Origin of the sequence: Sphingobium naphthae (assembly GCF_043589935.1) — a bacterium.
In the GTDB taxonomy this organism is placed as follows: Bacteria; Pseudomonadota; Alphaproteobacteria; order Sphingomonadales; family Sphingomonadaceae; genus Sphingobium; species Sphingobium naphthae_A.
In genome coordinates this window covers 1,785,197-1,839,776 of sequence record NZ_CP171454.1, presented here as the reverse complement: position 1 = coordinate 1,839,776, position 54,580 = coordinate 1,785,197, and the positions used below count along the sequence as shown (strand labels likewise).

The 54,580-nt window shown below is 66.8% G+C and carries 54 protein-coding genes and 1 tRNA gene (2 of these 55 cut by a window edge); 31 read left to right on the top strand and 24 right to left on the bottom strand.

All coding sequences use genetic code 11. The annotated features are described in order from the left end of the window. The 6 genes in view from ACGGKE_RS09065 to ACGGKE_RS09040 are tightly spaced (at most 55 nt apart) and all read left to right on the top strand, a layout consistent with a single transcriptional unit that may run on beyond the window. Window positions 1-575 carry the 3' portion of an MFS transporter gene (locus ACGGKE_RS09065; protein WP_394437181.1) on the top strand. Its footprint begins 673 nt before the window's first position, so the window shows 575 of its 1,248 coding nt (coding positions 674-1,248); its start codon lies off the left edge, out of view; its stop codon occupies window positions 573-575. Further along, window positions 572-1,903, top strand: a complete 1,332-nt coding sequence (locus ACGGKE_RS09060; RefSeq protein WP_394437179.1) for an MFS transporter — start codon at window positions 572-574, stop codon at window positions 1,901-1,903. The genes ACGGKE_RS09065 and ACGGKE_RS09060 overlap by 4 nt, the downstream gene beginning before the upstream one ends. A gap of 55 nt (window positions 1,904-1,958) precedes the next feature. After that, window positions 1,959-4,142 (top strand): penicillin acylase family protein, encoded by a 2,184-nt coding sequence (locus ACGGKE_RS09055; RefSeq protein WP_394437177.1) that lies wholly within the window; start codon window positions 1,959-1,961, stop codon window positions 4,140-4,142. 9 nt (window positions 4,143-4,151) lie between these two features. Then, window positions 4,152-4,835, top strand: a complete 684-nt coding sequence (locus ACGGKE_RS09050; RefSeq protein WP_394437175.1) for a DUF969 domain-containing protein — start codon at window positions 4,152-4,154, stop codon at window positions 4,833-4,835. Continuing rightward, window positions 4,832-5,770, top strand: coding sequence for a DUF979 domain-containing protein (locus ACGGKE_RS09045; protein WP_394437173.1), 939 nt, complete (start codon window positions 4,832-4,834; stop codon window positions 5,768-5,770). The genes ACGGKE_RS09050 and ACGGKE_RS09045 overlap by 4 nt, the downstream gene beginning before the upstream one ends. Next, the gene (locus ACGGKE_RS09040; protein WP_394437171.1) at window positions 5,767-6,756 is read left to right on the top strand and encodes a DUF2891 domain-containing protein; all 990 of its coding nucleotides are present in this window, start codon (window positions 5,767-5,769) and stop codon (window positions 6,754-6,756) included. Before ACGGKE_RS09045 ends, ACGGKE_RS09040 begins: the two co-directional genes overlap by 4 nt. Window positions 6,757-6,760: 4 nt before the next feature. Here the strand turns inward: ACGGKE_RS09040 and ACGGKE_RS09035 are convergent, their stop codons facing one another. The 8 genes from ACGGKE_RS09035 to ACGGKE_RS09000 all read right to left on the bottom strand — a co-directional run bounded on the left by ACGGKE_RS09035 (window position 6,761) and on the right by ACGGKE_RS09000 (window position 14,220). Then, window positions 6,761-7,471 (bottom strand): winged helix-turn-helix domain-containing protein, encoded by a 711-nt coding sequence (locus ACGGKE_RS09035; RefSeq protein ID WP_394437169.1) that lies wholly within the window; start codon window positions 7,469-7,471, stop codon window positions 6,761-6,763. Further along, the gene (locus ACGGKE_RS09030; RefSeq protein WP_394437167.1) at window positions 7,431-8,468 is read right to left on the bottom strand and encodes a sulfotransferase; all 1,038 of its coding nucleotides are present in this window, start codon (window positions 8,466-8,468) and stop codon (window positions 7,431-7,433) included. The genes ACGGKE_RS09035 and ACGGKE_RS09030 overlap by 41 nt, the downstream gene beginning before the upstream one ends. Then, the gene (locus tag ACGGKE_RS09025) at window positions 8,435-9,580 is read right to left on the bottom strand and encodes a glycosyltransferase family 4 protein (RefSeq protein WP_394437165.1); all 1,146 of its coding nucleotides are present in this window, start codon (window positions 9,578-9,580) and stop codon (window positions 8,435-8,437) included. The genes ACGGKE_RS09030 and ACGGKE_RS09025 overlap by 34 nt, the downstream gene beginning before the upstream one ends. Beyond that, the gene (locus ACGGKE_RS09020) at window positions 9,573-10,808 is read right to left on the bottom strand and encodes a glycosyl transferase (RefSeq protein WP_394437163.1); all 1,236 of its coding nucleotides are present in this window, start codon (window positions 10,806-10,808) and stop codon (window positions 9,573-9,575) included. The genes ACGGKE_RS09025 and ACGGKE_RS09020 overlap by 8 nt, the downstream gene beginning before the upstream one ends. Window positions 10,809-10,962: 154 nt before the next feature. Then, window positions 10,963-11,811 carry a 2,3,4,5-tetrahydropyridine-2,6-dicarboxylate N-succinyltransferase gene (gene dapD / locus ACGGKE_RS09015; protein ID WP_394437161.1) on the bottom strand — a complete coding sequence of 283 codons (849 nt, stop codon included), beginning with the start codon at window positions 11,809-11,811 and terminating at the stop codon, window positions 10,963-10,965. Between the two features lie 2 nt (window positions 11,812-11,813). After that, entirely contained in the window at window positions 11,814-12,479 is a 666-nt protein-coding gene (locus ACGGKE_RS09010; RefSeq protein ID WP_394437159.1) for a pyrimidine 5'-nucleotidase, read from the bottom strand. Window positions 12,480-12,535: 56 nt separating this feature from the next. Beyond that, the gene (locus ACGGKE_RS09005; protein ID WP_394437157.1) at window positions 12,536-13,411 is read right to left on the bottom strand and encodes an LOG family protein; all 876 of its coding nucleotides are present in this window, start codon (window positions 13,409-13,411) and stop codon (window positions 12,536-12,538) included. A gap of 110 nt (window positions 13,412-13,521) precedes the next feature. Next, the gene (locus tag ACGGKE_RS09000) at window positions 13,522-14,220 is read right to left on the bottom strand and encodes an extensin family protein (protein WP_394441862.1); all 699 of its coding nucleotides are present in this window, start codon (window positions 14,218-14,220) and stop codon (window positions 13,522-13,524) included. Between the two features lie 161 nt (window positions 14,221-14,381). Here ACGGKE_RS09000 and ACGGKE_RS08995 point away from each other — a divergent pair, with 161 nt between their 5' ends. From ACGGKE_RS08995 to ACGGKE_RS08985, 3 genes are all read left to right on the top strand, one after another. Continuing rightward, on the top strand, window positions 14,382-15,545 hold the full coding sequence (locus tag ACGGKE_RS08995; protein ID WP_394437155.1) for a phosphoserine transaminase: 1,164 nt from the start codon (window positions 14,382-14,384) through the stop codon (window positions 15,543-15,545). A 118-nt stretch (window positions 15,546-15,663) separates the two neighbouring features. Then, window positions 15,664-17,244 (top strand): phosphoglycerate dehydrogenase, encoded by a 1,581-nt coding sequence (serA, locus tag ACGGKE_RS08990; protein WP_394437153.1) that lies wholly within the window; start codon window positions 15,664-15,666, stop codon window positions 17,242-17,244. A 109-nt stretch (window positions 17,245-17,353) separates the two neighbouring features. Further along, window positions 17,354-18,484: an ATP phosphoribosyltransferase regulatory subunit gene (locus tag ACGGKE_RS08985; protein WP_394437151.1), complete on the top strand. Its 1,131-nt coding sequence runs from the start codon at window positions 17,354-17,356 to the stop codon at window positions 18,482-18,484. A 180-nt stretch (window positions 18,485-18,664) separates the two neighbouring features. On the opposite strand, the gene ACGGKE_RS08980 is transcribed toward ACGGKE_RS08985, so the two are convergent. The 3 genes from ACGGKE_RS08980 to lipB all read right to left on the bottom strand — a co-directional run bounded on the left by ACGGKE_RS08980 (window position 18,665) and on the right by lipB (window position 20,479). Further along, window positions 18,665-19,357: a hypothetical protein gene (locus ACGGKE_RS08980; protein ID WP_394437149.1), complete on the bottom strand. Its 693-nt coding sequence runs from the start codon at window positions 19,355-19,357 to the stop codon at window positions 18,665-18,667. 84 nt (window positions 19,358-19,441) lie between these two features. Beyond that, on the bottom strand, window positions 19,442-19,723 hold the full coding sequence (locus tag ACGGKE_RS08975) for a hypothetical protein (protein ID WP_394437147.1): 282 nt from the start codon (window positions 19,721-19,723) through the stop codon (window positions 19,442-19,444). A gap of 60 nt (window positions 19,724-19,783) precedes the next feature. Beyond that, window positions 19,784-20,479: a lipoyl(octanoyl) transferase LipB gene (gene lipB, locus ACGGKE_RS08970; protein WP_394437145.1), complete on the bottom strand. Its 696-nt coding sequence runs from the start codon at window positions 20,477-20,479 to the stop codon at window positions 19,784-19,786. Window positions 20,480-20,558: 79 nt separating this feature from the next. Here lipB and ACGGKE_RS08965 point away from each other — a divergent pair, with 79 nt between their 5' ends. Then, window positions 20,559-21,353 (top strand): glycerophosphoryl diester phosphodiesterase membrane domain-containing protein, encoded by a 795-nt coding sequence (locus tag ACGGKE_RS08965; protein WP_394437143.1) that lies wholly within the window; start codon window positions 20,559-20,561, stop codon window positions 21,351-21,353. Here ACGGKE_RS08965 and ACGGKE_RS08960 read toward each other — a convergent pair. The 3 genes from ACGGKE_RS08960 to ACGGKE_RS08950 are packed head-to-tail and all read right to left on the bottom strand — an operon-like array spanning window position 21,335 to window position 23,290. Beyond that, window positions 21,335-21,934, bottom strand: coding sequence for a GNAT family N-acetyltransferase (locus ACGGKE_RS08960; RefSeq protein WP_394437141.1), 600 nt, complete (start codon window positions 21,932-21,934; stop codon window positions 21,335-21,337). The genes ACGGKE_RS08965 and ACGGKE_RS08960 overlap by 19 nt on opposite strands. Window positions 21,935-21,938: 4 nt before the next feature. After that, on the bottom strand, window positions 21,939-22,823 hold the full coding sequence (hemF, locus tag ACGGKE_RS08955) for an oxygen-dependent coproporphyrinogen oxidase (protein ID WP_394437139.1): 885 nt from the start codon (window positions 22,821-22,823) through the stop codon (window positions 21,939-21,941). Continuing rightward, the gene (locus tag ACGGKE_RS08950; RefSeq protein ID WP_394437137.1) at window positions 22,820-23,290 is read right to left on the bottom strand and encodes a tRNA (cytidine(34)-2'-O)-methyltransferase; all 471 of its coding nucleotides are present in this window, start codon (window positions 23,288-23,290) and stop codon (window positions 22,820-22,822) included. The genes hemF and ACGGKE_RS08950 overlap by 4 nt, the downstream gene beginning before the upstream one ends. A 193-nt stretch (window positions 23,291-23,483) precedes the next feature. Between ACGGKE_RS08950 and petA the strand changes: the two genes are divergently transcribed. From petA to ACGGKE_RS08925, 5 genes are all read left to right on the top strand, one after another. After that, complete coding sequence (gene petA / locus ACGGKE_RS08945) at window positions 23,484-24,050, top strand: ubiquinol-cytochrome c reductase iron-sulfur subunit (protein WP_394437134.1); 567 nt, start codon at window positions 23,484-23,486, stop codon at window positions 24,048-24,050. 12 nt (window positions 24,051-24,062) lie between these two features. Then, a complete protein-coding gene (locus ACGGKE_RS08940; RefSeq protein ID WP_394437132.1) occupies window positions 24,063-25,382 on the top strand; it encodes a cytochrome bc complex cytochrome b subunit in 1,320 nt (439 codons plus the stop codon). Window positions 25,383-25,398: 16 nt separating this feature from the next. After that, complete coding sequence (locus tag ACGGKE_RS08935) at window positions 25,399-26,268, top strand: cytochrome c1 (RefSeq protein WP_394437130.1); 870 nt, start codon at window positions 25,399-25,401, stop codon at window positions 26,266-26,268. 76 nt (window positions 26,269-26,344) lie between these two features. After that, window positions 26,345-26,881 carry an adenine phosphoribosyltransferase gene (locus tag ACGGKE_RS08930; protein ID WP_394437128.1) on the top strand — a complete coding sequence of 179 codons (537 nt, stop codon included), beginning with the start codon at window positions 26,345-26,347 and terminating at the stop codon, window positions 26,879-26,881. Between the two features lie 34 nt (window positions 26,882-26,915). After that, a complete protein-coding gene (locus ACGGKE_RS08925; protein ID WP_394441860.1) occupies window positions 26,916-27,965 on the top strand; it encodes an endonuclease/exonuclease/phosphatase family protein in 1,050 nt (349 codons plus the stop codon). Between the two features lie 15 nt (window positions 27,966-27,980). Here the strand turns inward: ACGGKE_RS08925 and ACGGKE_RS08920 are convergent, their stop codons facing one another. Further along, complete coding sequence (locus tag ACGGKE_RS08920) at window positions 27,981-28,607, bottom strand: 5'-methylthioadenosine/S-adenosylhomocysteine nucleosidase (protein WP_394437126.1); 627 nt, start codon at window positions 28,605-28,607, stop codon at window positions 27,981-27,983. 142 nt (window positions 28,608-28,749) lie between these two features. Further along, a complete protein-coding gene (locus tag ACGGKE_RS08915; protein WP_394437124.1) occupies window positions 28,750-30,855 on the bottom strand; it encodes a RelA/SpoT family protein in 2,106 nt (701 codons plus the stop codon). A gap of 110 nt (window positions 30,856-30,965) precedes the next feature. Here ACGGKE_RS08915 and ACGGKE_RS08910 point away from each other — a divergent pair, with 110 nt between their 5' ends. From ACGGKE_RS08910 to ACGGKE_RS08895, 4 genes are all read left to right on the top strand, one after another. Beyond that, entirely contained in the window at window positions 30,966-31,448 is a 483-nt protein-coding gene (locus ACGGKE_RS08910; RefSeq protein ID WP_394437122.1) for a winged helix-turn-helix transcriptional regulator, read from the top strand. 43 nt (window positions 31,449-31,491) lie between these two features. Beyond that, entirely contained in the window at window positions 31,492-32,598 is a 1,107-nt protein-coding gene (locus ACGGKE_RS08905) for a sensor histidine kinase (protein WP_394441857.1), read from the top strand. Then, window positions 32,595-33,398 carry a LytR/AlgR family response regulator transcription factor gene (locus ACGGKE_RS08900; RefSeq protein WP_394437120.1) on the top strand — a complete coding sequence of 268 codons (804 nt, stop codon included), beginning with the start codon at window positions 32,595-32,597 and terminating at the stop codon, window positions 33,396-33,398. Before ACGGKE_RS08905 ends, ACGGKE_RS08900 begins: the two co-directional genes overlap by 4 nt. A gap of 174 nt (window positions 33,399-33,572) precedes the next feature. Then, complete coding sequence (locus tag ACGGKE_RS08895; protein WP_394437118.1) at window positions 33,573-34,388, top strand: HpcH/HpaI aldolase/citrate lyase family protein; 816 nt, start codon at window positions 33,573-33,575, stop codon at window positions 34,386-34,388. 10 nt (window positions 34,389-34,398) lie between these two features. Here the strand turns inward: ACGGKE_RS08895 and ACGGKE_RS08890 are convergent, their stop codons facing one another. Continuing rightward, window positions 34,399-35,160, bottom strand: coding sequence for an enoyl-CoA hydratase/isomerase family protein (locus ACGGKE_RS08890; RefSeq protein WP_394437116.1), 762 nt, complete (start codon window positions 35,158-35,160; stop codon window positions 34,399-34,401). Between the two features lie 10 nt (window positions 35,161-35,170). Then, on the bottom strand, window positions 35,171-35,839 hold the full coding sequence (locus ACGGKE_RS08885; protein WP_394437114.1) for an HAD family hydrolase: 669 nt from the start codon (window positions 35,837-35,839) through the stop codon (window positions 35,171-35,173). Between the two features lie 151 nt (window positions 35,840-35,990). Between ACGGKE_RS08885 and glmU the strand changes: the two genes are divergently transcribed. The 8 genes from glmU to tatC all read left to right on the top strand — a co-directional run bounded on the left by glmU (window position 35,991) and on the right by tatC (window position 43,118). Further along, window positions 35,991-37,283, top strand: coding sequence for a bifunctional UDP-N-acetylglucosamine diphosphorylase/glucosamine-1-phosphate N-acetyltransferase GlmU (gene glmU, locus ACGGKE_RS08880; protein ID WP_394441854.1), 1,293 nt, complete (start codon window positions 35,991-35,993; stop codon window positions 37,281-37,283). A gap of 58 nt (window positions 37,284-37,341) precedes the next feature. Continuing rightward, window positions 37,342-38,202, top strand: a complete 861-nt coding sequence (locus ACGGKE_RS08875) for a metallophosphoesterase (RefSeq protein ID WP_394437112.1) — start codon at window positions 37,342-37,344, stop codon at window positions 38,200-38,202. A 111-nt stretch (window positions 38,203-38,313) separates the two neighbouring features. Next, window positions 38,314-40,137, top strand: coding sequence for a glutamine--fructose-6-phosphate transaminase (isomerizing) (gene glmS, locus ACGGKE_RS08870; protein WP_394437110.1), 1,824 nt, complete (start codon window positions 38,314-38,316; stop codon window positions 40,135-40,137). 50 nt (window positions 40,138-40,187) lie between these two features. Further along, the gene (locus ACGGKE_RS08865; RefSeq protein ID WP_317516232.1) at window positions 40,188-40,919 is read left to right on the top strand and encodes a ScpA family protein; all 732 of its coding nucleotides are present in this window, start codon (window positions 40,188-40,190) and stop codon (window positions 40,917-40,919) included. Continuing rightward, window positions 40,916-41,506, top strand: coding sequence for an SMC-Scp complex subunit ScpB (gene scpB / locus ACGGKE_RS08860; protein WP_394437107.1), 591 nt, complete (start codon window positions 40,916-40,918; stop codon window positions 41,504-41,506). The genes ACGGKE_RS08865 and scpB overlap by 4 nt, the downstream gene beginning before the upstream one ends. A 27-nt stretch (window positions 41,507-41,533) precedes the next feature. Next, a complete protein-coding gene (locus ACGGKE_RS08855; protein WP_394437105.1) occupies window positions 41,534-41,776 on the top strand; it encodes a twin-arginine translocase TatA/TatE family subunit in 243 nt (80 codons plus the stop codon). A gap of 29 nt (window positions 41,777-41,805) precedes the next feature. Continuing rightward, window positions 41,806-42,342 carry a translocase gene (locus ACGGKE_RS08850; protein ID WP_394437103.1) on the top strand — a complete coding sequence of 179 codons (537 nt, stop codon included), beginning with the start codon at window positions 41,806-41,808 and terminating at the stop codon, window positions 42,340-42,342. Beyond that, window positions 42,339-43,118: a twin-arginine translocase subunit TatC gene (gene tatC / locus ACGGKE_RS08845; protein ID WP_394437101.1), complete on the top strand. Its 780-nt coding sequence runs from the start codon at window positions 42,339-42,341 to the stop codon at window positions 43,116-43,118. Before ACGGKE_RS08850 ends, tatC begins: the two co-directional genes overlap by 4 nt. Window positions 43,119-43,152: 34 nt before the next feature. On the opposite strand, the gene ACGGKE_RS08840 is transcribed toward tatC, so the two are convergent. Then, window positions 43,153-44,562, bottom strand: coding sequence for a short-chain fatty acyl-CoA regulator family protein (locus tag ACGGKE_RS08840; protein WP_394437099.1), 1,410 nt, complete (start codon window positions 44,560-44,562; stop codon window positions 43,153-43,155). 141 nt (window positions 44,563-44,703) lie between these two features. On the opposite strand from ACGGKE_RS08840, the gene ACGGKE_RS08835 reads away from it, so the two are divergent. Further along, window positions 44,704-44,889 (top strand): hypothetical protein, encoded by a 186-nt coding sequence (locus ACGGKE_RS08835; protein ID WP_394441850.1) that lies wholly within the window; start codon window positions 44,704-44,706, stop codon window positions 44,887-44,889. A 59-nt stretch (window positions 44,890-44,948) separates the two neighbouring features. Here ACGGKE_RS08835 and ACGGKE_RS08830 read toward each other — a convergent pair whose 3' ends face one another. The 4 genes from ACGGKE_RS08830 to ACGGKE_RS08815 form a co-directional block, all read right to left on the bottom strand. Continuing rightward, window positions 44,949-45,947, bottom strand: a complete 999-nt coding sequence (locus ACGGKE_RS08830; protein ID WP_394437097.1) for an inorganic phosphate transporter — start codon at window positions 45,945-45,947, stop codon at window positions 44,949-44,951. A gap of 10 nt (window positions 45,948-45,957) precedes the next feature. Continuing rightward, window positions 45,958-47,073, bottom strand: a complete 1,116-nt coding sequence (locus tag ACGGKE_RS08825) for a DUF47 family protein (protein ID WP_394437095.1) — start codon at window positions 47,071-47,073, stop codon at window positions 45,958-45,960. 80 nt (window positions 47,074-47,153) lie between these two features. Further along, window positions 47,154-49,274 (bottom strand): TonB-dependent receptor domain-containing protein, encoded by a 2,121-nt coding sequence (locus ACGGKE_RS08820; RefSeq protein WP_394437093.1) that lies wholly within the window; start codon window positions 49,272-49,274, stop codon window positions 47,154-47,156. A gap of 113 nt (window positions 49,275-49,387) precedes the next feature. Continuing rightward, window positions 49,388-50,308 carry a LysR family transcriptional regulator gene (locus tag ACGGKE_RS08815; protein ID WP_394437091.1) on the bottom strand — a complete coding sequence of 307 codons (921 nt, stop codon included), beginning with the start codon at window positions 50,306-50,308 and terminating at the stop codon, window positions 49,388-49,390. 110 nt (window positions 50,309-50,418) lie between these two features. Between ACGGKE_RS08815 and ACGGKE_RS08810 the strand changes: the two genes are divergently transcribed. Continuing rightward, a tRNA-Gly gene (locus ACGGKE_RS08810) sits at window positions 50,419-50,492 on the top strand. Between the two features lie 18 nt (window positions 50,493-50,510). Here the strand turns inward: ACGGKE_RS08810 and ACGGKE_RS08805 are convergent. Continuing rightward, on the bottom strand, window positions 50,511-51,749 hold the full coding sequence (locus ACGGKE_RS08805) for a TetR family transcriptional regulator (RefSeq protein ID WP_394437089.1): 1,239 nt from the start codon (window positions 51,747-51,749) through the stop codon (window positions 50,511-50,513). Between the two features lie 135 nt (window positions 51,750-51,884). Here ACGGKE_RS08805 and ACGGKE_RS08800 point away from each other — a divergent pair, with 135 nt between their 5' ends. Together ACGGKE_RS08800 and ACGGKE_RS08795 are read left to right on the top strand one after the other, a co-directional pair. Then, window positions 51,885-54,488, top strand: coding sequence for a TonB-dependent receptor (locus ACGGKE_RS08800; protein WP_394437087.1), 2,604 nt, complete (start codon window positions 51,885-51,887; stop codon window positions 54,486-54,488). Window positions 54,489-54,507: 19 nt separating this feature from the next. Then, window positions 54,508-54,580: the start of a tyrosine-protein phosphatase gene (locus ACGGKE_RS08795; protein ID WP_394437085.1), read on the top strand. It continues 839 nt past the right edge of the window; only the first 73 of its 912 coding nucleotides appear in the window; its start codon is at window positions 54,508-54,510; its stop codon lies beyond the right edge, outside the window.

Genomic DNA, 54,580 nt, shown 5'->3' with positions numbered 1-54,580 from the left:
TGCGCCGCCTCGGCCTCAATCTCGGCGCGACCGCCAGCTTCATGATGACCGTGATCCTGGGCGGCGTTGCGATGCAATGGCCGCTCGGCCGGCTGTCGGACCGTTATGACCGGCGCGCCGTCATCGTCTGGAGCTTCGCCGCGACGCTCGCCGTCAGCGTGGCGCTGGCGATGCTGAGCGGGGGCGGGCTGCCGCTGCTGGCGCTGGGCGCGGCCTTTGGCGGGCTCAGCTTCGCTTTGTATCCGCTCTGCGTCGCGCACAGCAACGACCGGCTGCTTGCGTCGGAACGAGTCGCGGCCAGCGGACGGCTGGTGCTGCTCTATTCGGTCGGCGCGGCGCTTGGTCCGATGGGCGCGGCGGCGGTGATGACGATGGCGGGGGCGAGCGGCCTGTTCCTCTTCATTGCCCTGTGCGCCGGCGCGACGCTCGCCTTCGGCCTCTGGCGCCAGGCGTCCAGCGATCCCGTGCCTGCTCCCGAGCAGCAGGATTTCCAGATCGTGCCGCGCACCACGCCCATGGCGTCGCTGCTCGACCCCAATACCGCTGCCGACACTGTTGATGGAGAGACGTCATGACCGCTGCAAGCATCGCCGCCCCTCCCGCAGCGGCGCATTCCGTCGACCAGGCGACGCTGCGCCGCGCCATCGCCGCGTCCGCGCTGGGCAATGCCACCGAATGGTTCGACTATGGCATCTACGCCTATGGCGTGACCTATATCTCCGCCGCGCTGTTTCCGGGCAATGTGGACGACGCGGTGCTGTTCGCGCTGGCCACTTTCGCCATATCCTTCCTCGTCCGGCCTCTGGGCGGCCTCTTCTGGGGCCCGCTCGGCGATCGCATGGGGCGCAAGTCGGTGCTGGCGCTCACCATTCTGATGATGTCTGGCGCGACGCTGGCGGTCGGCCTCATTCCCTCCTATGCCAGCATCGGCTTCTGGGCGCCGACCCTGCTCATCCTTCTGCGCATGGTTCAGGGCTTTTCGACCGGCGGCGAATATGGCGGCGCGGCGACCTTCATGGCCGAATATGCGCCCGATGATCGCCGCGGCTTCCATGGCAGTTTCCTGGAATTCGGCACGCTGGCGGGTTTCTCCTTCGGCGCGCTGCTGATGCTCGGCTTCTCGCTGCTGCTGGGGGACGATGCGATGCATCAATGGGGCTGGCGCGTGCCTTTCCTCGTGGCGGCGCCCATGGGCCTTATCGGCATGTATCTGCGCGCGCGCATGGAAGACACGCCGATCTTCCGCGAGGATGGCCATGCCAGCGGTAAGGCCGAAACGCCGCGCCTGGCGCAATTGCTGGCGCGCCACTGGCGACCGATGCTGGTCGTGGGCGGGCTGGTCGTGGCGCTCAATGTCGTCAACTATACGCTGCTCAGCTATATGCCCACCTATCTGCAGCGGCGCATCGGCCTCACCACCGATGAAGCGCTGATGGTGCCGATCATCGGCATGGTCTTCATGATGGTCTTCCTGCCGTTCGCCGGCCACCTGTCCGATCGCGTGGGGCGGCGGGCCATGTGGCGCGTGTCGCTGCTCAGCCTGCTGGTCGGCGTCGTGCCGCTCTACATGCTGATGGCGACGGGCCTTGTCGGCGCGATCGTCGGCTTCGTGCTGCTTGGCCTCTGCTACGTGCCGCAGCTGGCGACCATCTCCGCGACCTTCCCCGCGCTCTTTCCCACCTCCGTGCGCTTCGCCGGCTTCGCCATCGCCTATAATGTCTCGACGTCTTTGTTCGGCGGCACCGCGCCGGCGATCGGCAGCGGCCTCATCTCCTGGACCGGCAATGAACTCATGCCCGCCTTCCTGATGATGGCGGCCTGCCTCGTCGGCCTGGCGGCGCTGCGCTTCATGCCCGAAACCGCGGGCCGCTCGCTGCGGCAGGACCCGTTCGCGCGGCCCTGACTCGCGCCGGGGCAAAAAGGGTGACAGGCGCCTGCAATGCGGGTTAGCTGCCGCCATGACTTTCAAGCTGCCGCTCGCCCGCATCCTGCCCGCCCTTTTGCCCGTCCTTCTCACCGCCCAGCCCGTCGAAGCCCAGCCCGGCATGACGGAATGGCGGGCGCAGGCGGCGCGCGTCACCATCCAGCGCGATGATTGGGGCATCGCTCACGTCCATGGCCGCAGCGACGCCGACGCCGTCTTCGGCATGATCTACGCCCAGGCCGAAGACGACTTCAACCGGATCGAGGCCAATTACCTGACCGCGCTCGGCCGCACCGCGGAAGCGGAAGGGGAGGACGCAATCTGGCAGGATCTGCGCGCGCGGCTTTACATGGACCCGCAAAAGCTGCGCGCCGACTATGCGGCGAGCCCGGCCTGGCTGCGCGGGCTGATGGACGCCTGGGCCGACGGCCTCAACTATTATCTCGCCACCCACCCGCAGGTGAAGCCGCGCGTGATCACGCGCTTTGAACCCTGGATGGCGCTCAGCTTCACCGAAGGCAGCATCGGCGGCGATATTGAGCGTATTGCGCTCGACGAGCTCAAGGCCTTTTACGGCCCGACGGACGGCCGCCCGCTCGCCATGGCCGATCCCGATCCCGAACCGCGCGGCTCAAACGGCTTTGCCATCGCGCCGGGCAAGAGCGCCAGCGGCCACGCCCTGCTGTGGATCAATCCGCACACCAGCTTCTTCTTCCGCTCCGAACTGCAGATGACCAGCGATGAAGGGCTGAACGCCTATGGCGCTGCGACCTGGGGGCAGTTCTTCATCTATCAGGGCTTCAATCCGACCGCCGGATGGATGCACACGTCCAGCACCGTGGATGCCGTCGACGAATTTCTCGAAACGGTGACGCGTCGGCCCGATGGCGCGCTGACCTACCGCTATGGTGCGGAGCAGCGCCCGGTCCGCACCTCCACCGTCACGCTGGCCTATCGCACGACAGACGGCGCGCGCGCGGAGCGCCGCTTCACCGTCTATCGCACCCATCACGGGCCGATCATCGGCGAACGGGGTGGCAAATGGGTCGCGTTCGCGATGATGGACAAGCCCATTCCCGCGCTGGAGCAATCCTTCCTGCGCACCAAGGCGCGCGATTATGCCGCCTTCGTCAAGGTCGCAGCGCGCCAGGCCAATTCGTCCAACAACACCATCTTCGCCGACGCCGACGGCACCATCGCCTATCTGCATCCGCAATTCGTGCCGCTGCGCGATGATCGCTTCGACTATACGCAGCCAGTGGACGGCAGCGATCCCGCCACCGACTGGAAGGGGCTGACGCCCATCGATGCGCTGCCCGGCCTGCGCAATCCGGCGGGCGGCTGGATCCAGAACACGAATAATGGACCCTGGTCGGCGGCGGGCCGGGACAGTCAGAAGGCGGCCGACTTCCCGCGCTACATGGACATGATGGGCGAAAATCCGCGCGGCGACCATGCCGTCATGCTGCTGTCGGCGGGTAAAAACTATTCGCTCGACAGCCTGACCGCCGCCGCCTTCGACAGCTACCAGCCTGCTTTCGCGCGCTTCGTGCCGATGCTGACCGCCGCCTGGGATGCGCTGCCGGCGGGCGACGCGCGCAAGGCTGCGCTGGCGGAGCCGATCGCCGCGCTGCGCGGCTGGGACTATCGCTGGGGCCTGCGCTCGGTGCCCAACAGCCTCGCCTGTCTCTGGGCGGAGGATCTGCGCCAATGGACGCTCGCCCACAGTCAAGGCGCGCCGCGCACCCTCTATGACCGGATGGCGGCCGCGCCGGCGGAGGTGAAGCTGACGCTGCTTTCGGCCGTCGTATCGCGGCTGGAGCGGGATTTTGGCGATTGGCGCACGCCCTGGGGCGACATCAACCGGCTGCAGCGGTTGACCGGCGCAATCACGCCGACGTTCGACGATGCGGCGCCCAGCATCCCCATACCCTTCAGCTCGGCGCGCTGGGGCTCGCTCGCCTCCTTCGGCGCGCGCGCCTATCCCGGAACGCGCAAATGGTATGGCACCAGCGGCAACAGCTTCATCGCCGCCGTGGAGTTCGGCGATCGCGTCCACGCCAAAGCGGTGAGCGTCGGCGGAGAAAGCGGCGATCCCGCCTCGCCGCATTTCAACGACCAGTCGCCCCTTTATGCGAACGGCACGCTGCGGCCCGTCTATTTCTATCCCGACGAACTCGCCGGCCATGTCGAGCGCCGCTATCGCCCCGGGTCCTAGGGCGCGCGCATGTGGGTCCTGCTCGGCATCGTCGTCATCGTCGCGGGCTTTCTGCTGCGCTTCCATCCGCTGCTGGTGATCCTCGCCTCGGCGATCGTCACCGGCGTCGCGGCCGGGCTCGATCCGCTGACCATCCTCGCCGCCTTCGGCAAGGCGTTCAACGAAGCGCGCTACGTCAGCATCATCTGGATCGTGCTGCCCGTGGTCGGCCTGCTCGAAGCCTATGGCCTGCAGGAACGGGCGCGCGGCCTCATCGCAAAGATGCGCGGCGCGACGGTGGGGCAGTTCCTCGCCGGCTATATGGTGCTGCGCCAGGGGTTGGCGGCAGTGGGCCTCACATCGGTCGCGGGTCACGCCCAGACGGTGCGCCCGCTCGTCGCGCCGATCGCCGAAGCCGCTGCGGAGGCGCAGGCCGGCGATCTGGACAATGATCGGCGCGAGGAAGTGAAGGCCTGGGCGGCCGCGACCGACAATATCGGCCTCTTCTTCGGCGAGGATATTTTCCTCGCCATCGGATCGATCCTGCTGATCAAGGGACTGCTGGAGCAATATGGCATCAGCCTGGAGCCGCTGCACCTGTCGGTCTGGGCGATCCCGACCGCCATCGCCGCTTTCCTCATCCATGGCTTCCGGCTCTGGCGGCTCGACCGCCGGCTGAAGCGCGGCGCTGCGGCGACGGAGGAGGCCGCATGATCACGCTGCACTGGGTCTATGCCGTGGCGGGCGCAATGTTCGCCGCTTTCGCGCTGCTGGGCCTGGCCGACCGCGCCAATCCGCGCCGCTGGACGACGGCCGCCTTCTGGGCGCTGCTGGCGCTCAGCATGTGGGGCGGCGACTGGCTGGGCGATCTGGGCAATGGCGTGCTGCTGCTGGGGCTTGTGGCGCTGGCGGGGCTTGGCGGCATGGGGCGCGGGCAGGGGCCGGTACCCGACGCCGTGCGCCGCGACCGGTCGGCGCGCATGGGCAATCGGCTGTTCGTCATCGCGCTGATCATCCCCGCCACGGCGCTGGTCGGCACCTTCGCCTTCAAACAGGCGCCGGCCTGGTTCGACGGCAAGCAGGCGACGCTGATCGCGCTGGCGCTGGGGGTGCTGATCGCATCGCTGGTCGGATGCCTCTGGCTGCGCGCCGGCCCGACCGAGCCGCTGCAACAGGGACGCAGGTTGATGGATTCAGTCGGCTGGGCCGCCATCCTGCCGCAGATGCTCGCCAGCCTCGGCGCCGTCTTCGCGCTGGCGGGGGTGGGGGATGTCGTGGGCCAGATCGTCAGCATGGCGATCCCGCAGGGCAGCCTGTTGGGCGCGGTCATCGCCTATGGGCTTGGCATGGCGCTCTTCACCATGGTTATGGGCAATGCCTTCGCCGCCTTCCCGGTGATGACCGCCGCGATCGGCCTGCCGCTGCTGATCCGCACCTATGGCGGCGATCCGGCGATCGTCTGCGCCATCGGCATGCTGGCGGGCTTCTGCGGCACGCTGATGACGCCGATGGCGACCAATTTCAATCTCGTGCCCGCCGCGCTGCTGGACCTCAGGGACAAGCATGGCGTCATCAAGCGGCAGGTCGGCACCGCCGTCCCGCTGCTCATCGTCAACATCCTCCTCATCTATTGGCTCGCCTTTCCATGACCCTGCTCATTCCGGACATCGCCAGCCGCTTCGCGGCGCTCACCCTGTCGCATCTCGGCCGCGAATATCCCTTCAAGATGGACCTGGTGCTGAACGGGCCGCAGGACGCGCGCCCGCCTCGCGAGCATCACCCCATTTTCCACGGCAGTTTCGACTGGCATAGCTGCGTCCATGGCTGGTGGCAGGTGATGCGGCTGATGCGGCTTTTCCCCGATATGGCGCAAGCGCCCGCCATCCGCGCCCGCGCCGATGCGATGCTGACGCCGGCGCATGTCGCGGGGGAACGCGACTATCTGGCCCGGCCGATGAGCGCGGGGTTCGAACGGCCCTATGGCTGGGCCTGGCTGCTCGCGCTCCATGCCGAACTGGATCGGCACGATGCTCCCTGGGCGGCGGCCCTCGCGCCGCTGGCGGGCGATTTCGCCGCGCGCTTCCACGCCTTCCTGCCCAAGCTCACCTATCCGCTGCGCGTCGGCACCCATTACAACATCGCCTTCGCGCTGATCCACGCGCTCGATTGGGCGCAGCGGCGCGACGACGCGCTGGTCGCCCTCATCCGGACGCGCGCGCTGCACTGGTTCGGGCAGGACCGCGCCTGTCAGGCCTGGGAGCCGGGCGGCGACGAATTTCTTTCACCCGCCCTGTGCGAAGCGCTGCTGATGAGCCGCATCCTGGATCACGCCGCCTTCGCCGCCTGGTTCCACGACTTCCTGCCGGTCCTGTCCCGGGGCGAACCCGCAACGCTCTTCACGCCCGCCACCGTGTCGGACCGCAGCGATGGCAAGATCGCGCATCTCGATGGCCTCAATCTCAGCCGCGCCTGGTGCTGGCGCGGGATCGCGGCGGCGCTCGGCCCGGACGATCCGGTCAGCCCGCTGGCGCAGCGGGCGGCGCAGGCGCATCTCGACGCCAGCCTGCCGCATGTCGCGGGCGACTATATGGGCGAACATTGGCTCGCCACCTTCGCGCTGCTGGCGCTGGAATGACGGATCAGTGCGTCACCGCATGCACGAACATATAGCCTTCGTTGCGGATCGTGCGGATGACCGGCCCTTTCAGCCCGCTCGCCGACAGCTTGCGGCGCAGCCGGCATAGCTGGACGTCGATCGACCGGTCGAAATGCTCGCTGGCGTCGCCATAGACGCGGTCGAGCAGATGGCCGCGATCCAGCACCTGGCGCGGATGTTCGACAAAGACGCGCAGCAGCTGGAACTCGCCCTCCGACAGGGGCACCGACCGGCCGGTGCCGTCGAACAGCTGCCCGGTCTCCAGGTCGATCCGCCAGCCGGCGAAGCGGATGGTCGCCGATGGGGAGGGGCGGTCTTGCACCCGCCCGCGCAGCGCCGCGCGGATGCGCGCCAGCAGCTCGCGGGGATGGGCGGGCTTGGCCAGGCAATCGTCCGCGCCATATTCCAGCGCGGCGATCCGCTCCGCTTCCAGGCAGGCGGCGGAATGGAGGATGACCGGCAGGCGATGCTCCGCGATCAGCTCGCGCAGCAGGCCAGCGGCATTTGCCGGCTGCACCATCGGATCGAGCACCACCAGCGCATAGTCGCGCCGGGCGAGCATGATCCGCATGTCCGCAGGGGTCGCCGCGCCATCCGCGTCGAAGCCGTAGGGGCTGAACTGGTCCGCCAGCTGGGCGGTCAGCGCGGCGTCGTCATCGACAATGAGCAGGCGTCTGTGAAGGGCGATCATCATCGCCATGACGCCGCCGCCGGCCGCGACCCGTCTTCGCCCAGCCGTCGCTGCCCTGCGACGCTTCGTCCTGCCAGCGCAGCCGCGCCGCCAGCAGCGCCTCGCTCTGGGCATAGCGGGTGCGGATATGATGGCGCAGCGCCGGGTCGATCAGCGCCTGCGCGCGCAGCGGGCGGCCGAACCGGCCCGACGCGCTGGCGCGGCGCAGCAGCCGCCGGCTCAGCTTGTACCAGCCGGGTATATGGACGATCCAGCTCTTGTCCGCCACCGCGCGCCGCGTGAACAGGTTCATCGCTCGCGCCATCCAGAGCAGCGGCCGGCTGAGCGACGGGTTGCGCGCGCGCCAGTCGATCTGGTCCAGGTCGACCGCCAGCCCCAGCCGGGCGGCATAGCGCGCCGCAAAGCCGCGCGGATCGGCGCGAAAATGCTCGTAGCGAAAGACATGGACCTGCTCCGGGTCGAACAGCGCGTCATAGTGGGCGATCAGCCGGGCATAGTCGAAATGCTCGAAGCAGAATCCGGGCGGCTCGTCCCGTTCGGGCGCCACGGGGCTCAGCCGGTCGCGTCCGAACAGATAGCGCCGCAGCCCGAACGTGCCGCCGCCCTTCACATATTGCACCCAGGCCGATGCGATCGCCGACAGCGGATCGCGCACGAAGATGACGATCTGCGCATCGGGCAGGGTGCGTGCGATCCGGCTCGCCACATCCTTGGACAAGGCGCCGGCCAGGCCGCCATTATGCAGCCCGCCGCTCAGATTTTCCTCGCACAGGATCGTTTCGTCCGCTGCCGTGCCGATGATGTGCAGCGCCTCGATCGGGTCGAAATGCAGCGCGCCCGGTCGCAGGAAGGCGGCGTGCGCGGTGGCGCGCGGCACATAGCGGCGGTTGCGCACGGCGGGGTAGAAATGCTCCTGGAACCAGGTCGTGCCGGTCTTGTGATAGCCGATATGGACAATCGCGCCCATCAGGCGGCCCGCGCCAGCGCGCCGGACGGCCATGGCGCGCTATCCTCCTGGCCCAGGCACAGCCGGACATGCCGGTCCCAGGACAGGTTGTGCGCCGCCCAGACGCGGGCGCGCTCGCCCACCCGCAGGCACAGCGCGGGATCGCGCGCCAGCAGGTCCAGCGCGGCGCGGATCGTGTCCTGCGATCGGCCGTCGACGACGAAGCCGGTGACGCCGTCGCGCACGAACTCCGCCGGCCCGCCGTCGCGCCCGACGATGCAGACGATCCCCTGCGCCATCGCATCGGCGATCGACAGGCCAAAGCCCTCGACTTCCGCGCCATCCTCCAGCGCAATCTGCGGATGCAGGAAGATGTCGGCGTTGCGATAGGCTTCCTCCAGCTGTTCGGCCGCGACATAGCCCGTCATCGTCACCGCGCCTTCGACGCCGCACTGGCGGATGGCCTCGCGCACCCGCACGCCATCGACGCCCCGGCCGATGATGCAATGGCGCAGCCGCGCGCCCGCCCGGATCGCGCCGGCGACCGCGCGGACCGCTCCCGCCATATTCTTGCGCGCGACCAGCCGGCACACGCTCAGCACCTGGGCATGGCCCTCGCGCCGGGCGAAGGGCGTGGGCGGGCGTTCGGGCGGCATGACGACGCCGTTCCAGGCGGTGATGGTGCGATCGTCCAGCGCCGGCAGCCGGTCGATCAGCAGGGCGCGCGTCGCGTCGCTCACCGCCACGATGCGCCTCGCTCGCCGCAGCGTCAGCGACAGCAGCAGGAAGGCCAGCCCGCGCGGCCGCCCCACTTCGCGGCCATGGACGGTGATCACCATCGGGCGCGGGAAGAGCAGGGCGGGCAGCGCCGCGCGCCAGGTGCAGGCATGGATCATGTCCGGCCGCGCGCCGCCCAGCCAGGCGCCGGCCATGGCGCGCAGCAGCCGCCAATAGACCGTCAGCATCGACGGGGCGCCAACATCGATCAGGTCGATGCCGCCCTCCCGCACCCGGCGGGGACCGGCCGAGCTCTTGGCGAAGATGGTGACGCGCCGGCCCGAAGCGGCATAGGCGCGCGCCACTTCGCGGGCATAGGTCTGCACCCCGCCCTCGTCGGGCGCATAGACGCGCGCGACCATCCAGATGTGGGGACAACGCTCACCCATGGGCCAGCTCCAGCGGCACGCGCCTGTCCTTGCGGCGGCTCGTGCTCTGCCGCTCGGCGTCCAGATACTGGGCGACCGCACGCGCCGCGCAGACTCCCGCGCCCTCGCTGCCATGGTCGAAGGTGCGGGACAGGCCCTGCTGCTGGGCCGCCGCATAGGCGGCATGCGACTCGATCGCCGCTGCGGCCTGGTCGACAATGCCCTGCGCCGTCTCCAGCACCGGGCCATAGCGCCAATGGCCATAGCTGCGGTCCTCCTGCCAATCGGCGCGATGACCGTTCAGGAACAGGCAGGGGCGCGGCCGCGCCAGATATTCATAGACCTGGCTGCTGACGTCGCCCAGATAGAGCGAGGCCATGTGGACATAGCGCATGTCGACGCTGGCCCGGCTGCCCAGGTCGATATGCACGTGCGGCATGCGCGCCAGGTCGGCCAGCCGCTTCTCCATCGCCGCGCGCCGCCGGCGATTGTCGAACAGGCGGATATGCGGCGCGACGATCAGGTTGAAGCGATCGTCCTGCGCGAACTGGCGGATAATATCCTCGCCCATCGTCGGCCAGGAAGACAGGCGCGGCGAGAAATGCGGGTTGTAGAGCACGATCGGCCGTTTTTCCGGGAATAGCCGCTCGGCCGACGCCACGGGCCGCGTCAGGTCGAACTTGCTGTAGCCGGTGATGGCATAATGTCCCTCGCGGATCAGCCCTTCCGCCAGCATCCTGTGCCGCTGCTTCTCGCCGGCCAGCAGCACGAAATCGAAATGCGCGATTCGCCGGTCATAGCCCACCGCCCGGTCGCCCGCCCCGTGGCAGGTGTGGATGAAGCGCGCCTTGCACAGCCCCAGACGCTTGAGCAGCAGGGATGTTCGTTCCGGCACGACGATCGCGTCATAGCGCCGCAACTGGCGCGCCGCGCTCAGCAGCACGGCGATCTTTGGGGGTATGGACGCGCCGCTGATTCGCGTCAGTGCCTCCAGCCACGCACCGCCGCAGCGCCGGAAGCGGATCGAGCCCGCGCCGCGCGCCGTCGCCATGTCGCGGGCCAGCGCGATATGATCCTCCGTCGCGGCCAGCACATCCACGGCAAAGCCTGGGTCGCGCGACAATTCGATCGCGACCGGCAGGGCGTGGAAGAGCTGGTGGATCTGCGCGTTGAAGAAGAAGCAGACGCGCTGCGGCGGGTCGGGGGCAGGGTGCGCGGTTTCGCTGCGGACGAACCAGGGGCGTCCCATATCAGTCTCCATGGGTGCGAAAGTCCCATGAAGGATGCCGCGTCTTTATCGCGGACGAATTTCAGAATGCGTCGCGGGCGTGACGGCGCGTAACAGGCCGGCCATGACCAGCCATGGCGTGCAACATGGCCCGCCATGGCTGACGACGGACGGGTCAGTCCCGCAGCAGGTCGTTGATGCCGGTCTTGGACCGGGTCTGCGCGTCGACGCGCTTCACGATCACCGCGCAATAGAGGCTGGGGCCGGGCGTGCCGTCGGGCAGCGGCTTGCCTGGCAGGCTGCCGGGCACGACGACCGAATAGGGCGGCACTTCGCCCATGAAGATCTCGCCGGTGGTGCGATCGACGATCTTGGTCGACTGGCCGATGAACACGCCCATCGACAGCACCGAACCCTTGCCGATGCGCACGCCTTCGACGACTTCGGACCGCGCGCCGATGAAGCAGTCATCCTCGATGATGACCGGATCGGCCTGCAGCGGCTCCAGCACGCCGCCAATGCCCACGCCGCCCGACAAATGGACATTCTTGCCGATCTGGGCGCAGCTGCCCACCGTCACCCAGGTGTCGACCATCGTGCCTTCATCGACAAAGGCGCCGATATTGACGAAGCTCGGCATCAGGATGACGTTGCGAGCGATGTGCGATCCGGCGCGCGCGAAGCTGCCCGGCACCGCGCGGAAACCGGCAGCGCGGAAGGCGGCCTCGTCCCAGCCCGCGAACTTGCTCGGCACCTTGTCCCACCAATGGCCGGCGCCCGGGCCATTGTCGATCATGACATTGTCGTTCAGGCGGAAGGACAGCAGCACCGCCTTCTTCGCCCACTGATTGACCTGCCAGCCGGACCCGTCGGCGCCTGTGGGTTCGGCGACGCGCAGTTCGCCCTTGTCCAGCAGGCTCAGCGCCTTGTCGACCGCCTGGCGCACGGGGCCCTGCGTCGTCAGATTGACATTGGCCCGGTCTTCCCAGGCGGCGTCGATGGTGGTGATCAGCTCTTGGCTCATGGTCATTTCCCCAGAATGTCGGCCAGAAATGGCGTCAGATGGTCTGTTTCGAAATCGATGAAATCGGGATGGTGGTCGTGATTGCCCGCTTCCGATCCGTTATTGACCCAGATGGTGGTCATCCCGATCGCCTTGGCGGGTTTGAGGTTGCGCGCCATGTCCTCGAAAAAGGCGGCGCGCGTCGGATCGACGTCATGCGCGCGGCACAGCGCGTCATAGCCCGACGGGTCGGGCTTGGGCACATATTGGCAGGCATGGATGTCGTGGATCAGCTCGAACGCCTGGCCCAGCCCCAGCCGATCCAGCACGCGGCCCGCATAATCGGCGTCGCCATTGGTGAAGATCAGCCGCCGGCCCGGCAAGGCGGCGATATGGCTGTTGAGCGCCTCGTCCACCTCCAGCCGGTCCATCGAAATATCATGGACATAGGCCAGATATTCGCCCGGCTCGATGCCATGATGGTGCATCAGGCCCGACAATGTCGTGCCATGCTCCAGGAAATAGCGCTTCTGCGTTTCGCGCGCGACATCGGGGTCGCATCCCAGCAGCCCCTGGATGAATTCCCCCATCTTCACGTCCATCAGCGCGAACAGGTCCGCCTTCGCCGGATAGAGCGTATTGTCCAGATCGAAGATCCAGGTATCGACATGGGCCAGCGCGTCCATCATGGCCGCGCCCTAGTCCGGCGCGCCGGATAGGGCAAGGCCATGCGGGCTGGCTGCCGTCAGCAGTCCGGCGCGTCGCTATCCTCGTAGAAGCGCTGCACCGCCGCCCATCCTTCTTCGGCGCTCTCGACCCAGGTCAGCAGCTCCAGATCCTTGTGCGAAACCACGCCTTCGTCCGCCAGCGCCTCGAAATCGACCACGCGGTTCCAGAAGTCCCTGCCATAGAGCAGGATCGGGATCGGCTTCATCTTGCCGGTCTGGATCAGCGTCAGCAGCTCGAACATCTCGTCGAACGTGCCGAAGCCGCCGGGAAACACCGCCAGCGCGCGCGCGCGCAGCAGGAAATGCATCTTGCGCAGCGCGAAATAATGGAACTGGAAGCTCAGCTCGGGCGTGACGAAGCGGTTGGGCGCCTGCTCGTGCGGCAGCACGATGTTCATGCCGATCGTGGTCTGGCCGACATCCTGCGCACCGCGATTGGCGGCCTCCATGATCGACGGCCCGCCGCCCGAACAGACCACGAAATGGCGGCATCCCGCCGCGTTGACCGGATATTGGGCGGCGATCCGCGCCAATTTGCGCGCTTCCTCATAATAGCGCGCCTTCCGGCCCAGATTTTCGGCGATCCGCTTCAGTTCCGGCGTGTTGGCGGCATCGATGCGCGCCTGCACCTGATCGGGCTCGGGAATGCGTGCAGAGCCATAGAAGACGAAGGTCGATTCGATCTGCGCCTCGTCCATCAGCAGCTGGGGTTTCAGCAACTCCAGCTGGAAACGCACCGGGCGCAAATCCTCGCGCAGCAGGAATTCGGTGTCCTGGAAAGCCAGCCGATAGGCGGCGCTTTGCGTCTGGGGGGTGCCGGCCTGCTTGGCGGCGTCGCCTGCCTCTTCGCGGGCAGGGCGGAACTTGCGTTCCTCAATCTCTTTTCTTGTCATCAGGGCCAATTAGGCATCGGCGATCCCCTTGCCAAGACGCCTTGGCGGCAGAAATACGCAAGATCCCGGCCTGCGCTCAGCGGCAGAAGCCGCCGCGTGCTTGTTGGCGCTCAGCGGCAAAAGCCGCCGCGCCCGCCCATGTCGAAATGAAAATGGTCGTGATGCGCCGCGTTGTAATCGGGGCTCAGCACCGTCTTGAACCGCTTGCAGGCGCTGGCATGGATCAGGCTCAGAAATTGGCGAGTCTGCCTGTCGCCATGCCAGCCCTGCTGCACCGTGATCCGCCGGCCGTCCGACAGAACGAAGGCCGACACGTCGATGGCGTTGCTGTGCGCATGTTCGCTCAGCTTCCCGCTGCCCGCAATCGGCCGGCAATTATAGGTGCCGAACGTCTCGATCTTCTCGATCTCCGCGCCAAGGGCGACGCGCGCGGCGGGCTGCACGCCATAGCGTGCCCAGGCGGCGAAATTGGCCGCCAGGTTGCACGTCATCGCGCCCAGCCCGGTGGCGGGCACGCCGATGTCCAGCAGCTTGACGCTGTTGATCGCATTGCATCCGCCGCCGAAATTGCGGTCGGGCAGGGGGGTGAAGGACACTGCCTGCGATTGCAGCTTGGCGAAGCACTGCCGCGTTTCCAGCGCCGGCTGCGATGGCCGGGTATTTCGCGCCGGTGCGCGCACCGGCTTCGACGCGCGCGCGACCTTGCCGCGCGGCACCAGGTCGCCGCCGCATCCCGCCAGCGTCATCATGCTTGCCAAAAGCGCAGCCGTGGCCGCGCCGCGCAGATTGCTCATCGCCCGCTTTTCCATGAATCGGATGTTTACCAACCCAATCCTTTACGAAAGTTAACCGCCCGCTCGGCTCGTCCCATTCCGACATTCGCCTTGACTCTTTCGCCCCGGTCTTTAGGGCGGCCGACGGGCCACGCGGTCCCAACGCCGCGCGCGCTCTCTGCAAGGAGAAGCATGACATGACTGATCTGACTGCCGCCGACGCTACCATTGCGCCTGCCGCAAAGCCCGCCACTACGCCGGCGCGCCCCTTTTTCTCGTCCGGTCCCTGCGCCAAGCCACCCGTGTGGAGCGCCGACAAGCTGAGCACCGACTCGCTCGGCCGCTCGCATCGCGCGAAGATCGGCAAGAGCCGCCTTGGCTATTGCATCGACCTGATGCGCGAACTGCTCCAGCTGCCCGATACGCATCGCATCGGCATCGTGCCCGGGTCCGACACCGGCGCCTTCGAAATGGCGATGTGGACGATGCTGGGCGCGCGCCCCGTCACCACGCTCGCCTGGGAAAGCTTCGGCGAAGGCTGGGTGACCGACGCCGCCAAGCAGCTGAAGCTCGATCCCACGGTGATCCGCGCCGACTATGGCCAGCTGCCCGATCTTTCCACGGTGGATTTCAGCCATGACGTGCTCTTCACCTGGAACGGCACCACCTCGGGCGTGCGCGTCCCCAACGCCGACTGGATCCCGGCAGACCGTCAGGGCCTGACCTTTGCCGACGCCACCAGCGCGGTCTTCGCTTACAAGATGGACTGGTCCAAGATCGACGTCGCCACCTTCTCCTGGCAGAAGGTGCTGGGCGGCGAGGGCGGCCATGGCGTGCTGATCCTCGGGCCCCGCGCGGTCGAGCGTCTCGAAACCCACACCCCCGCCTGGCCGCTGCCCAAGGTCTTCCGCCTGATGGCGAAGGGCAAGCTCGCCGAAGGCATCTTCAAGGGCGAAACCATCAACACGCCCTCCATGCTCGCGGTCGAGGATGCGATCTTCGCGCTCGAATGGGGCAAGTCGCTGGGCGGCCTCGACGGCCTGATCGCGCGCAGCAACGCCAATGCGGCGGCGCTCGACCGAATCGTTGCGGATCGCGACTGGCTCGGCCATCTCGCCGCCGATCCCGCGACGCGCTCCACCACCAGCGTCTGCCTCACCGTCGAGGGTGCGGACGAAGCCTTCATCAAGGCTTTCGCCGCCCTGCTCGAAAAGGAAGGCGCCGCCTATGACGTGGCGGGCTATCGCGATGCTCCGGCGGGCCTGCGCATCTGGTGCGGCGCGACGGTCGACACCGCCGACATCGAAGCGCTCGGCCCCTGGCTCGACTGGGCCTACGCCCAGACCAGGGCTGCCGCTTAATCTTTCTGCGTCACCCCGGCCCTGAGCCGGGGTCCCGCTTCTTCATTCACGCCGCCCGCAGGAAAAGCGGGACCCCGGGTCAAGCCCGGGGTGACGGTGAAGCACAGGAACCAGAAATATGCCCAAAGTCCTCATTTCCGACAAGATGGACCCCCGCGCCGCCGCGATCTTCCAGGAACGGGGCGTCGATGTCGACGTCATCACCGGCAAGACCCCCGAAGAACTGATGGCCATCATCGGCGACTATGACGGCCTCGCCATCCGCTCCTCGACCAAGGTCACCAAGGAAATCCTCGACGCCGCGACCAATTTGAAGGTCATCGGCCGCGCCGGCATCGGCGTCGACAATGTCGACATTCCCTATGCCTCGGCCAAGGGCGTGATCGTCATGAACACGCCCTTCGGCAACTCGATCACCACGGCCGAACATGCCATCGCGCTTATGTTCGCGCTCGCGCGCCAGCTGCCCGAAGCCAATGCCCAGACCCAGGCGGGCCTGTGGCCCAAGAACGGCTTCATGGGCGTCGAAGTCACCGGCAAGACGCTCGGCCTCATCGGCGCGGGCAATATCGGCTCGATCGTCGCGACTCGCGCGCTCGGCCTCAAGATGAAGGTCGTCGCATTCGATCCGTTCCTGACGCCCGAACGCGCCGTCGAAATGGGCGTGGAAAAGGCCGATCTCGACACGCTGCTGGCCAAGGCCGACTTCATCACCCTGCACACGCCGCTGACAGACCAGACCCGCAACATCCTGAGCCGCGACAATCTCGCCAAGACCAAGAAGGGCGTGCGCATCATCAACTGCGCGCGCGGCGGCCTCATTGACGAGGCGGCGCTCAAGGAGGCGCTGGATTCGGGCCATGTGGCGGGCGCCGCGCTTGACGTGTTCCAGACCGAACCGGCCAGGGAATCGCCGCTGTTCGGCACGCCGAACTTCATCTGCACCCCGCATCTGGGCGCGTCGACCGACGAGGCGCAGGTCAATGTCGCGCTTCAGGTCGCCGAACAGCTCAGCGACTATCTGCTCGACGGCGGCATCACCAATGCGCTCAACGTGCCCTCGCTCTCGGCCGAGGAAGCGCCCAAGCTCAAGCCCTATATGGCGCTTGCCGAAAAGCTCGGCAGCCTGGTCGGCCAGCTTGAAGGCGACGCCATCACCGGCGTCGCGGTCGAAGTGGAAGGCCATGCCGCCGAACTCAACCAGAAGCCGATCACCGCAGCGGTGCTGGCCGGGCTGATGCGCGTCTATTCCGACACGGTGAACATGGTGAACGCGCCTTTCCTGGCGAAGGAACGCGGCCTCGACGTGCGCGAAGTGCGCCATGATCGCGAAGGCGACTATCAGACGCTGGTGCGCGTCACCGTCTCCACCGCCAATGGCGACAAGTCGGTGGCCGGCACGCTGTTCGGCCATGCCCAGCCGCGCCTGGTCGAACTGTTCGGCATCAAAGTGGAGGCCGACCTTGGCGGCACCATGCTCTACATCGTCAACCAGGACGCGCCCGGCTTCATCGGCCGCCTGGGTTCGACCCTGGGCGAAGCGCAGGTCAATATCGGCACCTTCCATCTCGGCCGCCGCGATCAGGGAGGCGAAGCGGTGCTGCTGCTTTCGGTCGACGGCACCGTCACCGAACCGCTGCGCTGGGAAATCTGCAACCTCGCCGGCGTGAAGCAGGTGAAGCTGCTGCGCTTCGCCTGAAACGGCGTCACCGTTCGGTTCGAGCAGCTTCGAGCATAGTTCTCAACGCGCTCGAACCGAACGGAGCCGGGGGATGGCCACACCTGCAATTTCCGCTAAAGGGCCGTTCATGACTACCATCCCACTCGGCCTTCTCCCCGAAGGCCTGTCCGACCGCCTGCCGCCTCAGGCCGAAGCCTCCGCCCGCCTGGCGCGGCGCGTGCTCGATACGGTCGCCACTCATGGCTATGAGCGCGTCATGCCCCCGCTCGCGGAATTTGAAGATACGCTGACCCAGCGCCTCAAATCCATGCGCGCGCAGGATCTGGTGCGCGCGGTCGACCCGGTGTCGCAGCGCAGCCTTGCCTTCCGCCCGGACATGACCGCTCAGGTCGGCCGCATCGCCGCCACCCGCCTGCGCGCCGCGCCGCGTCCGCTGCGCCTCTCTTATGCCGGCCCTGTCATCCGCCAGAAAGCGAGCCAGCTGCGCCCCGAGCGCGAGAAGATGCAGCTGGGCGCCGAACTGATCGGCAGCGACAGCGTCGCCGCGGCGGTCGAGATCGTCAATGTCGCGATCGAAGCGCTGCAGGCGGCCGGCGTCACCGGCATCACCATCGATTTCACCCTGCCGGACCTTGTCGACATGCTCGCCGCCGGGCCGCTGCCGCTCGCGGACAAGCAGGTGGAGGCGGTCCGCACCGAACTCGACGCCAAGGATGCCGGCGCGCTCGCCGCACTCGGTCCGGCCGCAGCCGCCTATCTGCCGCTGATCCAGGCCACCGGGCCGTTCCACGCCGCGATGGAGCAGCTGGAAGCGTTCAGCGCCAGCATCGACGGCGTGATCGACAGCCGCATCGCGGGCCTGCGCGCCATCGCCCGGCCGATCGGCTGGGACATCACCCTGACGCTCGATCCGACCGAACGGCATGGCTTTGAATTCCAGAACTGGTTCGGCTTCTCCATCTTCGCCGAAGGCTTCGTCGGCGAAATCGGTCGCGGCGGCAGCTATGCCATCGCTCGCGCCGACGGCGCCGATGAGCCCGCCATGGGCTTCTCCCTCTATCCCGATCCGCTGATCGACGCCGGCTTCGGCGGCGAAAGCCCCCGCCGCCTGTTCGTGCCCCTCGGCGCCGACGCCGATCGCGCCGCCGAACTGCGCGCTCAGGGCTGGCACACCGTCGCCGCCCTCTCCGCCGGCGAAGACGGCGCGGCCCAGCGCTGCTCCCACTGGCTGGACGGAGCCGAACCGCGCGCTTATTGAGCACGATTCGTGGCGGGGCCGCGCGGTTGGTGGTTTGCGTGATGACAGGGGGGCAGGCGAGAAAGGGGCGGCCCGCGCCGTGATCGCAGCGCGACCCGTATCGCCGGTTAAGCCTTGAGCGTCGCCGTCATCGACCTGATCGAGGGCGCCGCAACTGGATGCCGGTCATCTCGCCTGCTCTCAGGGTTTCACCCCGATCTTCTCATTATAGGCCTGGTGACAGACCGGCTCCAGCACGCCCTTCTTCCAGCATTTCGGGTCGAAGGAGGGCAGGGCCACGGCATAATTGTCGCCGGGCATGCCATAATATTGCTCGCCCGCCAGGATCAGCGACTTCTTGATCGAGGCCAGACCGGCGCGCGCGACTTCGGCCAGCGTGCCGCGGTCGGCGAAGATCGCCTGGCGACCGACGATGCCTGCCTCCTGGCAAAAGCCCTTTTGCGCCTGCACGGTCGAATAGCCCGAATAGATGCGGGTATTGTACATGTCCGCGGCGGACTGGCCGGCGCGGCCCTTGCCGGCGGTGCGCTGGAAATAGGACAGGAGCGTCGTCTGCGCCGCGTCCAGTTCCGCGTCATGATGCGCGATCATGGCGTTGTAATTGTCGACCGTCAGCAATGTGGGTTCAAACTGGCACTGCAGCGCCGCGACATTGAGCGCGGCGCGCAGGTTCCAGGCGAGTCCGGCCTTGATCTCCCCGGCCGTAGCGCCGGGCAGGCCGAGCGCGATCGCGGCATTGCCGTCGGTCAAGGCCGGCGCGCTCATGTCGGGCGGCGACCAGTAGAATTGCGCGGCGGCCGGTTGCGCGGCGAGCGGCCCCAGGGCGACAGACAGGCCCCACAAGGTGGTGCGCAGGGCGAAACGGAAGCTCATCGTCAAACCTTTCCCACAGGATGCGGCGCGGCGCATCCCCAAGCCATGATCATGCGCGCTATAGCATTGCCGAACCGCGGCGTCCTATTGATCCGCGACCACTTCGGCATCTTCGGCCGGCGCGGGCGCTGCAGGGCGCGCGTCGCTCGCGGCGGCGCTGTCATTGCCGGCGGCGTTGGCGCCGGGCAGGGCGATGGCGGTGCCTTCGCTTTGCACGCCGTCCAGGTCGGTCATCGCATCGGTCGCGGTGCCGTCGATCACTTCCATATCCTTCATCTGCACGCTGTTGCCGCCCTTCTCCGCGCCCCCGCAGGCGGTGAGGGACAGCAAGGCTGCCGTGCAGACGATCCATGCATTCACGCGCATCCGGGTCTCCTTGAAGTCGCGTCGATACCCGGCAGCCCCCCGCCGGTGAAGCGCAGGACCCTAGCGGGCGGACCCGCATTGCTCAAGCCCCGAGCCGCAGCGTGCCAAGCGGCTGAGAAAGGCCGGAAAATGCGCCTTCAGCGCGGCGTCGAGCGCGGCCATGGACGGGTTTGCGCCCAGCGCCGCGATGCTGGTCACCGGATAGTCGCTGATGCCGCAGGGCACGATGCCCCCGAAATGCGACAGGTCGGGATCAACGTTGATCGAAAAGCCATGCAGCGTCACCCAGCGCCGCACCCGGATGCCGAGCGCGCCGATCTTGGCTTCCCGGCCCTGGGGATCGTCGGTCCAGATGCCGATCCGCCCCTCCGCCCGTCGCGCCGCAACGCCCAGATCGCCCAGCGCCGCGATCATCCATCCTTCCAGATGATGGACGAAGTTGCGCACATCCTTGCCTCGCTGCGCCAGGTCGATGTTCAGATAGCCGATCCGCTGGCCCGGCCCATGATAGGTGTAGCGCCCGCCGCGCCCGGCATCATGAACGGGAAAGCGCGGGTCGATCAGCTCGGCCGGATCGGCGCTGGTCCCGGCAGTATAGAGCGGCGGATGCTCCAGCAGCCACACCCGCTCGCGCGCGTCCCCTGTGACGATCGCTGTGGCGCGCGCCTCCATGTCGGCCAGCGCCTGCGGATAATCGACCGGCGCGGCGTCGACGCGCCATTCGACCTGATCGGGAAAGGGAAGGGGGTGGACCATGGCGCTTCCTTGACTTGGGGCGGGCGAGCGATCAAGTCTCCAGCCGCATATTCCCCCTCATGAGGCAGGCAGCTTAGATATGGCGAATATCTCCATCGGCAAGGCGTGGGAGGAAGCGGTGGCCTTCATCACCCGCGAAGCGGCGCTGCTCTTCCCCGTGGCCCTGCTGTTCGTGGCGCTGCCCGGCCTCATCGTCCAGGAAATGACGCCGCCCGAGCTGCAGGCATGGTTCGCCCAGCCCAAGGTGGATGCCATACCCGTCATGCCGCCCGGTTTCGCGCTGGCGATGCTGCTGGGCATCGTCATCATCTGGTTCGGATCGCTGGCGTTGTTCGCGCTCGCGCTGCGACCGGGGATCAGCGTCGGCGAAGCGCTGCGGCTCAGCTTCGCGCGGCTGCCGGTGCTGATCGGGACGGCGCTGCTTGTGGTCGCCGCCATTGTCGCTTTCGTTGTCCTGATCGCGCTGCTGGGCGCGGTCTTCTCGCTTGCCTCGCAACAGGCGGCGGCGGTGATGGGGCTGCTGCTCGGCACGGCGGCGGTGGTGATCATCTTCTTCGTCAGCGTGCGGCTGGTGTTGCTCAATCCTGTCGTCATCGACACCCGGGCGGGCGTGATCGAATCGCTGCGGCGCGCCTGGTCGCTGACGCGCGGCCATTTCTGGCGGCTGCTGGGCTTCCTGCTGATCGTGATGCTGCTCTCGACGCTGGTGGGCGCGGCGGCGCAGGTGATCGTCGGGCTGCTGGGCGGGCTGCTCGCCGGGCCGGAAGGCGCGCGGCTGGCGGGCGGGATCGCAAGCGCCGCGGTGTCGGCGGTGATCCAGGTCTATCTGCTGGTGATGCTCGCGCGTCTCTATCGTCAGGCGTCGGCGGACTGATCGAGCAGCGGCACATGCGGTGCGGCGTCGTGCGGCAGGATGCCGGCGATGCGCGGGTCGGCAAAGGTCTCGACTTCCCGCGCGAGGGGCGTGAAGCCTGATCGGATGTAGAAGCCCAGCGCTGCCGGGCTATCCAGCGTGCAGGTGTGGACGCGCAGCCGCTCGACCCCCTTGCGCCAGGCGAGCGAGAGGGCGTTCGCCATCAGCCAGCGGCCAAAGCCCTGCCCGGTCAGCGTGGGGACAAGGCCGAAGAAGCTCAGTTCGCAATCGGGCAGGGCGCGGAAATCCAGTTCCAGCAGTCCGACTTCCGCGCCGCGCGGATCGGCCACGGCATAGACCTCCACGGCCGGGTCGCCGATGATCGCCAGCAATTCCGGATCGCGCATCACCAGCCGCGAAAACCACAGCCAGGGCGCGCCGACGCGGCGAAACAGGGCGCGATAGGCCTCTGCGTCCGGCGCTTTCCACCGCACCAGCCGCAACGGCGCGGGCGGGATCGGCGCGGGGCGGGGTCGCGCGCGCATCTCCAGATGGGTAACCACCGTCGCCACCATGCCCGGATCGACCGGGGTCAGTGGCATCGCCTCAGCTCCAGCTCGCCATGGGCGGCAGGCTCATCAGGATCGCGTCGATATTGCCGCCGGTCCTGAGGCCGAACAGCGTGCCGCGATCATGCACCAGGTTGAATTCGGCGTAGCGACCGCGCCATTCCAGCATGGTGCGGTAATCGGCGTCGGTCCAGGGATCGCCCATGCGCCGCCGCACGATCGGCGGGAAAGCGTCCAGAAACGCGTCGCCCACCGCGCGCGTGAAGGCGAAATTGGCGGCGAAGGCCGCATCGTCCGGGCATTCCAGATGATCGTAGAAAATGCCGCCCACCCCGCGCGCGACATTGCGGTGGGGAATGAAGAAATACTCCTCCGCCCACTGGCTGAAGCGGGCATAATATTCGGGGTCATGCGCGTCGCAGGCGGCCTTCAGCACGGCGTGGAACTGCGCCGTATCCTCCGCGCGCGGCAGCGGCGGATTGAGATCCGCGCCGCCGCCGAACCAGCTTTTCGTCGTCACCAGATAGCGCGTGTTCATGTGGACCGCGGGCACATGCGGGTTGGCCATGTGCGCGACCAGGCTGATGCCGGTGGCAAAGAAGCTTGGGTCCTCGGCCGCGCCATGGATCGTCTGGGCGAAGCCGGGGGCGAAGGCGCCGCCGACGGTGGAGACGTTGACGCCCACCTTCTCGAAGATCTTGCCCTTCATCACGCCGCGCACGCCGCCCCCGCCTTCGCCGGGGGCCTGCCCTTCGGCTTCGCGGTCCCAGGCGGTGAACTGGAAGGCGGCGTCGCTGCCCGCCTCCCGCTCGATCGCCTCGAACTCGGCGCAGATGCGGTCCCGAAGCGATTCGAACCAGCTGCGCGCCGCCTGCTGGCGCGCGTCGAGCGGGAAGGGGACGGTTGGAACAGCATTGGTCACGCGGGAAACCCTTCAGTCTGGCGCAGCGCTTCGGCAACGGCGATGCCGGTGGATACGGCGATGTTGAGCGATCGGAACCCCGGGGCCATGGGGATGCGCACGCGGATGTCGGCCAGGTCGCGCACGCTGTCGGGCACGCCCGCGCTTTCCGACCCCATCAGCAGCACGTCGTCGCGGTGGAAGGCGACATCGGGCAGCCGTTGCGAGGCATGGGCGCTCATCAGCAGCAGGCGCCGGCCCTGCGCCCGGCGCGCGGCGTCGAACGCCTCGAAATTGGCGTGGCGGGTCACGTCGGCCGCGTCGCCATAGTCCATCGCCGCGCGCCGCAGCCGCGTGTCGGAAAAGGCGAATCCGGTGGGCATGATGATGTCGACGGGCACGGCGAAACAGGCGGCAAGGCGCAGGATCGCGCCGACATTGCCGGCAATCTCGGGTTGATAGAGGGCGATACGCATGGTCCGCGCCATAGAGCAGCGCACGCTTTTGTAACAGGCCAAGTAAGATTGCGGTTGGCAAAGCGCGCGCGATCCGGTTATCAGGCCCGCGGACCACGCCGGGGGGAAGGCGGGGGCAGCCATGGCTGACAACCCAAATCCCTTGATAATCAGCGCCGGTAACGGCATGCGGTGTGACAGGGAAGTCTTGCAAGGGTAGAGGTGCATGGCGAGCGTAGAGCATTCTGACGGACAAACTCTATCCGGCGGAGAAGAGGTACGCCGCCGCGATTTCATCAATATCGCTGCAGTCAGCTTCGCGGGCATCGGCGCGGTCGCCGTGGTCGTGCCGCTGATCGACCAGATGAACCCCAGCGCCGATGTGCTGGCGCTCGCCTCGACCGAGGTCGACCTGTCCGCCATCCAGCCGGGGCAGGCGATCAAGACCACCTTCCGGTCGCAGCCGCTGTTCGTGCGGCATCTGACGCCCAAGGAAATCGCCGAAGCCGACAAGGTCGACGCTTCCACCCTGCGCGATCCGCAGACGCTGGAGGAACGCACCGTCGATGGCAAGAAGCAGTGGCTGGTGACGATGGGCGTGTGCACTCACCTGGGCTGCGTTCCGCTGGGCGCCGGCGAAGGCGAGAACAAAGGCGAATATGGCGGCTATTTCTGCCCCTGCCACGGTTCGTCCTACGACACGGCCGCCCGCATCCGTAAGGGGCCTGCCCCCAAGAATCTGGAAGTGCCCGAATTCAAATTCACTTCCGACACTGCCATTCTTGTGGGTTGAGGGGGGACCGTCATGAGCTTTCCATGGGCTGAACATTATACTCCCAAGCATCCCGTGATGCAGTGGATGGACGAGAAGCTGCCGCTGCCGCGCCTCGTCTACAATGCGGTCGGCGCTGGCTATCCCGTGCCGCGCAACCTCAACTATTTCTGGAACTTCGGCGTGCTCGCGGGCCTCGCGCTGGTGATCCAGATCGTCACCGGCATCATCATGGCGATGCATTATGGCGCCAATGACCTGGTCGCCTTCGCCACCGTCGAACAGACGATGCGCGACGTCAATTCGGGCTGGCTGATGCGCTACGCTCACGCCAATGGCGCCAGCTTCTTCTTCATCGTCGTCTATCTCCATATCTTCCGCGGGCTTTTCTACGGCTCCTACAAGGCGCCGCGCGAGATGGTGTGGCTGCTGGGCCTCGTCATCTTCCTCCTCATGATGGCGACGGCCTTCATGGGCTATGTGCTGCCCTGGGGGCAGATGAGCTATTGGGGCGCGAAGGTCATCACCGGTCTGTTCGGCGCGATTCCGGTGGTGGGCGAGCCGATCCAGACCTGGCTGCTGGGCGGATTTGCGCCTGGCAACGCATCGCTCAACCGCTTCTTCTCGCTGCACTTCCTGCTGCCCTTCGTGATCGCGGGGGTCATCATCCTGCACATCTGGGCGCTGCATATTCCGGGTTCCTCGAACCCGACCGGCGTGGAAGTGAAGGGGCCGCAGGACACCGTGCCCTTCCACCCCTATTACACGGCGAAGGACGGGTTCGGGGCGGGCGTGTTCCTGATCCTCTTCTCGATCATGCTGTTCTACGCGCCCAATTATCTGGGCCACCCGGACAATTATATCGAAGCCAACCCGCTTTCGACGCCGGCGCATATCGTGCCCGAATGGTATTTCTGGCCCTTCTACGCGATCCTGCGCGCCTTCACCGTCGACTTCTTCTTCGTGCCGGCCAAGCTGCTGGGCGTGCTGGCGATGTTCGCGTCGATCCTGCTGCTCTTCTTCCTGCCCTGGCTCGACAACTCGCCGGTCCGCTCGGGAAATTACCGGCCGGTGTTCAAGAAGTTCTTCCTGATCCTGGTGATCGACGTGCTGATCCTGGGCTATTGCGGCGGCGCGCCGGCGGAAGAACCCTATGTGATGATCAGCCAGGTCGCGGCGGCATATTATTTCGCCCATTTCCTGATCGTCCTGCCGCTGATCTCGCGCTTCGAAAAGCCGCTGCCGCTGCCGGGCTCGATCACCGAATCGGTGCTGCACCGTCACAGCATCAAAGGCGAACAGGACGCGCTGCCCGGCATGGGCGCTGATCCGCAGCCTTCGAACGCCGGTTAAAGGGGGGAACGACACCATGGTTCGCATCGGCGCATTCTTCGTCGGCCTCTTCTTTGCAGGCTGGCTGCTGGTTTCCTTCCTGATGGGCGCGGTGGCCTATGTCGCCGAACCGCCCCAGCCGACGGTGGAGCATGAATTCCATCTGGCGCCCAAACATGTCTCCTTCTCGTTCGAGGGGCCGTTCGGCAAATATGACCGCCGCCAGCTGCAGCGCGGTTTCCAGGTGTTCAAGGAAGTCTGCTCGGCCTGCCACAGCCTGAAGTTCGTCGCTTTCCGCGACCTGGAAGCGCTTGGCTATAATGAGGCGGAAGTGAAGGCGATCGCGAAGCAGTGGGCGATCAAGACACCGGACGTCGATCCCGCCACGGGCGAAATGTCGACGCGCGATCCGGTGCCGGCCGATCATTTCCCCAAGCCCTTCGCGAACAATGTCGCGGCGGCGGCGGCGAACAACAACGCCATCCCGCCCGATCTGTCGCTGATGACCAAGGCCCGCCATCATGGCAGCGCCTATGTCTATTCGCTGATCACCGGCTATCGCAGCCAGCAGGGGTATCGGAACGAAGAGGGCAAGGAACTGCTCAAGGAATTCCCCGATGCCAAGACGCCGGAGGGGCTGCACTTCAACCCCTATTTCGCCAACCTCAACCTGGCGATGGCGCCGCCGCTGACGGCCGATGGCCAGGTGACCTATGGCGATGGCACCAGGGCGACGGTCGACCAGATGGCGCAGGACGTGGCCGCCTTCCTCACCTGGACGGCCGAACCCAAGCTGGAAAACCGCCGGCGCGCAGGCCTGGCGACGATCATCTTCCTGCTGATCGCCACGGGGCTAGCCTATATGGCCTATCAGAATATCTGGGCGGACAAGAAAAAGGCCGTCTGACGGCTCCGCTTCGCGTACGGAAAAAGGAGGGGCGCGGTTCCTTGAGGGAGCCGCGCCCTTTGCCTATGGAGATTCCATGAGCATCGACAGCCTGACCGCCCTCATCCGCACCATTCCGGATTTCCCCAGGCCCGGCATCCAGTTCCGCGACGTCACCACCTTGCTGGCGGACGGCCCGGGTTTCGCCGAACTGGTCGCGCGGCTGGCCAGCGTCGCAAGGCCGCTCGATCCCGACCTGATCGTCGGTATCGAAGCGCGGGGCTTCATCCTGGGCGCGGCGCTGGCCACCGTCCTGGGCAAGGGCTTCGTGCCGGTGCGCAAGGCGGGGAAGCTGCCCGGCAAGACCGTCGGCATCGATTATGTGCTGGAATATGGCACCGATCGGCTTGAACTGCATGAGGGGCAGGTGCCGCCCGATACGCGAGTCATCCTGGTCGACGACCTCATCGCCACCGGCGGCACCGCGCTGGCCGCGGCGCAATTGCTGCGCGAACAGGGAGCCATCGTGCTGATGGCGCTGTTCGCCGTCGACTTGCCGGACCTCGGCGGCAAGGCGCTGCTGGAGGCCGATGGCGTGGCCGCGCAGGCGCTGATCGCGTTCGAAGGCGACTAGGCCGGTGCGAAAAACCCGCCAGCGGTTGACCGACATGCTGCGCCTGGCCGCGCCGGCAAGCGTCCTGTTGCTGGCCGGTTGCGCGACGCCGCTGCCAGAGCGCGCCATGACCTGTGCCGAGGCGCGCCCGCCCGCCTTCGCCGCGCCGGATCGGGAGCGGATCACCACGACGCTGTCGGTCCTCACCTATAATATTGAAGGTCTGGGCTGGCCCGCGCGCTCGGGCCGTGCGGCGTCGCTGCACGAGATCGGAGAGCGGCTGGCGGCGATGCGAAAGGCCGGCCGCGCGCCCGACATCATCCTGTTCCAGGAAATGTTCAGCGGCGCCGCCAAGCAAGCGGTCGCCGCCGCGGGCTATCCCGCGGTCGTCACCGGTCCGCGCCGGACCACGCGCGCGAAGGGCGCGACCAGGAATGCGCTGCCGGGGCATTCGAACATAGGGCGGGGTGAGATCGGCCTGCATCTGACCGGCAGCGGTCTGGCCATCGCCTCGCGCTATCCGATCAAGGCGGTGGACATGCACGCCTATGGGCGCCGGTCCTGCGCCGGCATCGACTGCCTCGCCAACAAGGGCGTCATGCTGGCGCGCATCGCCATTCCGGGCGTGCCGACGCCCATCGACATTTATGATACGCATATGAACAGCCGCGGCGCATCGCGCGCGCCCGCGCCGCGCCATCTCGCCGCCCATGAACGCCAGTCGCTCGAAGCGTCGGCTTTTGTCGATCGCAGCCATGACGATTCCTATCCGCTGATCTTCGGCGGCGATTTCAACATGCGCCATTCGGAGGAGCGGTGGGAGAATTTCTCTCGCTACCAGTCGCTCAATCTGGTCCATCGCGTCTGCGCTGATCCGGCGTCGGGGTGCGACGTTCGCATGTCTTGGGACGGGGACGAACCGTGGATGGATACGCAGGACCTACAATTTTACTGGCCGGGCGACGCGGTGTCTGTGCGTCCCCTGCGTGTCGAGGCGATGTTCGACGGCGGCGAGAGCGGTCCTGAACTGTCGGACCATGACGGGTTTATGGTGACTTACGAACTGTCCTGGCCGCGCCGCATCGGCATGGGCGGCGCCTGCTGAGCGGCGTCGTGTCCTTCAGTCGCCCATCCGCGCCAGCGCATCGGGCAGCAGGTCCACCGCCTGCGCCAGCCGCTCGTCGATCAGGCCCAGCAATTCCATCCAGCTGTTGATGTGATCCAGCTCGCCCGGGCCGTCGGATATGCCGCGCAGGCCCATGAGCGGAATGCCATGCCGGGCGCAGGCGCGGGCGATGGCGAAGCTTTCCATGTCCACCATGTCGGCGTCGATGCCGTCATAGTCATCGCCCCCCACGACATTCGCGCCAGTCGACAGGCGCGCGCGCGGCAGGTCCAGCGGCGTCAGGAGCGGAATGTCGGCGGGATGGTCGGTCATCGGCGTCACGCCCTTGGGAAAGCCCAGGCGCGATGCGTCCATGTCGCGCCACGAAACGCTGGCGACCTGGACAATCTCGCCCAGGGGGCAACGGCGCGACCCGGCTGAACCGAGCGACACCACGAGATCGGGCAGGGCCGTCTGGGCGGCGAGCGCCTGGAGCGCGGCGCCCATGGCGATGCCGGCCTCGATCGGACCGATCCCGGTCATCAGCGGCGTGAAGCGGGCGCGCAAATGCGGTCCATATTCGGCTTCCACAGCCATGACGAACAGCACGCGCCTGCCTAATATTGTCTCGCATTCCACCATGTCGGCCTCCCTATTCTGCCACGCCCGATGCTTCACTGGAGAGCTAGCTGCTCAGTCCGATCCGGCATGTGACAAGTGCAGGAATATCAGAAGGATTTCGGACCCAGATAGGATTGGCAACCGCGCGGGGCGCTGTCTATGCTCAAACCCGATCCGCCTGCACCACCACGTCGATCGCCCGTAGCGCCGACAAAATCCGCATCAGATGCTGCGCATCCGCCACTTCCAGGTCGATGATGTCGGTGTGGAAGGGGCCTTCGCGGTTGACGAGCTGGAGGTTGAGGATGTTCGCCTTGGTCGCGCCGAAGACGTTGGCGACGGCGGCCAGCGCGCCGGGCTGGTTCTTGACGATGACGGAGAGGCGGGCGGTGCCGCCCTTGGACTTGCTGTCCCAGCTCAGGTCCACCCAGTCGTCATCCTGCTCCACCTCCAGCGAGCGGCAGTCGATGGTGTGGACCTCGATCGGCTCGCCGGTGCGGCGCACGCCGACGATGCGGTCGCCGGGCACGGGGTGGCAGCAATCGCCCAGGTTATAGGCGATGCCGGGGGTGAGGCCGCGGATCGACACGGGTTCATGCTGGCGCGGATGGGCTTCCTCCATCCCCTGCGCGCTGGTGGAGCCGGGGACCAGCGCCTCCATCACTTCATGGTCGAGCACGCGGTGGGTGGCGATGGCGACCATCAGCGCGGCGCGATCGTCGAGCTTGAGGCGCTTGAGCGCCGCGGTCAGCGCCTTGTCGCCCAGTTCCTTGGCGAGATCGGGCGAGAAGCGGCTGACGATTTCCTCATAGAGTTTCTCGCCCAGCTTGATTTCCTCGCCGCGCTGCTTCTGGCGGATGAAGCGGCGGATGGCGGCGCGCGCCTTGCCGGTGATCGCGAAGGTGAGCCAGCCGGGCTGGGGCTCCTGCCCCTCCGACTTCAATATCTCGACCTGGTCGCCATTTTCGAGGCTGGTGCGCAGCGGCACGACGCGGCCATTGACCTTTGCCCCCACGGTCTGGTTGCCAAGGCTGGTATGGACGGCATAGGCGAAGTCGACCGGGGTGGAGCCCTTGGGCAGCTGGTGCAGCTCGCCCTTTGGGGTGAAGGCGAAGATGCGGTCCTGATACATCGCCATGCGGGTATGTTCGAGCAGCTCGTCCGCGTCCTGGCTCTGCTCCAGTATCTCGACCAGGTCGCGCAGCCAGGCGGCGTGGTGATCGGTGGCGTCGCCCTTCTGCTTGTAGGCCCAATGGGCGGCGAGGCCGAGTTCGGCGTCGCTGTGCATCGCGCGGCTGCGGATCTGCACCTCTATGCGGGCATTGTCCTGATGGATGACGGTGGTGTGGAGCGAGCGGTAGCCGTTGCGCTTGGGCGTGGAGATATAATCCTTGAAGCGGCCGGGCACCATCTTGAAGGTCTGGTGGATGATGCCAAGCGCGCGGTAGCAATCCTCCGTGCTGTCGGTGATGACGCGGAAGGCCATGACGTCGGTCAGCTGTTCGAAGCTGATGTGGCGCTCCTGCATCTTGCGCCAGATGGAATAGGGATGCTTCTCGCGGCCCGAGACGGTGACGGACAGGCCCTTGCCGCCCAGCAGCAATTGCAGCTCCGCGCCGATGCGGTCGACCTTGTCATGGCCGCCTTCCTTCAGATGCTCCAGGCGCCGGGTGATGCTGTCATAGGCTTCGGGCTCCAGCTCGCGGAAGAAGAGGAGCTGCATCTCCCGCATGAAGTCGTACATGCCGATCCGCTCGGCCAGCGGGGCGTAGATGTCCATCGTTTCGCGGGCGATGCGACGGCGCTTGGCCTCATTCTTGATGAAGTGCAGCGTGCGCATATTGTGCAGCCGGTCGGCCAGCTTGACCAGCAGCACGCGAATGTCGTCCGACATGGCGAGCAGGAATTTGCGCAAATTTTCGGCCGCCCGCTCATTTTCGGACATGGCCTCGATCTTGGACAGTTTGGTAACGCCATCGACCATGCGGGCGACGTCGGGGCCAAAGGCACTCTCTATCTCGTCATAGGTGACGAGCGTGTCCTCGATCGTGTCGTGGAGGAGAGCGGTGACGATGGTCTGGTCGTCGAGGTTGAAGTCGGTCAGGATGCCCGCGACTTCGATGGGATGGCTGAAATAGGGGTCGCCGCTGGCGCGCTTCTGGGAACCATGCTTCTGGACCGAAAAGACATAGGCGCGGTTGATCATCGCCTCATCCGCCTGAGGATCATAGCGCTTCACGCGTTCGACAAGTTCATATTGGCGCAACATCACTGCCGATTGTGTTGGAACCCCCTTGCCGTGCAACAAAAAAACGCCATGTTGCGATAATAAGGTGGCGATTTTGCAACGGCTGTTGCTTTCCGCTATGCGTGAGACCCATGAAACATAATCTGGCCCAGGATCTGGAACAATGCGCGCTCCCCAGCGCGCTGGAGATGATGGGGGAGCGCTGGTCCTTCCTGATCCTGCGCGGCGCCCTGTCGGGCATTCGCCATTTCGAGGAATTCCAGTCGACCCTGGGCATCGCCCGCAATATTCTCGCCAACCGGCTCGCCCGGCTGGTTGAACATGGCATATTGGTGCGCGAGCCGATGCAGTGCGACCGGCGCAAGGTGGAATATCGGCTGACGCAGAAGGGCGAGGAACTGGCCCCTGCGATGATCGCGCTGCGCCAGTGGGGCGAACGCTGGGGCTGCGGCGGGCCCGCCTGCCAGGTGCTGGCGGACAAGCGCGACGGCAAGCCCATTCGCACCATCGCGATTCAGGCGCATGACGGGCGGACGCTGGACCTGTCCGACCTGGTGTGGCTGTGCACCGACGAGGTGACGCCGATGGCGCAGGAGCCGGCCGCCGCTGCCTGACCCGGCTTCCCGCCCGCGCCATAATGGCATAGGCATGGCGGCCATGTCTGTGACCCGCATCCAGCCTCAGCCCTTTTTCGCTGACAAGAACCGCGCATTCTGGAACCTGCAATCGCTCGGATGGGCGGGCGCCTTCCTGCTGCGCGGGTCGTCCACCATCGCCAACGGCCAGCCGCTGTCCAGCCTGATCCCGGTGCTGATCTCCACCGTCACCGGCTATTCGGTGACGCTGATGATGGCGGTGGCGTTCCGCTTCCTGCTCAAGCAGCGGCCGATCGTCACCTGGGGCGTGTCGATCCTGACCGTGGTGCTGGCCGCGGGGCTGGTCGCGTTCATCGATGCCTGGGTCTTTTCGACCCAGAATCGCAGCGGCGACACGGCGGGGCTGCAACTGTTCCTGGGCGCCTTCTACCTGTCGGTGACGCTGATCGGCGCCTGGTCGGCGCTCTATTATGCGATCAATTTCTACCTGACGGTGGAGGAGCAGGCCGACCAGCTGCTGCGGCTGGAAACCCAGGCGTCGAGCGCGCAGCTGGCGATGCTGCGCTACCAGCTCAACCCGCATTTCCTGTTCAACACGCTCAACAGCATATCGACGCTGGTGCTGCTGAAGCAGACCGACCGCGCCAATGCGATGCTGTCGCGCCTGTCGTCCTTCCTGCGCTACACGCTGATCAACGAACCCACCGCGCAAGTGACGATCGAGCAGGAGGTGGAGACGCTCAAACTCTATCTCGAGATCGAAAAGATGCGCTTCGAGGACCGGCTGCGCCCGGCCTTCACCATCGACCCCGCCGTCGCGCACGCGCGGCTGCCGTCGCTGCTGCTGCAGCCGCTGGTCGAAAATGCGATCAAATATGCGGTCACGCCCAAGGAAGAGGGGGCGGACATATCCGTCACCGCGCAACCTGCCGGTGAAAATGTCCGGATCATCGTATCGGACACCGGGCCGGGATTGAACGATGGCGCGATCAAGCCGCACATTCCCATGAGCGAAGGAACGGGCGTGGGCCTGCCGAACATCCGGGACCGGTTAATTCAGGCCTTCGGGGAACGACAGCGCTTTGAAACGCGTTCCACGCCGGGCGGATTTTCGGTCATAATCGAAATTCCGCTTAACATGGATGAAACATCGAAAGTCGCCGCATGACCATCAGAACAATCCTCGTCGACGACGAAAGCCTGGCCATTCAGGGCCTTGCATTGCGTCTGCAAGCGCATGAGGATGTCGAAATCGTCGAAACCTGCACGAATGGCCGCGAAGCCATCCGCGCCATCAAGACGCACAAACCCGACCTTGTGTTCCTCGATATCCAGATGCCGGGCTTTGACGGCTTTTCCGTCGTCCAGGGCATGATGGAGGTGGAGCCGCCGCTGTTCATCTTCGTGACCGCCTATAGCGACCATGCGATCCGCGCGTTCGAGGCGCAGGCGGTCGATTATCTCATGAAGCCGGTGGAGGAAGGGCGCCTCGCCGACGCGCTGGACCGCGTGCGCCAGCGCCTGACCGAAAAGCGGCAGGTGCAGGAAGTGGAAAAGCTGCGCGAGGTTCTGGCCGAAGTGGCGCCCCAGGCGATGACGGACTTCGCCGCGACCGAGGATGGCGCGCCTGCGTCCAACCGCTTCGAAAAGCTCATCAACATCAAGGATCGCGGCCAGATTTTCCGGGTCGACGTGGATTCGATCGAACGCATCGATGCGGCCGGCGACTATATGTGCATTTACACCGCCGACAACAGCCTGATCCTGCGCGAAACGATGAAGGACCTGGAAAAGCGGCTCGACCCGCGCAACTTCCAGCGCGTGCATCGCTCCACCATCGTCAACTTGAGCCAGGTGCGGCAGGTCAAGCCCCACACCAATGGCGAATGTTTCCTGGTGCTGGAAAGCGGCGCGCAAGTGAAGGTCAGCCGCTCCTATCGCGACGTGGTGGCGCGCTTCGTGCACTGAAGGTGGCTAAGCATATCTGTCGGCATCGGGGTGGCGGTTCAAGGCGTGACGCAGTGGATCGCCCGCTCAAACTGCGCCGTCGCATTGCCGGTAGATAGTCCGTAACCGCGCACGCCGGTGCGGAAGGCCTTCCGGCACATTTCGCTCAAGCCATCATGACGGAGAGTCCGCCCCATGCTGCTGCGCCACGCCCGATCGCTGCTGTTCCTGCCCGCGTCCAACCCCCGCGCCATCGCCAAGGCGCGCACCTTGCCCTGCGACATGGTGATCCTGGACTTGGAGGACGCAGTGCCCGAGGAGCGCAAGGGCGAGGCGCTGGACGGCGCGCTCGGCGCGCTGGCCGAAGGCTTTGGCGGCCGGCTGAGCGCGGTGCGGATCAACGCCGAGGGCGCGGCGAGCCATGGGCGCGAGATGATCGGGCTCAAGGGCACGGCGGCGGACTATGTGGTGCTGCCCAAGGTCGAGCATCCCAAGCAGGTGAAGGACGTCTTTTCCGTTACGCAAAAGCCGGTGATCGCGATGATCGAGCGCGCGCGCGGCGTGCTGGCGGCCAACGCCATCGCGGCGGGCGAGGGCTGCGCCGGGCTGTTCATGGGCAATAACGACCTGCGCCGCGACCTGGCCATTCCCGATCAGGCCGGACGGGCCGGCCTGTCCCTCGCGATGCAGACGGTGGTGCTGGCGGCGCGCGCGGCGGGCATTGCAGTGTTCGACGGCGTGTTCAACCGGCTGGAGGACGAAACGGGGCTGGCGGCCGAGTGCGTTGAGGGCCATGCGCTGGGCTTCGATGGCAAGACGCTGATCCACCCCGCGCAGGTGCCGGTCGCCAACCAGGTCTTCGGCCCCGACGCGCAGGCTATCGTCGACGCCCGCCGCCTGATCGAGGCCGCCAGCGGCGGCGCCGAGCGCTTCGAAGGCCGGATGATCGAAACCATGCATGTTGAACAAGCCCGAGCCCTGATCGCTCGCGCCGAAGCGGTGGAGCGCTAAGGGCGATCCTTCAGAAATCCGGGCGGCGTTTTTCGCGGAAGGCGGTGACGCCTTCGGTGAAGTCGGGTCGGGCGAAGGCGTCGCGGAAGAGGGCGAGGGTGGTGGCGTCGTCGTCCGCCTGCCCGTCGAGGATGCGGCAGATGATCGCCTTGGCCGATCGCACGCTGTGCTGGGCATTGGCGGCGATGGCGCGGGCGAGCGTGTCGGCGGCGGCGCGCGGGTCGGGCGCGATCTCGTCGACCAGGCCGATCGCCAGCGCGTCGGCCGCGTCGTGCAGCGCGCCGGTGAAGAGGATGCGCTTGGCCCGCGCCGGGCCGACCAGGTCGACCAGCAGCTTGGTGTCGAACAGCGAATAGACGATGCCCAGCTTTGCGGGCGTGATGCCGATCCGCGCGGCGGGAGCGGCGATGCGCAGGTCGCAGGCGATGGCAAGGCCGCAGCCGCCGCCGACGCAATCGCCGTCGATCGCGGCGATCACCGGCTTTTCGGCATGAGCCAGCGCATATTGGGTGGACCGGATCGCCGCCTGGTTGGCGACGCGCCAGTCGGCGTCGGCCGAACAGCGCGCGAATTCGTCAATGTCCGCGCCAGCGCAGAACAGGCCGGGCGCGGCGGAGGCGAGGATCAGCACGCGCACCGCATCGTCCGCCATCGCTTCGCCGATGAGGCGCGGCATCTCCTCCCACATCGCCTGGTTCATCGCGTTGCGGCGCGCGGGCCGGTCGATCAGCAGGCGGGCGATGGCGCCGTCCCGCTCCAGGCGCAGGGTCATGGCCGCCGCCTCATCCCGGCCAGCGCTCCAGCAGCGGCACAAGCTCGTCGAAATGGTGGATGACGGCGTCCGCCTCCAGTTGCTCGACCGGCCCATCGAGGAAGCCGAAGCCGACCGCGACATTGGCGATGCCCGCATTGCGCGCGCCGGCGATGTCGTTGATCGTGTCGCCCACGAAGACGGCGCGGCCGCCGCCCGCGCGCTCGACCATCGCGCGCATCGGCGCGGGATCGGGCTTGGACGCGCCGACCGTGTCGCCGCCAACGATCGCGGCGAAGCGATCGGACAGGCCGATCTGGCGCATCAGGGGAAGGGTGAACCGCTCCGCCTTGTTGGTGCAGATGGCGAGCCGCACGCCGCGCCCGGCCAGTTCGTCCAGCGCCTGCACGAGTCCCGGATAGGGCACCGAATGGATCGCCAGATTCTGCGCATAATGATCGAGCAGGATCGGCAGCAGCTGCGTCAGCAACGCTTCGTCATAGCCGCCCGACGCGTCCAGCGCGCGCTGCAGCATGACGCGCGCGCCCTTGCCGACGAAGGGATGGATGTCGGCGGCGGGAAAGGGCGCCCGGCCGATCGTGCCGATCGCATGGTTGACCGCGGCTGCCAGATCGCCGCTGGTGTCGATCAATGTGCCGTCCAGGTCGAAGCCGACAATGTCGAAGGGAATGCTGCTCATGGCCGCGCTCCATGCCGCGTGCGCGGTGGCAAAGGCAAGGCAAACATGGCACAGAGCGCGCAGCACTCGCCATCATCGGGAAACATTCGTGACCAGTTCCGCCGCTCGCCCGCTCGCCGTCATCATCCTCGCCGCCGGGCAGGGGACGCGGATGAAATCGTCGCTGCACAAGGTGCTGCATCCGGTCGCCGGGCGGCCGATGCTGCTGCACCTGCTGGAAAGCGCGGCGGCGCTGTCGCCGGAGCGGCAGGTTGTCGTCGTCGGCGCGGGCCGGGACCAGGTGGAGCGGGCGGTGGCTGGCACCGGCGTGCGCGTCGCGGTGCAGGATCAGCAACTGGGCACCGGCCATGCCGTCGCCCAGGCGCATGACGCGCTGGCGGGTTTCGCGGGCGACGTGCTGATCCTCTATGGCGACGTGCCGCTGGTGCGCGCGGAAACGATGCGCGCCATGCTGGACCGCCTCAATCGCGGGGACGAGCCGCGCGCCGTGGTGCTGGGCTTCCGACCGGATGACGCGGCGGCCTATGGCCGCATCATCGCCGACGGGCAGGGCATCATCGAGAAAATGGTGGAATATAAGGATGCGAGCGAAGCGGAGCGGGCCGTCACCTTGTGCAACAGCGGCCTGATGGCGGTGCGTTCGACCGACCTGTTCGTGCTGCTCGACCGGATCGGCAACGACAATGCGGCCGGCGAATATTATCTGCCCGACATCGTCATGCTGCCCGGCGGCGCGAGCGCGGTGATAGAGACGCAGGCCTGGGAAGTGGCGGGCGTCAACAGCCGGGTCGAACTGGCCGGGGTGGAGGCGCTGTGGCAGGCGCGCCGCCGGGTCGAGGCGATGCGCGAGGGCGTGACGCTGCTCGCGCCCGACACCGTGTTCTTCGCGCACGACACGCGGCTGGGCCGCGACGTGGTGGTGGGCCCGCATGTCGTTTTCGGCCCCGGCGTGACGGTGGCGGATGATGTGACGATCCACGCCCTTTCGCATCTGGAGGGCGCAGCGGTGGCGTCGGGCGCGGAGATCGGCCCCTATGCGCGGCTGCGGCCGGGGGCGGAGATCGGCGCCAGGGCCAAGGTCGGCAATTTCGTCGAGATCAAGAAGGCGACGCTGGGCGACGGGGCCAAGGCCAATCACCTGTCCTATATCGGCGACGCCAGCGTCGGCGCGGGCGCCAATATCGGCGCGGGAACGATCACCTGCAATTATGACGGCTTCTTCAAATATCGCACGGAGATCGGCGCGGGGGCTTTCATCGGCTCCAACAGCGCACTGGTCGCGCCGGCCAGTATCGGCGAAGGCGCGATCGTCGCTGCGGGCAGCGTGGTGACTCGGCCGGTGGAGGCGGATTCGCTGTGCCTGGTGCGCCCCGAACAGGTGGGCAAGGTCGGTTGGGCCGCCCGGTTCCGCGAACGGATGCGGGCGAAGAAAGCGGGGAAATGACGAGCCGCCTCCTGCTTGTGTCTGTCCCTGTGCCTATGTCGGGGCAGGCGCCCGGCGCATGATCCGCAGGCTGCTGCTGGCGCTGGGCATATTGGCGTTGCTGGGCATCGGCTTTGCCCTGTGGCTACTGCACAATGCGCGCGCCATGCCGGTCGTGCGCCGGGCGGAGATCGCGCTGCCCTTTCCCGCGAGCGCGTCGCGCCGGCCCGTCACCGTCGCGCTGATGACCGACACCCATTTGTCGGGGCCGGACAACAGCCCGCAGCGCATGGCGCGCATCGCGGGGCAGATCAACGCGCTGCGGCCCGACCTCATCCTGCTGGGCGGCGACTATATCGGCGATGACAAGGGCGCGGCCATCTACGACGCGCGCGCCAGCATCGCGCCCTTCGCGGCGCTGCGCGCGCCGCTGGGGGTGGTTGCCGTGCTCGGCAATCATGACAGCCGCAGCCGCCAGAATCGCCGGGCGCTCGGCGCGTCGGACTGGCAGGCGGCATTCGGCGCGATCAGCATCACCCTGCTGCAGGATGGCGCGGTGCGGCGCGGGCCGCTGGCGATCGCGGGGCTGAAGGACATTTACACCCGCAAGCCCGCGATCGACGGCGCGCTGGCGGCGATGCGCGCGGTCGGCGGCGCGCCGATCATCCTGTCGCACGGGTCCGATGTTTTTCCGCGCCTGCCCGACGCGCCGTCGCTGACGCTGGTCGGCCACACCCATTGCGGGCAGATCGCCTTCCCGATCGCCGGCATCGTCTATGTGCCGTCGAAATATGGGACGCGCTATGCCTGCGGCCGTTATTCCAAGGGCGCGCGGACGATGATCGTTGCCGCCGGGGTGGGGACCAGCGGCCTGCCCTTCCGCATGCTCGCCCCGCCCGACATCTGGCTGATCACCATCCGCCCGCTGCCGGCGAAATAGTTGCGCGCCGCTGTTGGCGCGCGGGCGCGGAGCCTTTAATGGCTGGAACATCGCCTGGCCGCCGATCGCGGCGCACCGGGCGCAGCGGGATATTATCGGGGCTTTTCCTTCATGTGCGGCATTATCGGGATCATCGGCAGGGACGACGTGGCGGAACGGCTGGTCGATGGTTTGAAGCGGCTCGAATATCGCGGCTATGACAGCGCCGGCGTCGCCACCATCCATGATGGCGCGATCGAGCGCCGCCGCGCCGAGGGCAAGCTCAACAATCTGGTGAAGGAACTGGTGGCCGAGCCGCTGCCGGGCAGCACCGGCATTGCTCATACGCGCTGGGCCACCCATGGCGCGCCGACGACCAGCAACGCCCACCCCCATGCCACCGCGCAGGTGGCGCTGGTGCACAATGGCATCATCGAGAATTTCAAGCCGCTGCGCGAGGAGCTGGTCGCGCGCGGCCGCGTGTTCGACAGCCAGACCGACACCGAAGTGGTCGCCCATCTGGTGAGCGAGAAGGTGGAGCAGGGCGCGTCCCCGGTGGAGGCGGTGCGCGACGTGCTGCCGCGCCTGCACGGCGCCTTTGCGCTCGCCATCGCCTTTCGCGCGCATCCCGACCTTCTGATCGGCGCGCGGCTGGGGTCGCCGCTGGTCGTCGGCTATGGCGACGGCGAAACCTTCCTGGGGTCGGACGCGCTGGCGCTCGCGCCGCTGACCCAGCGCATCGCCTATCTGGAGGAAGGCGACTGGGTCGTCATCACACGCGAGGGCGCAGAGATTTTCGACAAGGACAATGTCCCCGTCGACCGGCCGGTGACGATCTCCGGCGTGTCGGGCGCGATGATCGACAAGGGCAATCATCGCCATTTCATGCAGAAGGAAATCTATGAGCAGCCGGTCGTCGTCGCCCAGACGCTGCGATCCTATCTGCGCCGCATGGAGAACCAGATCGCCATGCCCGACATGGATTTCGATCTGGGCGGGGTGAAGCGCATCACCATCGTCGCGTGCGGCACCAGCTTCTATGCGGGCCTTGTCGCCAAATATTGGATCGAGAAATTCGCCCGCGTCCCCGTCGACATCGATGTGGCGAGCGAGTTCCGCTATCGCGAGCCGGTGCTGGAGCCGGGCGGCCTTGCCCTGTTCATCAGCCAGTCGGGCGAAACCGCCGACACGCTGGCCGCGCTGCGCCATGCCCGCGCCGAGGGACAGATCATCGCGGTGGTCGTCAACGTGCCGACCAGTTCGATGGCGCGCGAGGCGGACCTGCTGCTGCCCACTCATGCCGGGCCGGAAATCGGCGTCGCATCGACCAAGGCCTTCACTTGCCAGCTGGCGGTGCTGGCGGCGCTGGCCGCGAACCTGGCGCGCGCCAAGGGCAAGCTGACGCCGGAGGAGGAGGCGGAAATCGTCTGGCACCTGTCGGAAGCGCCCGCCGCCCTCAACGAGGCGCTGGGCCGCGACGGGCAGATCGAGGCGATGGCGCATCTGATCGCGCCTGCGCGCGACGTCCTCTATCTGGGGCGCGGGCCCGATTATCCGATGGCGTTGGAGGGCGCGCTCAAGCTCAAGGAAATCAGCTATATCCACGCCGAAGGCTATGCCGCGGGCGAAATGAAGCATGGCCCGATCGCGCTGATCGACGACGCCGTCCCGGTAATCGTGATCGCGCCCAGCGGCCCGCTGTTCGAAAAGACGGTCAGCAACATGGCCGAAGTGCAGGCGCGCGGCGGCAAGGTGGTGCTGATTTCCGACGCCGAAGGCATCGCCATCGCCGGCGAAGGCTGCATGGCGACGATCGAAATGCCGCAGGTCCATCCGCTGATCGCGCCTCTGGTCTATGCGGTGCCGGTGCAGCTGCTCGCCTATCATGTGGCGGTGGCCAAGGGCACGGACGTCGACCAGCCCCGCAACCTCGCCAAGTCGGTGACGGTGGAGTGAGCGAGGATCTGTTCGCGCCGCCCGAGGACAGCCGCGCGGCGCGGCCGGAGATGCTGACGGTCAGCTTCGCCCATTGGGAAGGGCCGCTGGACCTGCTGCTGACGCTGGCGCGCAGCCAGAAGGTCGACCTGCGCGAAATATCCATCCTCGCGCTCACGCAGCAATATCTGGCCTTCATCGAAGGGGCGCGGCAGCTCAAGCTGGAACTGGCCGCCGATTATCTGGTGATGGCGGCCTGGCTCGCCTATCTCAAGTCCGCGCTGCTGCTGCCCCGCGCCGAGCAGCCGGACCCCAGCCCCGAGGAACTGGCGCTGCGCCTGCAATTGCGGCTGCAGCGGCTTCACGCCATGCGCGACGCGGCGGCGCGGCTGATGGCGCGCGACCGCATTGGCCGCGACGTGTTCCGCCGCCGCCGGCCCGAAGGGTTGCGGCTGGTGAAGAAGGCGCAGTGGCGGGCGAGCCTCTATGATCTCATCCAGGCCTATGGCCAGATCCGCGCGCGCACCCAGCCGGTGGTCCACACCATCGCCGTGCGCCCGGTGATGACGCTGGACGAAGCGATCCAGCGCGTCGGCGCGCTGGTGGGCGCGGCGCTGGACTGGACGCGGCTCGAATCCTTCCTACCCGACCATCTCGATGCGCCCAAGGCACGATCGGCCCTGGCGAGCAGCTTCGTCGCCGCGCTGGAACTGGCGCGGCAGGGGCGGCTCGACATCCAGCAGGACGGGATATTCCAGCCCATTTACCTGCGCGCTGCCGCGCCGGGGAGGGCCCAGGCATGACCGCGGAACCCGATGATTATCTGCGCGCGGTCGAAGCCGCCCTGTTCGTCGCCGAAGCGCCGATGACGCCGGGCGAGCTGACGCTGCATGTCGGCGAAGGCGACATTGCCGGCGCGCTGGCGGCCCTTGCCGACGCTTATGCCGGGCGCGGGGTCAATCTGGTCGAGCGGGGCGGGCGCTGGCATTTCCAGACCGCGCCTGATCTCGCCCATATCCTGCGCCGCGAAAAGGACGAGCCGCGCAAATTGTCGCGCGCGGCGATGGAGACGCTGGCGATCATTGCCTATCATGAGCCGGTCAGCCGCGCCGAGATCGAGGCGATCCGCGGCGTTCAGGTGGCGAAAGGCACGCTGGACGTGCTGATGGAGGCGGGCTGGGTGCGGCCGGCGGGACGCCGCGAAGTGCCGGGTCGGCCGTTGATATACGCGACCAGCGTAGAATTCCTGTCACATTTCGGCCTTAGCAGCCGCCGTGACCTGCCGGGGATAGAGGATCTGCGCGCCGCCGGGCTGCTCGATCCGGTCGATCTGGCGCTGGAGGGTCTGGGCGGCCAATCCGTTCTGGAAAATGACGAGGAAGAGGCCTAGATAGGCCCTCTGCTAGGAGTAAATATTATGGGTTCCTTCTCGCTGATGCACTGGGTGATCGTGCTCCTGGTCGTCATGCTGCTGTTTGGCGGCGGTCGCATTTCGGGCCTGATGGGCGACGTGGCCAAGGGCATCAAGAGTTTCAAGAAGGGCATGGCCGACGACGAGGATGATGTCGCTGCCGCCAAGCCCGCGACCCGGATCGAGGGCCATCGCGTGCCCGAACAGGACGCGCCCAGCGCGACCACGGAAGAAAAGACCAAGGCCTGATCCTTCAACCTCCGGGCCGGTAGTCGCGCATGTTTGGCATCGATTCGACCGAATTTCTGGTGATCGTGATCATTGCGGTGATCGTGATCGGTCCGAAGGACCTGCCGCGCGCGCTTTACAAGGTGGGGCAGATCGTGGGCAAGGCACAGGGCATGGCGCGCCATTTCCGCACCGGCATCGACGCCATGGTGCGGGAAGTGGAGCTGGAGGAGCTGGAAAAGAAATGGGCGGCGCAGAATAAGCGCATCATGGACGATCATCCGCCCGCGCCCGCCACCGACGCGCTGCCTTCGCCCGACGATGTCACTCCGTTGGCCGACACCGCCGCCGGCGCCGACACCGCCGACACCGCCGAAGCGGAGGCGCCCGCCGCGTCCGAAAAGCCGCCCTATGTCGCCGAGCCCGCCAAGCCCGCGCCCAAGCCGGCCTTCGTCGCCGAATCGCGGCCCGCACCTGCACCCGCGCCCGCAGCATCGCCCGCCACCGACAGCCCGCCCTATGTGGCGCAGGCGCCCGCCGCGCCCGACGGCGTCGCCGAAGCCCGCAAGGGTGACGCCGCGGCATGATCAACGACATTGACGACAGCAAGGCGCCCCTGCTCGACCATCTGATCGAGCTGCGCAGCCGCCTGCTCAAATGCGTCTATGCGCTGGTGATCACCGGCGCGCTTTGCTTCTATTTTTCCGAACAGCTTTTCGCCATTCTGGTCCATCCGCTCAAGGAAGCCTTTGGCGACGGCGGCGGCCGGCTGGTCTATACCAAGCTGTACGAAGCCTTTTTCGTGCAGGTGAAGATCGCCTTCTTCGGCGCCTTCTGCCTGTCTTTTCCGATCATCGCCAACCAGCTCTGGGCCTTTGTCGCGCCGGGGCTCTATGCGCGGGAAAAGAAGGCGCTGCTGCCCTTCATCCTGGCGACGCCCTTCCTCTTCGCCATGGGCGCCAGCCTCGCCTATTTCGTGGTGATGCCCACTGCCTTCCACTTCTTCCTGGAATTTCAGGGCGACAGCAGCGGCTTGTCGGTGGAGGCGCTGCCCAGCGCCGACGCTTATCTCGGCCTTGTCATGCAGTTCATCCTCGCCTTCGGCATCAGCTTCCTGATGCCGGTGCTGCTGATGCTGCTCAACCGCGCGGGCTTCGTGACGCGGGCGCAGCTGATCGGCCTGCGTCGCTACATGATCGTCGCCGCCTTCGTCCTGGCAGCGGTCCTGACCCCGCCCGACGTCGTGTCGCAGCTGATGCTCGCCATCCCGCTACTGCTGCTCTACGAAGTCACGATCATCGCCATCTGGTTCACCGACCGCAACAAGAGCGACGCCGAGGACGCGGAAGAAGCCGCCGCCTGACCGGCAAGAGGGGCAGCGCCTCGACCAGCCGACATCACACCCTGCGAAACGGATAAGGCGTGGCGGTACGCTCATAGCTGTGGAGGTCGAGCGCGCGCGTGAGCGGCGGCAGCGCCCGGTCGGGGCAGGCCCGCCGTTCGCAGAGCGGACAGCTGGGGCCCACGCCGGTCGCTTCGCCGCGCTCGGCATCCAGGCCATCGGCATGAACGATGCGGGCGGCATGTTTCGCTTCGCAGCCCAGCGCGATCACGGACCGCCCGCGCGCCTGCGTCGCGCCGCGCGGCAGGCCGATGGCCAGCGTGACGAAGCGCTTGCCCTCCACCGTCTCGATCAGCTGGGACGCGACCGTCCCGGACGCTGGCGCGTCATGCGCGTCCCAGCGCGGACAGGTGCCGCCATAGCGCGCGAAGGGCCACGCCTCGCCGTCGAAGCGCTTGGCGATCTGCCCCGCCCGGTCGATCTTCGCCATGAAGAAGGGCACGCCGCGCGCGCCGGTGCGGTTGAGGCTGGTGAGCCGATGCGCCAGCTGCTCGATCGAGACGCCGAACCGGTCGCACAGCAAGGGCAGGTCGTGCCGGCTCTGCTCGGCCGCCTGGCGGAACCGGTCATAGGGCATGACCAGCGCGGCGGCGGCATAGTTGGTGAGCGCGATCGTCGCGAGCCTGCGGCTATCCTCGTCGGGCGGCGCGGCACGCGCGACTTGGGCGGCGATCGCGTCGGCCAGGTCCTGCGCGACCAGATGGCAGGCGATGGCGAACAGCCGCCCGGACGCCGGCAGCCGCTCGCTCAGCATCAGGCGGCGGCGATGCATGTCATAATGGCGCAGCCGCCCGGCGATGAGGTCGCCGCGCACGATCTGCACGCTCATGCCATGCCGGTCCTTCAGCCGCGTGCGCAGCGCCGCCTGCAACAGAGCGGGGTCCTCCGGCAGGTCCGCCGCGATCGATTCGGCGCCGGCGTCTATCTCGGCGAAATGATTGCCCGCGCGCGCGATCATCTCGCGCAGCCAGTCGACCGGCGCGACCAGCGGGGGGCGTTCTGCGCCCGCCAGCGCCGCGCCCGGCACGCGGCGCAGGTCGCTCAGCGCGCGATAGAAGCGCGCGATCGCTTCGGTGACGCCGGGGTAGTTTTCCGCAACCTCCAGCACCTCGTCGCGCGTGACGCCAATGTCGCGCACCAGCGCGTCGGACAGGATTTCCCCTAATTCGCGCGGCCCGCCGTCGGCGGCCGGCGCGGTGAAGTCGCGAATGTCGATGTCGTAGCTATTGGCCAGCCGCAGCAGCATCTGCGCCGTCAACGGCCGCTGGTTGCGCTCCAGATGGTTGAGATAGCTCGGCGATATGCCCAGCTCCTCCGCCATCTGCGTCTGGTTCAGCCCCAGTTCGCGGCGCAGCACCCGCAGCTTGGGGCCAAGATAGAGTTTGCGATTCCCCGGTTCAGCCATATGGACATACTGTCATAGAATGACAAAATGCCAAAGGAGTATCGTGACAAACGGCCATTCATCGGCCTGTAATTGGCTGGCGCACCTGTCTATTTCGCTGTCCATGGCCCGATGACGGGCGCAGCCACGAAGGATGAGGACATGCAGAGCCAGACGATCGAACCGACCAGCGGCCATCCCGAACCCGCGCGGTCGCGCGCGGTGTTCAGCCAGGAGGATTTCAGCCTGATCCGCACCGCCATCGCCCATTATCTGCGCGAGGTGCAGGATCAGCCGGACTCGGTCAAATATGCCAATCTCTATCACCGCCTCGGCCGCGTGGCCTGACGGCGCGGATATAGGAGGAAAACGGGCGCGGCGGGCAACCGGCCGCGCCTGCATCATGATCAGAAGAGCTGGGTCAGCCCGTAGAACAGCGCGCCGATCACGGCCGCGGCGGGCAGGGTGACGACCCAGGCGATGACGATCCGCGACGCCACGTTCCAGCGCACCGCCGACAGCCGCCGCGACGCGCCCACGCCCACGATCGCCCCGGTAATGGTGTGGGTGGTCGACACCGGCACGCCCAGATGCGTCGCCATGAACAAGGTGATCGCACCGCCCGTCTCGGCGCAAAAGCCCTGGGCCGGGGTCAGCCGCGTGATCTTCGATCCCATGGTGTGGACGATCTTCCACCCGCCCAGCAACGTGCCCAGCCCCATCGCCGCCTGGCAGCTGATCACCACCCAGAAGGGCACATGGAATGTGCCGCCCAGCATCCCCTGCGAATAGAGCAGCACGGCGATGATCCCCATCGTTTTCTGCGCGTCATTGCCGCCATGTCCCAGCGAGTAGAGCGATGCGGACACCAGTTGCAGCTTGCGGAACACCCGGTCCGCACCCTGCGGCGTGAAGCGGCGGAAGATCCAGCTGATGAGCAGCACCAGCATCAGCGCCAGGAACAGCCCGACGGCAGGCGACAGGACGATGGCGATGCTGGTCTTGAACACGCCGCTCCACACCACGGCGGACAGCCCGGCCTTGGCCAGGCCCGCGCCCAGCAGCCCGCCGATCAGGGCGTGGCTGGACGAGGATGGGATGCCCAGCCCCCAAGTGATGAGGTTCCAGGCTATCGCCCCCATCAGCGCGCCGAAGATCAGCTGCGGGTCGATGATGCTGGCGTCGACGATCCCCTTGCCCACCGTGGTCGCGACATGCAGGCCGAAGAATAGGAAGGCGATGAAGTTGAAGAAGGCGGCCCAGGCGACCGCATAGTGCGGCTTGAGCACGCGAGTCGACACGATCGTCGCGATCGAGTTGGCGGCGTCGTGCAGGCCGTTCAGGAAATCGAACAGCAGGGCGACGCCGATCAGCGCGATCAGCAGGGGCAGGGCGATGGGTTCCATGATGGTCGGGTCAGGCGTGGTCGATGACCAGGCCGGAAATCTCGTTGGCGACATCCTCGAACCGGTCGGTGACCTTTTCCAGATGGCTGTAGATTTCCCGGCCGACGATGAAGTCCATGGGGTTGCCCTCCCGCGCGGCGACATAGAGGGCCTTCAGCCCGTCCTCATGCAGCAGGTCGGCATGGCCCTCCAGCTTCACCAGCCGCTCGGTCAGGTCGTGCAGCCGCGCGGCGTTGAGGTTGAGCGATCGCAGCAGCGGCATCGCTTCCTGCGTGATGCGCGCGCATTCGACGATCAGCGCGCTCATATCCTGCATCTGCGGCGGAAATGTCGTGACTTCGTAGAGCGCCACCGCCTTGGCGGTCTGGTTCATCTGGTCGATCGCATCGTCCATCACGCCGATCAGGTCGGTGATGGCGCTGCGGTCGAACGGCGTGACGAAGATGCGGCGCACATCCTGCAACACGTCGCGGATGATGTCATCAGCGGCATGTTCCTGGTCGGAAATGATGCGGATCTGGTCGGCCATGTCTGTTCCGCCCTGCATCAGCCGCGCCAGCGCGTCGGCACCGGCCACCAGCGTTGCGGCATGATCCTCAAATTGGTCGAAGAAGCGGCCCTGTTTGGGCATCAGCGCATGGAACCAGCGCAATAGTCCTGTCCTTTCATTCTGCCGGTCGCGCAGCGCGAGCAGCATGCGGAAGAACCAGCCGGGATCGGCCGGGGGCTCGCGGAAGCGAGCGATGATGTCTTGAAGGTCGGGCTCGTCCACCGCCTTTGCAGCGTCGGCGAGCGAGAACCAGCGCAGTTCGCGCTGCCCCTGTTCGGGCCATTGGGTCAAATGGCGCGTGACGGCGAGCGGAAACACCTCCACCATCGCCTCGCGCGATCCGCCCTTGCGGCGGCGCTTGTCATATCGGTAACGGCCGATGGGCGCGGGACAGGCGATGCCCTGAATCCCCGCTTCCTCATAGGCTTCCAGTTCGGCGGCGCGATGGCCCGCCAGCCCCTTGATGCGATTGCCCTTGGGGATGACCCAGCGCCGCGTGTCGCGCGACGTGATCAGCAATATCTGCATCGATCCGTCGGCGGCGGTGGTATAGGGCAGGGCGGCGATCTGGCGCATCGCGCGCGTGTAACAGAAACGTCATATCGCGCAATCACCTGGATCAGGGCCGGGTGCGCGCCCGGCCCTGATCGGCGTTGTTACAGCGAGAAGCGCGCCGTCACGCGGATGTCGCGGCCGGCGAGCGGCGCATAGTCCTTCAGGAAGCTCGCATGGCGGCGCGCTTCGACGTCGAAGATGTTGTTCGCCGACAGCATCAGCGTCGTGCGGTCATTGCCGGGCAGCGGCTTGAACGAGATCGACGCATTGACCATCGTGAAGCCGTCGGTCGGCGTTTCGAACTCGGTCACGCGATCCTGCTCGAACACATGCTCGACTTCGGCGCGGGCCGACAGGCGGTCGCCCTGCGCTTCCAGCCCGCCCAGCAGGCGCAGCGGGGGAATGCGCGGCGCCGGGCCGCTGCCCTTGATGGTCGCATGGACATAATCGGCGACACCATCCACATTGATGGCGTAGGCGCCCAGCTGCGCCAGCTTGACCGACGCCTCTGCCTCGAAGCCATAATAGCGCGCATTGGCCTGGTTGAAGGCGTAGCAGGGGAATTCCAGCTCCTCGCCGCCATTGACCGCCTGGCAGGCGCTGTCGTCCGCCACGCTTTCGTAGATATAGCCGTCGAACCAGTTATGATAGGCCGACAGGCTGATGGTGTAGCCATCGCCCGCGCCGCGCAGCGTGCCTTCCACGCCCCAGCTCTTTTCCTTGCCGAAGGTGGGATCGCCCAGTTCGAACGCCTGTGTGCCGGCATGATTGCCGCGGGCGAACAATTCCTCGGCCGACGGCGCGCGCTCGCTGCGCGACAGGTTCAGGCCCACGCGCCAACCAGGCATGATCGCCTGGCTGATGCCGATTGATCCCGACAGCGCGTCGAAGCTGCGCTGGCGCCCGTCGAAGAACAGGGCTTCGTCGGCGTCGGCGCTGACGCTGCTATGTTCGAACCGCGCGCCGCCCTCCAGGCGGGTGTTGCCCAGGTCCACCGACTGCAGCGTGAAGACGCCGATCTGGTTGGTCTCATTCTTCGGCAGGAACTTCTCCTCGCCGATCGCTTGGAACCGGCGCGTGAAGAATTGCGCGCCAAACGCGCCGTCCCAGCCGCCGCGCTTGGCCTGGACGAACTCCAGCCGGCTTTCCATCGACTGATTGTAGAAGGTCGTGCCGACTTCGCCGCTATCCTCGATTTCCTGATGCTGGTAATCGGCATAGCCCGCCCGCAGGCGGATGCTGTCGAGGAAGCCGCCATTGACCGCGACTTCGCCGCGCAGGTCGACGCGATCCTGCTTCATGCGCAGCCGCACCTCTTCCGCCTCGCCCTCGGGATCGAGCGCGTAGCGGACTGGCACGCCGTAGAAATTGTCGGTGTGGCTGAACGACACGCCCAGATTGCCGCCCTCGTCGATATAGGCCGCGCCGCCCGCGACTTCCCACATGCGCCCCGCGCTGTTGGGCAGCTTGCCTTTCAGGTCGGCCAGTTCCGCGATCTCGCTGTCACCGCTCGCCGCCGCCTGCGCGCGCAGCGCCGGGGTCAGGATATAGCTGCCGGTGTCGAGATTGCCGGTCTTGCTGTAGGTGCCGTCCAGATGGACGACGAACTTGTCGGCCAGCGGCACTTCGATCTCGCCCGCGCCGGTCCGTTCATTGGCGGCGCTGCCATAGGTGCCGAGCACGTCGATATGGACCGGCTCGTCGGGCACGCGGCGCGGAATGCGGCTGTCGATCACGTTGACGACGCCGCCGATCGCGGACGACCCATAGAGCAGGGCCGACGGGCCGCGCAGGATTTCGATGCGGTCAGCGGTCAGCGGGTTGATCGCGACGGCGTGGTCGACCGAGGTATTGGACACGTCGAAGCTGCCGATGCCGTCGGTCAGGATGCGCACGCGCTCGCCCTGGAAGCCGCGCAGGATCGGGCGCGACGCGCTGGGGCCAAAGGAGGTCGCCGACACGCCGGGCTGGCGCGCCAGCGTTTCGCCGATGCTGGGGCGCAATTCGCGCGTCAGCTTCTCGCCGGTCAGCACGCTGGTGCCCGACAGGATGTCGCCCTGACGGCGCGGGATCAGCGCGGTGACGACGATGTCGGCCCGCTGGTCATGATAGGTGTCGCTCTGCGCCGCATCGTCGGCGGGAACGGACTGGGCAAGGCCGGGAATGGAGAGGCACAGCAGCGGCAGGGCGCAGCCGGCGCGCAGCATCATGATGCGGGACATGAAGGATCAACCCCTTGATTATGGTCTGAAGCCGCCCCTGTATCCGCGATGTTACATCGTATCAAGTGCATTCGTCGCATATTTGTTGCTGGGGCAACGAAAGCGGCCTGCCGTTACAAAAACAGAAATTCCGCCAATGCATCGACCGCCGGCTTGCGCGCGGCGTCGGCCCCGACCGCCTGGCGAATCTCGATGGCGGGCAGCGGCATGTCCAGCGCCAGCCGGCGAATGCCGCTCATCCGGCCCAGATCGCGCGCTAGCGGGCCGAAGGCGGCGAAGCACCCCGCGCCATCGCGCAGCGCGGCCATGATCTCGAACATATTGTCGCTTTCCAGCGCCGGCGCGTCGAAGGGCAGGCGCGCGCGGGCCAGCGCGGCGTCGATGATCTGGCGCATGCCGTTATGCGGCTCCATCGCCAGCAGCGGCGTCGCCGCGATGTCATCGCGCCCGACCATCTCCGCGCGCGCCAGGCGATGGCCGCTGCCGGCATAGAGGTTCAGAGGCTCCGACCAGCCATAGCGGGACGGCGGCTCGGCCGGCTCCTCCAGCGCGTAGAAATAGGCGATGTTCGCCTGCCCGCGCGCCAGCGCCATTGCTGCATCGCGGGCGCTGTGGACATGCAGGTCGATGCTGATGGCGATGTCGTCATTGGCCGCCTCGAACGCGGCGAGCGCATCCTGGAAATGGCCGAAGATCGGCGCCGGCGCAGCGAGGATGATCCCCTCGCGCGGCGGTTCGGCGGGCGGGGGCGGCGCAGGTGCATCAGGCGCTTCTGCGGCCGCCGCGTCGGCGGGGGAGGGCGTGTCGCTGCCCAGCTGCATCATCGCTTGCGCGGTCTTGCGACCCGCCGGCGTCAGCCGCGCCGCTCCGGCCGGATCGTCGAACAGCCGATAGCCCAGCCGCATTTCCAGCGCCGCGATCCCGTCCAGCACCTCGCCCAGGTCCAGCCCCAGATCCTGCGCGCACCGCGCCGCGCTGCCTGCCGCCACCATCTGCGCGAATATGTCCAACTGGCGCAGGGATGGGCTGCTCATGGGGCGGTGATAGAGGAAATGGCGACCGGGGGTAAGGGCGATCTTCAGCCGCCCGACGCAATCCTGGTTGACGAATCCCCCGCGATGATGGCAGGGCGCTCCTCTGCCGGGCGGGTATAGCTCAATGGTAGAGCACTAGCCTTCCAAGCTTGTGATGCGGGTTCGATCCCCGCTACCCGCTCCAGCGTTGCCATCCTACATTTTACCCGCCACACCGCGCCAGCCGGGCGAGCATGTCGTCATGGGCTGCCTGGGTTTCGGCTGCGGCGTCCGCTTCGCTTCTGTGGACATTGTGGTGCAGGGCGCCCATCATCATGCTGGAATAGATCGCCGCGCCCAGGTCGAGCGCGTCGCCGCGCAGGCTGGTGGCATCGGCGATGGCGAACTGGCTGCTGCGCCCGCGCAGATAGCGCAGGGCGAGGGCCAGGCCCGGCTGGGCGCGGCCGCGCGCCACCGCCAGCATCAGCTCGTCGATCGCGCCGACTCGGTTTCGCGCCGGCACGCTTCCGGCCGGGGCGGTGGGCGTGCCGGGATGGGCGGGGTTGGGGGACAGTCCGGTCAGGATATGATAGGTCTCGTTATAGGCCAGGCGCAGCAAATCGTCGGCGCGCTTGAAGCGGTGGGATACGGTGCCCAGCGTGAGGCCCGCCCGCTCCGCCACCGCGCGATGAGTGATCGCCCCGATGCCGCCCATCGCCAGCAGGTCCGCGGCGGCGCGGCCGATCTCCCCGATCATCGCTTCGCTGCGGTCCGCCACTACGGTCGCTTCGATCGCCTGCCGCTTGAGCATGGCGCGCCAGGGGGCGGGGGGCAGCGGCGCGCCGCTGATGCAGGCGGCCAGGCCGCGCGTCATTTCATCGAGGCAGGCGCGGTCGCCCGGCCGGTTCCATGGCATCAGATGCATGCACAACTCGCCATCGAAGAAGGCGTGGCACAGGGGCGCTGCGGTCTCGATCGCGAGGCGGCGGCAGAGGCGCAGCCAGAAGCCGCGCCATAGCGCGACCCACTCGGCCCAGAGCGGTGCGAAGTCGGCGCGCCTGGCCGCGAGCAGATGGGTTTCGCGCCAGGCGAGCGCCAGCGCCCGGTCCGGCCCGCACAGATCGTCGATCAGCGACGCCATGATCGGCCCGATCGCCGTTCCCCCGCATCCGGTAGCCAGCGGCAGCGCCGCGATCCGCGCTTCCTGTGCGGCGCACCATGACCGCGCCTGCGCCAGAGCGGCGCGCGACGCGGCTTCATACAAATGTTCAGCATCCCCAAAATGATAATAGATGGCCGATGCGCTGGCGCCCGCCTTGGCGCCGATGGCCCGGGCCGACAATTCGCTCGTCCCATTCTGTGTCCAGCCGGACAGAACCGCTTGAATGAGCCTGTGTTTTGGCTCCTCCCCGTCCGCCATGGCAGTTTTCGGCGCAGGCATGTCGTCTTTGTCGTTGGTCATGGCGTGCCCAATCTACCAGAGATGGCGGCCGGGCCAATCCCCGCCGGAATATTAAAACCATCATCAAACTGTCACCCCCGCTACATACAGACGTTCTAACCGCCCCTCGACTTTATAGCATCACGGGGGATTTTCATGTCGACTCACTGCCAAGGCTCCAAATCCGGCCGCGTCACCATGTTCGCAGGCGCAGCGCTGCTGGCGCTCGCCACGGCCAGCGCCGTTCAGGCGCAGGAGGCCGCCATCCCGGCCGCCGAGGATGCGGGCGATGGGAACGAGATCATCGTCACCGGCTCCATTTCCGAATCGCAGGCCGCCTCGATCGAGCTCAAGCGCAAGGCCGACAATCTGGTCGACATCATTGCCGCCGACGCGGTGGGCCGCTTCGCCGACCAGAACAGCGCCGCGGCCCTGTCGCGCCTGCCCGCCGTCGCCGTGCAGCGCGACCAGGGCCAGGAACGCTATATCCAGGTGCGTGGCGCGCCCAATCGCTGGACCTCGGTCAGCATCGACGGCATCCCGATGATCGGCGTCGATGAAGGCGGCACCACGCGCGCCTATCGCTTCGACGCGGTGCCCGCGGTGCTGCTGAGCGCCATGGCGGTGAACAAGTCGCTGACGTCCGACCTTCAGGCCGAAGCCATCGTCGCCAATATCGACCTGCGCACCTATTCGCCGATGGAGCAGAAGGGCTTCCACCTGCAGGGCGACCTTGGCTACGGCTTCCTGGAACTGGGCGGCAAGGACCAGCGCCAGGGGTCGATCCGCGCCAGCTGGTCGAACGATCATTTCGGCGTGGTGCTGGGCGCGTCCCACTATCGCCGCAAGCAACTGACCGACAATCGCGAAGTCGGCGCCTATGACGCGAATGGCCCGACCGTCTTCGACGTGCGCCAATATGAGGTGGAGCGCGAGAATAACGGCCTGTTCGCCGCGATTGAATATGAGCCCCAGGATGGCCAGCGCATCTACGCCCGCTCCATCTACACCGAATTCAAGGACGACGAGCAGCGCAACCAATATGTGTTCCGCCTGTCCAATGCGCTGAGCGGCACTCGCACGCAGGACAGCGGCGACCTGGTCGGCGTGCCGGTGCGCGGATCGTTCAACTATGGCGAATATCGCACCCGCAACTATATCAACACGATCGGCGGCGAATATGAGACCGACGATGGCCTGAAGGCGTCGGTCAATCTCAACTATACCCGCACCGAAAACACCACCTACCTGCCGATGGTGCAGGCCAGCACGTCGGGCGCCAATTCGCCGTCGCTGACCTATGACAACAGCGATCCGCGCTTCCCGATCGTCAGCCTGTACCAGACGGTGATCGACGGCAAGACCGCCTCGCGCGGCGCGGCGCTCGCCAGCTTCGACCAGAGCAAGGTGACGTCCGGCGCGCTGCTGCTCCCGCTGACGCAGGACACCTATTCGGACAGCTATAGCTTCAAGGCCGACGTCTCCAAGACGTTCGATCGGCTGACCCTGTCGGGCGGCCTGCTCTATGCCGATCGCGACATCACCGGCTTCACCTTCAACCAGAGCAACTATGTCGTGCTCGCCTATCACCCCTCCTTCAATCCGGGCGGCTATGTCACGGACAAGGCGTGGGACACGGGGTTCCCGCTGGGCGTGAACTTCAACTATATCGACAATCGCGCGATGCGCAGCGACATCGACGCGCTGCTCGCGCGGCTGGAAGCGGACGGCAGCTACAATCCCGACGCCGTGCCGGATGAAAATCGCTACCAGCTCAACGAACGGACGCTGGCGGGCTATGTCCAGGGCAAGCTGGAATTTGACGGCGGCCAGGTGGTCGCGGGCGTGCGCGTCGAACGCTTCATGCTCGACAATGTCGGCACCGCCGTCACCGAAGCGGGCAATGTGCCGCTGTCCGCGCCGCAAAGCTACACGGACTTCTTCCCCAGCATCAACGCGCGCTTCGACCTCACCAACGACCTCGTCTTCCGCATCGCCGGGCAGCGCGGCATCGCGCGGCCGTCCTTTGGCGAAATCCGCGTCGGCAGCTCGATCAACGATACGGTGGAGCCCGGCACGATCAGCGGCGGCAATCCGGATCTGCAGCCCGAATATACCTGGGGCCTGGACGCCAGCCTGGAATATTATCTGCCCGGCGGCGGCATCGCGTCGATCTCGGCCTTCCATCGCTGGGTGGACAATGTCCTCTACCAGAACCAGCAGGCGGTCGGCACCGACCTGTATGACAGCGATGGCGTGGATCGCTCCGCCTATCTGCTGACCTCTACCTTCAACGGCACCAGCGGCAAGCTCTATGGCGTCGAATTCAACTATCAGCAGCAGTTCAGCTTCCTGCCCTCGCCGCTCGACGGCTTGGGCTTCCAGGGCAATCTGGCGCTGCTGGACGGCGATTTCGATACGCCCACGCAGAAGAACATCCCGTTCCAGGGCCTGTCCGACACGGTGCTCAACACCTCGCTTTATTACGAGAAATACGGCCTGTCGGCCCGCGTCAGCTATCAGTGGCGCAGCGACTGGCTCGACACGCTCGGCGGGCTGGGCAGCGGCGAATATCGCAACGGCTATGATAATCTGGACGTGTCGGTCCGCTACGCCGTCAACGACAATCTGACGCTCTTTGCCGACGCCACCAACCTCACCGACGCCATCTACATGGCCTATCAGGGCGATGAATCCATGCCGACCGAAGTGGAGCAGGTCGGCCGCCGCTACATGTTCGGCGTCCGCTTCGGTTTCTGACAGGAAGGATATTATCATTATGCGATCCAACATTCTCATGCGTGCCGGCCTGATCGGCCTTGGTGGCTTCATCCTGCCGGCGGCCGCGCTCG

What these genes read in the sequence shown, in the direction of transcription:
- ACGGKE_RS09060 (WP_394437179.1), top strand. Translation starts at nt 572, where the DNA reads ATGACCGCTGCAAGCATCGCCGCCCCTCCCGCAGCGGCGCATTCCGTC.
- ACGGKE_RS09055 (WP_394437177.1), top strand. Translation starts at nt 1,959, where the DNA reads ATGACTTTCAAGCTGCCGCTCGCCCGCATCCTGCCCGCCCTTTTGCCC.
- ACGGKE_RS09050 (WP_394437175.1), top strand. Translation starts at nt 4,152, where the DNA reads ATGTGGGTCCTGCTCGGCATCGTCGTCATCGTCGCGGGCTTTCTGCTG.
- ACGGKE_RS09045 (WP_394437173.1), top strand. Translation starts at nt 4,832, where the DNA reads ATGATCACGCTGCACTGGGTCTATGCCGTGGCGGGCGCAATGTTCGCC.
- ACGGKE_RS09040 (WP_394437171.1), top strand. Translation starts at nt 5,767, where the DNA reads ATGACCCTGCTCATTCCGGACATCGCCAGCCGCTTCGCGGCGCTCACC.
- ACGGKE_RS09035 (WP_394437169.1), bottom strand. Translation starts at nt 7,471, where the DNA reads ATGATGATCGCCCTTCACAGACGCCTGCTCATTGTCGATGACGACGCC.
- ACGGKE_RS09030 (WP_394437167.1), bottom strand. Translation starts at nt 8,468, where the DNA reads ATGGCCGTCCGGCGCGCTGGCGCGGGCCGCCTGATGGGCGCGATTGTC.
- ACGGKE_RS09025 (WP_394437165.1), bottom strand. Translation starts at nt 9,580, where the DNA reads ATGGGTGAGCGTTGTCCCCACATCTGGATGGTCGCGCGCGTCTATGCG.
- ACGGKE_RS09020 (WP_394437163.1), bottom strand. Translation starts at nt 10,808, where the DNA reads ATGGGACGCCCCTGGTTCGTCCGCAGCGAAACCGCGCACCCTGCCCCC.
- dapD (WP_394437161.1), bottom strand. Translation starts at nt 11,811, where the DNA reads ATGAGCCAAGAGCTGATCACCACCATCGACGCCGCCTGGGAAGACCGG.
- ACGGKE_RS09010 (WP_394437159.1), bottom strand. Translation starts at nt 12,479, where the DNA reads ATGATGGACGCGCTGGCCCATGTCGATACCTGGATCTTCGATCTGGAC.
- ACGGKE_RS09005 (WP_394437157.1), bottom strand. Translation starts at nt 13,411, where the DNA reads ATGACAAGAAAAGAGATTGAGGAACGCAAGTTCCGCCCTGCCCGCGAA.
- ACGGKE_RS09000 (WP_394441862.1), bottom strand. Translation starts at nt 14,220, where the DNA reads ATGGAAAAGCGGGCGATGAGCAATCTGCGCGGCGCGGCCACGGCTGCG.
- ACGGKE_RS08995 (WP_394437155.1), top strand. Translation starts at nt 14,382, where the DNA reads ATGACTGATCTGACTGCCGCCGACGCTACCATTGCGCCTGCCGCAAAG.
- serA (WP_394437153.1), top strand. Translation starts at nt 15,664, where the DNA reads ATGCCCAAAGTCCTCATTTCCGACAAGATGGACCCCCGCGCCGCCGCG.
- ACGGKE_RS08985 (WP_394437151.1), top strand. Translation starts at nt 17,354, where the DNA reads ATGACTACCATCCCACTCGGCCTTCTCCCCGAAGGCCTGTCCGACCGC.
- ACGGKE_RS08980 (WP_394437149.1), bottom strand. Translation starts at nt 19,357, where the DNA reads ATGAGCTTCCGTTTCGCCCTGCGCACCACCTTGTGGGGCCTGTCTGTC.
- ACGGKE_RS08975 (WP_394437147.1), bottom strand. Translation starts at nt 19,723, where the DNA reads ATGCGCGTGAATGCATGGATCGTCTGCACGGCAGCCTTGCTGTCCCTC.
- lipB (WP_394437145.1), bottom strand. Translation starts at nt 20,479, where the DNA reads ATGGTCCACCCCCTTCCCTTTCCCGATCAGGTCGAATGGCGCGTCGAC.
- ACGGKE_RS08965 (WP_394437143.1), top strand. Translation starts at nt 20,559, where the DNA reads ATGGCGAATATCTCCATCGGCAAGGCGTGGGAGGAAGCGGTGGCCTTC.
- ACGGKE_RS08960 (WP_394437141.1), bottom strand. Translation starts at nt 21,934, where the DNA reads ATGCCACTGACCCCGGTCGATCCGGGCATGGTGGCGACGGTGGTTACC.
- ACGGKE_RS08950 (WP_394437137.1), bottom strand. Translation starts at nt 23,290, where the DNA reads ATGGCGCGGACCATGCGTATCGCCCTCTATCAACCCGAGATTGCCGGC.
- petA (WP_394437134.1), top strand. Translation starts at nt 23,484, where the DNA reads ATGGCGAGCGTAGAGCATTCTGACGGACAAACTCTATCCGGCGGAGAA.
- ACGGKE_RS08940 (WP_394437132.1), top strand. Translation starts at nt 24,063, where the DNA reads ATGAGCTTTCCATGGGCTGAACATTATACTCCCAAGCATCCCGTGATG.
- ACGGKE_RS08935 (WP_394437130.1), top strand. Translation starts at nt 25,399, where the DNA reads ATGGTTCGCATCGGCGCATTCTTCGTCGGCCTCTTCTTTGCAGGCTGG.
- ACGGKE_RS08930 (WP_394437128.1), top strand. Translation starts at nt 26,345, where the DNA reads ATGAGCATCGACAGCCTGACCGCCCTCATCCGCACCATTCCGGATTTC.
- ACGGKE_RS08925 (WP_394441860.1), top strand. Translation starts at nt 26,916, where the DNA reads ATGCTGCGCCTGGCCGCGCCGGCAAGCGTCCTGTTGCTGGCCGGTTGC.
- ACGGKE_RS08920 (WP_394437126.1), bottom strand. Translation starts at nt 28,607, where the DNA reads ATGGTGGAATGCGAGACAATATTAGGCAGGCGCGTGCTGTTCGTCATG.
- ACGGKE_RS08915 (WP_394437124.1), bottom strand. Translation starts at nt 30,855, where the DNA reads ATGTTGCGCCAATATGAACTTGTCGAACGCGTGAAGCGCTATGATCCT.
- ACGGKE_RS08910 (WP_394437122.1), top strand. Translation starts at nt 30,966, where the DNA reads ATGAAACATAATCTGGCCCAGGATCTGGAACAATGCGCGCTCCCCAGC.
- ACGGKE_RS08905 (WP_394441857.1), top strand. Translation starts at nt 31,492, where the DNA reads ATGTCTGTGACCCGCATCCAGCCTCAGCCCTTTTTCGCTGACAAGAAC.
- ACGGKE_RS08900 (WP_394437120.1), top strand. Translation starts at nt 32,595, where the DNA reads ATGACCATCAGAACAATCCTCGTCGACGACGAAAGCCTGGCCATTCAG.
- ACGGKE_RS08895 (WP_394437118.1), top strand. Translation starts at nt 33,573, where the DNA reads ATGCTGCTGCGCCACGCCCGATCGCTGCTGTTCCTGCCCGCGTCCAAC.
- ACGGKE_RS08890 (WP_394437116.1), bottom strand. Translation starts at nt 35,160, where the DNA reads ATGACCCTGCGCCTGGAGCGGGACGGCGCCATCGCCCGCCTGCTGATC.
- ACGGKE_RS08885 (WP_394437114.1), bottom strand. Translation starts at nt 35,839, where the DNA reads ATGAGCAGCATTCCCTTCGACATTGTCGGCTTCGACCTGGACGGCACA.
- glmU (WP_394441854.1), top strand. Translation starts at nt 35,991, where the DNA reads ATGAAATCGTCGCTGCACAAGGTGCTGCATCCGGTCGCCGGGCGGCCG.
- ACGGKE_RS08875 (WP_394437112.1), top strand. Translation starts at nt 37,342, where the DNA reads ATGATCCGCAGGCTGCTGCTGGCGCTGGGCATATTGGCGTTGCTGGGC.
- glmS (WP_394437110.1), top strand. Translation starts at nt 38,314, where the DNA reads ATGTGCGGCATTATCGGGATCATCGGCAGGGACGACGTGGCGGAACGG.
- ACGGKE_RS08865 (WP_317516232.1), top strand. Translation starts at nt 40,188, where the DNA reads ATGCTGACGGTCAGCTTCGCCCATTGGGAAGGGCCGCTGGACCTGCTG.
- scpB (WP_394437107.1), top strand. Translation starts at nt 40,916, where the DNA reads ATGACCGCGGAACCCGATGATTATCTGCGCGCGGTCGAAGCCGCCCTG.
- ACGGKE_RS08855 (WP_394437105.1), top strand. Translation starts at nt 41,534, where the DNA reads ATGGGTTCCTTCTCGCTGATGCACTGGGTGATCGTGCTCCTGGTCGTC.
- ACGGKE_RS08850 (WP_394437103.1), top strand. Translation starts at nt 41,806, where the DNA reads ATGTTTGGCATCGATTCGACCGAATTTCTGGTGATCGTGATCATTGCG.
- tatC (WP_394437101.1), top strand. Translation starts at nt 42,339, where the DNA reads ATGATCAACGACATTGACGACAGCAAGGCGCCCCTGCTCGACCATCTG.
- ACGGKE_RS08840 (WP_394437099.1), bottom strand. Translation starts at nt 44,562, where the DNA reads ATGGCTGAACCGGGGAATCGCAAACTCTATCTTGGCCCCAAGCTGCGG.
- ACGGKE_RS08835 (WP_394441850.1), top strand. Translation starts at nt 44,704, where the DNA reads ATGCAGAGCCAGACGATCGAACCGACCAGCGGCCATCCCGAACCCGCG.
- ACGGKE_RS08830 (WP_394437097.1), bottom strand. Translation starts at nt 45,947, where the DNA reads ATGGAACCCATCGCCCTGCCCCTGCTGATCGCGCTGATCGGCGTCGCC.
- ACGGKE_RS08825 (WP_394437095.1), bottom strand. Translation starts at nt 47,073, where the DNA reads ATGCGCCAGATCGCCGCCCTGCCCTATACCACCGCCGCCGACGGATCG.
- ACGGKE_RS08820 (WP_394437093.1), bottom strand. Translation starts at nt 49,274, where the DNA reads ATGTCCCGCATCATGATGCTGCGCGCCGGCTGCGCCCTGCCGCTGCTG.
- ACGGKE_RS08815 (WP_394437091.1), bottom strand. Translation starts at nt 50,308, where the DNA reads ATGAGCAGCCCATCCCTGCGCCAGTTGGACATATTCGCGCAGATGGTG.
- ACGGKE_RS08805 (WP_394437089.1), bottom strand. Translation starts at nt 51,749, where the DNA reads ATGACCAACGACAAAGACGACATGCCTGCGCCGAAAACTGCCATGGCG.
- ACGGKE_RS08800 (WP_394437087.1), top strand. Translation starts at nt 51,885, where the DNA reads ATGTCGACTCACTGCCAAGGCTCCAAATCCGGCCGCGTCACCATGTTC.